General features: G+C 70.3%; 37 protein-coding genes and 4 pseudogenes. 32 read left to right on the plus strand and 9 right to left on the minus strand.

Features of this window, described 5'->3' with window-relative positions; genetic code table 11:
* Positions 1 to 639: pseudogene (locus ACLBYG_RS28290) on the minus strand (recombinase family protein); the annotation flags it as partial.
* Positions 640 to 848: 209 nt separating this feature from the next.
* Between ACLBYG_RS28290 and ACLBYG_RS28295 the strand changes: the two are divergent.
* The 15 genes and pseudogenes from ACLBYG_RS28295 to ACLBYG_RS28365 form a co-directional block, all read left to right on the plus strand.
* Positions 849 to 1,528 (plus strand): annotated as a pseudogene (locus ACLBYG_RS28295) (transposase); the annotation flags it as partial.
* A gap of 506 nt (positions 1,529 to 2,034) precedes the next feature.
* Positions 2,035 to 2,550, plus strand: a complete 516-nt coding sequence (locus tag ACLBYG_RS28300; RefSeq protein WP_447683668.1) for an Hcp family type VI secretion system effector — start codon at positions 2,035 to 2,037, stop codon at positions 2,548 to 2,550.
* An 86-nt stretch (positions 2,551 to 2,636) separates the two neighbouring features.
* Positions 2,637 to 2,882 carry a hypothetical protein gene (locus tag ACLBYG_RS28305; RefSeq protein ID WP_447683669.1) on the plus strand — a complete coding sequence of 82 codons (246 nt, stop codon included), beginning with the start codon at positions 2,637 to 2,639 and terminating at the stop codon, positions 2,880 to 2,882.
* Positions 2,883 to 2,906: 24 nt separating this feature from the next.
* On the plus strand, positions 2,907 to 3,071 hold the full coding sequence (locus tag ACLBYG_RS28310; RefSeq protein ID WP_447683670.1) for a hypothetical protein: 165 nt from the start codon (positions 2,907 to 2,909) through the stop codon (positions 3,069 to 3,071).
* A 63-nt stretch (positions 3,072 to 3,134) separates the two neighbouring features.
* Positions 3,135 to 4,894 (plus strand): annotated as a pseudogene (locus ACLBYG_RS28315) (type VI secretion system Vgr family protein); the annotation flags it as partial.
* A 250-nt stretch (positions 4,895 to 5,144) separates the two neighbouring features.
* Entirely contained in the window at positions 5,145 to 6,215 is a 1,071-nt protein-coding gene (locus ACLBYG_RS28320) for a DUF2169 family type VI secretion system accessory protein (RefSeq protein WP_447683671.1), read from the plus strand.
* Positions 6,212 to 6,523, plus strand: a complete 312-nt coding sequence (locus ACLBYG_RS28325) for a DUF4150 domain-containing protein (RefSeq protein ID WP_447683672.1) — start codon at positions 6,212 to 6,214, stop codon at positions 6,521 to 6,523. Before ACLBYG_RS28320 ends, ACLBYG_RS28325 begins: the two co-directional genes overlap by 4 nt.
* Positions 6,520 to 7,095 (plus strand): hypothetical protein, encoded by a 576-nt coding sequence (locus tag ACLBYG_RS28330; RefSeq protein ID WP_447683673.1) that lies wholly within the window; start codon positions 6,520 to 6,522, stop codon positions 7,093 to 7,095. The genes ACLBYG_RS28325 and ACLBYG_RS28330 overlap by 4 nt, the downstream gene beginning before the upstream one ends.
* Positions 7,096 to 7,437: 342 nt before the next feature.
* The gene (gene comJ, locus ACLBYG_RS28335) at positions 7,438 to 7,914 is read left to right on the plus strand and encodes a competence protein ComJ (protein ID WP_447683674.1); all 477 of its coding nucleotides are present in this window, start codon (positions 7,438 to 7,440) and stop codon (positions 7,912 to 7,914) included.
* 98 nt (positions 7,915 to 8,012) lie between these two features.
* The gene (locus ACLBYG_RS28340) at positions 8,013 to 8,966 is read left to right on the plus strand and encodes a PAAR-like domain-containing protein (RefSeq protein ID WP_447683675.1); all 954 of its coding nucleotides are present in this window, start codon (positions 8,013 to 8,015) and stop codon (positions 8,964 to 8,966) included.
* Between the two features lie 97 nt (positions 8,967 to 9,063).
* Entirely contained in the window at positions 9,064 to 9,417 is a 354-nt protein-coding gene (locus ACLBYG_RS28345) for a polymorphic toxin type 15 domain-containing protein (protein WP_447683694.1), read from the plus strand.
* A gap of 9 nt (positions 9,418 to 9,426) precedes the next feature.
* Positions 9,427 to 9,933 carry a GAD-like domain-containing protein gene (locus ACLBYG_RS28350; protein WP_447683676.1) on the plus strand — a complete coding sequence of 169 codons (507 nt, stop codon included), beginning with the start codon at positions 9,427 to 9,429 and terminating at the stop codon, positions 9,931 to 9,933.
* A 455-nt stretch (positions 9,934 to 10,388) separates the two neighbouring features.
* Entirely contained in the window at positions 10,389 to 11,123 is a 735-nt protein-coding gene (locus tag ACLBYG_RS28355; protein WP_447683677.1) for a hypothetical protein, read from the plus strand.
* A gap of 83 nt (positions 11,124 to 11,206) precedes the next feature.
* The gene (locus ACLBYG_RS28360; protein WP_447683678.1) at positions 11,207 to 12,079 is read left to right on the plus strand and encodes a hypothetical protein; all 873 of its coding nucleotides are present in this window, start codon (positions 11,207 to 11,209) and stop codon (positions 12,077 to 12,079) included.
* A pseudogene (locus ACLBYG_RS28365) lies at positions 11,991 to 12,784 on the plus strand (transposase); the annotation flags it as partial. The gene ACLBYG_RS28360 and the pseudogene ACLBYG_RS28365, both read left to right, overlap by 89 nt.
* Before the next feature lie 279 nt (positions 12,785 to 13,063).
* Here the strand turns inward: ACLBYG_RS28365 and ACLBYG_RS28370 are convergent.
* Positions 13,064 to 15,208 carry a helicase-related protein gene (locus ACLBYG_RS28370; RefSeq protein ID WP_447683679.1) on the minus strand — a complete coding sequence of 715 codons (2,145 nt, stop codon included), beginning with the start codon at positions 15,206 to 15,208 and terminating at the stop codon, positions 13,064 to 13,066.
* Between the two features lie 210 nt (positions 15,209 to 15,418).
* Positions 15,419 to 16,306, minus strand: a complete 888-nt coding sequence (gene gcvA / locus ACLBYG_RS28375; RefSeq protein ID WP_447683680.1) for a transcriptional regulator GcvA — start codon at positions 16,304 to 16,306, stop codon at positions 15,419 to 15,421.
* A gap of 93 nt (positions 16,307 to 16,399) precedes the next feature.
* On the opposite strand from gcvA, the gene ACLBYG_RS28380 reads away from it, so the two are divergent.
* On the plus strand, positions 16,400 to 17,659 hold the full coding sequence (locus tag ACLBYG_RS28380; RefSeq protein ID WP_447683681.1) for an MFS transporter: 1,260 nt from the start codon (positions 16,400 to 16,402) through the stop codon (positions 17,657 to 17,659).
* Positions 17,660 to 17,781: 122 nt separating this feature from the next.
* Here ACLBYG_RS28380 and ACLBYG_RS28385 read toward each other — a convergent pair whose 3' ends face one another.
* Positions 17,782 to 19,506: an adenylate/guanylate cyclase domain-containing protein gene (locus ACLBYG_RS28385; RefSeq protein ID WP_056524564.1), complete on the minus strand. Its 1,725-nt coding sequence runs from the start codon at positions 19,504 to 19,506 to the stop codon at positions 17,782 to 17,784.
* 153 nt (positions 19,507 to 19,659) lie between these two features.
* Between ACLBYG_RS28385 and ACLBYG_RS28390 the strand changes: the two genes are divergently transcribed.
* From ACLBYG_RS28390 to ACLBYG_RS28455, 14 genes are all read left to right on the plus strand, one after another.
* Positions 19,660 to 20,238, plus strand: coding sequence for a DNA-3-methyladenine glycosylase (locus ACLBYG_RS28390; RefSeq protein WP_447683682.1), 579 nt, complete (start codon positions 19,660 to 19,662; stop codon positions 20,236 to 20,238).
* Positions 20,239 to 20,347: 109 nt separating this feature from the next.
* Positions 20,348 to 21,493, plus strand: a complete 1,146-nt coding sequence (locus ACLBYG_RS28395) for a zinc-dependent alcohol dehydrogenase (protein ID WP_244540873.1) — start codon at positions 20,348 to 20,350, stop codon at positions 21,491 to 21,493.
* Positions 21,494 to 21,502: 9 nt separating this feature from the next.
* A complete protein-coding gene (locus ACLBYG_RS28400) occupies positions 21,503 to 21,997 on the plus strand; it encodes a hypothetical protein (protein ID WP_091981500.1) in 495 nt (164 codons plus the stop codon).
* Between the two features lie 146 nt (positions 21,998 to 22,143).
* On the plus strand, positions 22,144 to 23,298 hold the full coding sequence (locus tag ACLBYG_RS28405) for a transporter substrate-binding domain-containing protein (RefSeq protein ID WP_447683683.1): 1,155 nt from the start codon (positions 22,144 to 22,146) through the stop codon (positions 23,296 to 23,298).
* Complete coding sequence (locus ACLBYG_RS28410; protein WP_020096063.1) at positions 23,295 to 23,921, plus strand: ANTAR domain-containing response regulator; 627 nt, start codon at positions 23,295 to 23,297, stop codon at positions 23,919 to 23,921. Before ACLBYG_RS28405 ends, ACLBYG_RS28410 begins: the two co-directional genes overlap by 4 nt.
* 175 nt (positions 23,922 to 24,096) lie before the next feature.
* Entirely contained in the window at positions 24,097 to 24,942 is an 846-nt protein-coding gene (locus tag ACLBYG_RS28415; protein ID WP_447683684.1) for a nitrilase family protein, read from the plus strand.
* Positions 24,943 to 24,979: 37 nt separating this feature from the next.
* A complete protein-coding gene (locus tag ACLBYG_RS28420; protein WP_447683685.1) occupies positions 24,980 to 26,146 on the plus strand; it encodes a substrate-binding protein in 1,167 nt (388 codons plus the stop codon).
* Between the two features lie 358 nt (positions 26,147 to 26,504).
* Positions 26,505 to 27,338: a branched-chain amino acid ABC transporter permease gene (locus tag ACLBYG_RS28425; protein WP_020096060.1), complete on the plus strand. Its 834-nt coding sequence runs from the start codon at positions 26,505 to 26,507 to the stop codon at positions 27,336 to 27,338.
* Positions 27,331 to 29,172, plus strand: coding sequence for a branched-chain amino acid ABC transporter ATP-binding protein/permease (locus tag ACLBYG_RS28430; RefSeq protein ID WP_447683686.1), 1,842 nt, complete (start codon positions 27,331 to 27,333; stop codon positions 29,170 to 29,172). The genes ACLBYG_RS28425 and ACLBYG_RS28430 overlap by 8 nt, the downstream gene beginning before the upstream one ends.
* Complete coding sequence (locus tag ACLBYG_RS28435; RefSeq protein WP_091683238.1) at positions 29,165 to 29,908, plus strand: ABC transporter ATP-binding protein; 744 nt, start codon at positions 29,165 to 29,167, stop codon at positions 29,906 to 29,908. Before ACLBYG_RS28430 ends, ACLBYG_RS28435 begins: the two co-directional genes overlap by 8 nt.
* A gap of 149 nt (positions 29,909 to 30,057) precedes the next feature.
* A complete protein-coding gene (locus tag ACLBYG_RS28440; protein ID WP_447683687.1) occupies positions 30,058 to 30,990 on the plus strand; it encodes a DUF1028 domain-containing protein in 933 nt (310 codons plus the stop codon).
* The gene (locus ACLBYG_RS28445) at positions 30,971 to 32,383 is read left to right on the plus strand and encodes an amidase (RefSeq protein WP_447683688.1); all 1,413 of its coding nucleotides are present in this window, start codon (positions 30,971 to 30,973) and stop codon (positions 32,381 to 32,383) included. The genes ACLBYG_RS28440 and ACLBYG_RS28445 overlap by 20 nt, the downstream gene beginning before the upstream one ends.
* Positions 32,384 to 32,548: 165 nt before the next feature.
* Complete coding sequence (locus ACLBYG_RS28450; protein ID WP_020096055.1) at positions 32,549 to 32,779, plus strand: hypothetical protein; 231 nt, start codon at positions 32,549 to 32,551, stop codon at positions 32,777 to 32,779.
* Between the two features lie 44 nt (positions 32,780 to 32,823).
* Positions 32,824 to 33,240, plus strand: a complete 417-nt coding sequence (locus tag ACLBYG_RS28455) for a DUF1236 domain-containing protein (protein WP_447683689.1) — start codon at positions 32,824 to 32,826, stop codon at positions 33,238 to 33,240.
* 201 nt (positions 33,241 to 33,441) lie between these two features.
* Here ACLBYG_RS28455 and ACLBYG_RS28460 read toward each other — a convergent pair whose 3' ends face one another.
* The 5 genes from ACLBYG_RS28460 to ACLBYG_RS28480 form a co-directional block, all read right to left on the minus strand.
* The gene (locus ACLBYG_RS28460; protein ID WP_447683690.1) at positions 33,442 to 36,918 is read right to left on the minus strand and encodes a CheR family methyltransferase; all 3,477 of its coding nucleotides are present in this window, start codon (positions 36,916 to 36,918) and stop codon (positions 33,442 to 33,444) included.
* Complete coding sequence (locus ACLBYG_RS28465) at positions 36,899 to 37,459, minus strand: PAS domain-containing protein (protein ID WP_024828800.1); 561 nt, start codon at positions 37,457 to 37,459, stop codon at positions 36,899 to 36,901. The genes ACLBYG_RS28460 and ACLBYG_RS28465 overlap by 20 nt, the downstream gene beginning before the upstream one ends.
* A gap of 223 nt (positions 37,460 to 37,682) precedes the next feature.
* Entirely contained in the window at positions 37,683 to 40,265 is a 2,583-nt protein-coding gene (locus ACLBYG_RS28470; RefSeq protein ID WP_447683691.1) for a PAS domain-containing protein, read from the minus strand.
* Positions 40,266 to 40,500: 235 nt separating this feature from the next.
* Complete coding sequence (locus ACLBYG_RS28475; RefSeq protein WP_447683692.1) at positions 40,501 to 40,857, minus strand: hypothetical protein; 357 nt, start codon at positions 40,855 to 40,857, stop codon at positions 40,501 to 40,503.
* Between the two features lie 164 nt (positions 40,858 to 41,021).
* Entirely contained in the window at positions 41,022 to 42,122 is a 1,101-nt protein-coding gene (locus ACLBYG_RS28480; protein WP_091683246.1) for an SMP-30/gluconolactonase/LRE family protein, read from the minus strand.
* Between the two features lie 226 nt (positions 42,123 to 42,348).
* Here ACLBYG_RS28480 and ACLBYG_RS28485 point away from each other — a divergent pair, with 226 nt between their 5' ends.
* On the plus strand, positions 42,349 to 42,603 hold the full coding sequence (locus ACLBYG_RS28485) for a DUF6894 family protein (protein ID WP_056524526.1): 255 nt from the start codon (positions 42,349 to 42,351) through the stop codon (positions 42,601 to 42,603).
* Positions 42,604 to 42,837: AAA family ATPase (locus tag ACLBYG_RS28490; RefSeq protein WP_447683693.1), on the plus strand; the 234-nt coding region annotated here is incomplete at its 3' end.

Consider the following 42,837-nt stretch of genomic DNA (forward strand, 5'->3'; position numbering starts at 1 on the left):
CGATCCTTGCGAGAGCAAGCCATCCAGAACCCCGGCCTCCGACAGGGAGCCGGGGTTTTTCTTGTTCGCAGCAAACCGCAGGATGCCGGCGAGGTCGCCGCGCAGCATGAAGCGCAGCTCGCCGCTTTCAGGGACGCGCGTCACCTGATCGACGAGCGTGCGGAACGGTTCCGCAGCCTCTGCGCGTCCGTCTTCCGTCCGGAGGCTGTCGTAGAGCTTCGCCACCCGCTGCCGGTATAGTTCCGCCATGTTCGGATGCAGCAGGGGCGGGGGCTCCTGCGCATCCCCCAGGAACGCGGTCAGTTCGGCCTTCCGGCCCTCCAGAGTTTCGATCTTCGCCTTGAGCTTGAGGGGCGGGATGCCGGCCAGGATCGCATCGATGGCCTTGTCCAGTTCGCGCTCAGTGCGCTCCAGCTCGCGGCGCTTGGCGCCGAGTTCGGCGCCACGCTCGATCCGCAGCCGGTTCACCTCGCGTGTGAATTCGGCACAGAACTCGCGCAACAGCTCCGGCTCCATCAGGTGCGTGCGCAGCCCGTTCAGGATCGAGACTTCCAGCGCGTCGCGGCGGATGTTGACCCGGTTGTCGCAGGTCCCCTTGTTGCGCGCCATGGCGCAGCCGAGCAGGTCTTTCGAGATCATTGCGTGGCCGTCACCGCAGCAGCCAGACTTCACCAGGCCGGCAAACAGGTGCTTCGGTCGACGCCGCTCCTTGAGAGGGTTTTGTCTGCCGTCAGCGCTCGTGAGACAGATTGAGGCCGTTCACGAACGGAGGATGTCTGGTTCATCGTAGCCTCAGGAGCGTAGATGAAGCAGACATCCGGGCCGGCTCGGAAGCCGGCAGAGACCGTTCGGAGGCGAGCGTCTACCGCCTGCTCAAGGCCCAGGACCTGATCACCGGCCCGGCCGACATCGTGATCAAAGCCGCCGACGAGTTCCGGGACAAGACCACCGCGTCCAATCAACTCTGGCAGACTGACTTCACCTATCTGATGGTGATCGGCTGGGGCTGGTACGCCCTCTCGACCGTGCTGGATGACTTCTCGCGCTACATCGTGGTGTGGAAGCTGTGCGCGACGATGCAGGCCAGCGACGTCACCGCCACGCTCGACCGCGCGCTGGCAGACGCCGGGCTCGACCACGTGCACGTGGTCAGCGGCCTCGGCGGCTCTCCGACAACGGGCCGAGCTACGTCGCGGGGGATCTCGCCGACTGGCTCGGCAGCCGGGGCATGACCCACATCCGCGGTGCGCCCCGCCATCCTCAGACGCAGGGTCAGATCGAGCGTTGGCACCCGACGCTTAAGAACCGCATCCGGCTCGAACACGCCGACCTGCCCGGCGAGCTGGAGGCGCGGGTTGCCGCCTTCGTCGAGCCCTACAACCAAGCTCGGGCTCACGAGAGCCTGGGCAACCTCACCCCCGCCGACGTCTACTTCGGCCGCGGCGAGGCCATCCTGCGGGAGTGGGCGCGGATCGCGCGCCAGACCCTTATGGACCGCCGCTTGCGCCACCACGCGCAGGCTGCCTGACCTCTCAACCCAGGTGGACCAGAGCCTCCGGTCCTGAGCGTCCCAAATCGTCTCAAATCATCTGACAACGGACATCAGGCCATTTTCCTTACCAACCGTCCGGATGGTTCGGCCATTTTTGGCCAAACGTCCCGATTGAGCGTTATCAAGGGCTTAGCCATTCCTTGGACCTGTTCCAATTCGAACCGTATTGATTTCAACAGCTGCCACAGTCGCTTGAACCACTTAAAAAGTTCAGCCATTTTTGGCCAAGCCCTTGGCCGTTTTTGGCCAAAAATATCAACCGCTGATGGACGCGCCTGAAGACCCGATTCAAAGGCTAAAACGATCCACCTGATAGATCAGGCACTTGAGATGAAAAAAAAAAATAATTTTACCCCAGAACGGCTTGGCACGAACTCTGCCATGTACTACCCGCGAGGCCGGAACACAGCGCAGAACACCGGGCATAATCTAACCGGATCTGCGGATCGACCACCACCGGCCCCGGATCACCGGGGAAGACCATGCCGACACCCGCCTATATCTCGATCGAGGGCGCCACCCAGGGCAACATCACCCAGGGCGCCTTCACCGAAGCCTCCGTGGGCAACATCTGGCAGGAGGGCCACGAGAACGAGATCCTCGTCCAGGCGATCGAACACCCCATCACCATCCCGCGCGACCCGCAGTCGGGCCAGCCCTCGGGCCAGCGCGTCCACCTGCCGTTCAAGTTCACCGCGCCGCTGAACAAGGCGATCCCGCTCCTGTACAACGCGCTCACCTCGGGCGAGATGCTGACCAAGGTCGAGGTCAAGTGGTTCCGCACCAGCTCGGCCGGCAAGCAGGAGCACTTCTTCACCACCCGGCTGATCGACGCGACCATCATCGACATCGACGCCCAGCTGCCGCACTGCCAGGACGCGCGCAACGCCGACTTCACCCAGCTGATCGCCGTGTTGCTGTCCTATCGCCGGATCGAGTGGGAGCACACCGTCGCCAGCACGTCGGGCGCCGACGACTGGCGCAAGCCCAAGGCCTGAGCCGGACGACCTGAGCGGCGGGGGTCGAGCGGATGCGCGCCTCGGGCGGCTCACGCGCCGGATGCCCCGGCGTCCCGCGGGACGAGGTGCGCCCGGACGCGGGTGTCCAGGACGAGCCCGTCCCGGACGAACCCTCGCCGCGGCCGATCCCGGCCCGGATGGTCCGGCCGCCCGCCCGGCTGCCGGGGCGGTGGCCGGGCGGGCGCGACCTCACCCGCGACCTCGCCCTGGTGCCGGCCGCCGCGGTCACCGCCCTGGCGATCCAGGTGTTCTCCGTCGACCCGGCCGAGTGGATCGTCGACCTGCCCGAGGCGGCCGCCGTGGCGTTCTGAGCCGTGCCGGACGGGCGCGACGGGATGCCGATCCTCCTGGGCCTGCTCACGCTCGGCCCGGTGCTCGGCCTGACCGGCCTGGCCGGCTTCGGGCGCCCGCACTCCTGGTTCGGCTTGGTGCTGGGCGCGGGGCTCGCCGCCTACTGGCTGCAGCGCTTCGTCCTCCACGTCCCGGCCTGCACCCCCTGAGCCGGCAACCCCCTCGAGCCGGCCCCTGCCGGCCAGGGCCGCCGCCCCCTTCGAGAGATCCCGATGATCGCCCTGCCCGCCGAGATCACCCAGCCGCTGAGCGAGATCGAGCGCGACTTCACCCTCGCGTGCACCGCAGACGGCCTGCCGGAGGCCGATCTCGCGGTCACGGGCTTCCGCCTGGAGGAGGCGATCTCGACCCTGTTCCAGGCCGAGGTCGCGCTGACCTCGCCCGACCCGGGCCTCGACCTCACCGCCCTGCTCGACACGCCGGCGCTGCTCACCGTGCTCGACCGCTACGGCCCGCCCCGCCACGTCCACGGCGTGCTCGCCCTGGCCGAGCGCGGCGACACCGGCGCGCACCACACGCGCTACTCCGTCCTGCTGATGCCGGCGCTGCACCGCCTGCGCTTTTCCGCCGATTGCCGGATCTTCCAGGCGAAGAGCGTGCCCGAGATCGTCGAGGCGGTGCTCAAGGAGACCGGCGTCAGCGCCTACCGCCTGGCACTGACCGAACAGCACCCCGCGCGCGAGTACTGCGTGCAGTACCGGGAGACGCACCTCGCCTTCATCGAGCGGCTGCTCGCCGAGGAGGGCATCGCCTACCACTTCGAGCACGAGGCCGGCGCCCACACCCTGGTGCTCACCGACGCCACCAAGCTGGCGCCCGACGCGCCGGGCGCCGAGGCCCTGGAGTACAACGCGCTGCCGGGCGGCACGGTAAGGGTCCGCATGTCGGCCGGTTCACGTGGCGGGAGGTGGTGGCGCCCTCCGACGTGGTGCAGCGCGACCACTTCTTCCGCAACCCCGTGCACGACTTCGAGGCGCGGGCGCAGGCCTCGGTGCTCAACGGGCTGACGCGCAAGCTGGAGATGTACGACTACCCCGGCCGCTACAAGGCGGACGCGGTGGGCCAGGCGTTCACGCGCTATCGCCTGGAGGGGTATCGCGATGAGGCGAGCCACGGCGAGGGCGCCGGCCGGTGCGCGCGGCTGCTGCCCGGGCACCGGTTCGCGCTCGTCGAGCATCCCGATCCCGCGCTGAACCGGCGGTTCCTGGTGGTGGCGGCCAGCCACGCGGGCAGCCAGCCGGGGGCGGTGGAGGCGGATGCCGGGGACGGGGGCGCGTACCTGACCACGGCGTTCCGGGTGATCCGGCACGACACGCCCTACCGCCCGGACGCGCCCGCCAAGCCGCGGGTGGAGGGCCCGCAGATGGCGATCGTGACGGGTCCGGCGGGGGAGGAGATCCACTGCGACGCGTTCGGGCGGGTGAAGGTGCGCTTCCCCTGGGACCGGTCGGGGAAGGCGGACGACACGGCGTCGTGCTGGATCCGGGTGAGCCAGGGCTGGGCGGGGGCGAGCTGGGGCCAGATGGCGGTGCCGCGGGTGGGCCAGCACGTGATCGTCGACTTCCTCGAGGGTGATCCGGACCAGCCGATCATCACGGGCCGGGCCTACAACGCGCGCGAGCCGGTGCCGTACCCGCTTCCCGCGCACAAGACGCGGATGACGATCAAGTCGAAGACGCACAAGGGCGAGGGGTTCAACGAGCTGCGGTTCGAGGACGAGCAGGGCCGGGAGGAGGTGTTCGTCCACGCGCAGAAGGACATGCGGGTGAAGGTGCGCCACGACCGGCGCAAGCGGGTCGACCACGACCAGTCGGAGAGCATCGGGAACGACAAGGCGATCGATGTCGGCGGCAACCACGTCGAGACGATCGCGCAGAACAAGCAGCTCGCGGTGGCGATGAAAATGAACCGCACGGTGGGCCTGACCTCTTCGGAGGAGGTCGGGATGATGAAGAATACCGTCGTCGGGGTCGACCAGACCGTGACGGTGGGGAAGGACGCACAGGTCACGGTCGGCGAGCAGCACGTGATCAACGTCGGCAAGGAGATGATGATCAACGTCGGAGAGACGTTCCAGCTCAAGGTCGGCAAGGCGACGCTGACCCTGACCAAGGACGGGCACGTCACGCTCACCGGGACCACCCTGACCACCGACTTCTCCGATCAGGTGAAGCACTGGGGCAGGGTGATCGACCTGAACCCCTCGCGCTGAGGGGCGGGCGATGCTGCTGCGCAACGACACGCCGCTGGCGGCGATCGGCTTCGACGACCTGCACCGGGACGGGGCGGTCATGGCGGTGGTCGCCGTGCGGGCGAGCTACGCGCTGACTGCAGAGGGAGCCCTGCGCCTGTACGAGCGGCAGGCGATCGTGCTCACCGACGTCTACGCGGGCGACCCGCACCGAACGCCGCTGCTGCGGGCGAGTGACCTCATCGGCTACAGGCCGCATGCGGACGTGACCCTGCTGGGCAGCGCCCACGGGCCCGACGGCCGGCCCGCGGCCTCCTGGGAGGTGGCGCTCGGCCTCGGGAATGGTCGCGCGAGCCTGCGCGTGCACGGGCCGCGGCGCTGGGCGCCGGAGGGGGCGTCGTGGCGGCTCGGCCCGGCCGAGCCGGTCGCGCGGGTACCGCTCGATTACCGCTTGGCTGCCGGCGAGCGGTTCGTCGGCGATCCGGAGGGCGGGGGAAGCCCGCACAACCCGATCGGTCCGGGGCTGCTGCACCGGGACTGGAGCCCGGCGGGCCGTGCCCTGCGGGCGCCGCAGATCGAGGTGGCGGACGCGCCGGTGACCGACCCGTTCGCGGTGCCGGAGCCGGCTGGGTTCGGCCCGGTGCCGCCGTTCTGGGCGTGGCGGGAGCGGCGCTGCGGCACCCGGGACGAGGCGTGGCAGCGCGGACGCTGCCCGCAGATGCCGCAGGACTTCGACTACCGCTTCTTCCAGGTGTCTCCGCTGCGGCTCATCGTGCGCCGCCTCGTCGGCGACACGCGCGTGAGCCTGGACGGGCTGCTGCCGAGCGGGCCGCTGGCCTTCCGCCTGCCCGCGTTCGTCCCCGTGGTGCGGCACAGCTGGAACGACGGTCGGGAGGCGCGCGCGGCGCTGACGCTGGACGGGCTGCACCTCGACCTGCGCGCGGAGGCCCCGCCCTGGTCGGTGGACCTGACGTGGCGCGGCTGGATCGCCCGGTGCCCGGCGTATCTGGGCGCGGAGCTCGACCCGGTGCCGGCCGGGCAGGCGGCGGGCTTGCCGGTCTCGGGCGAGCACGGCCTGCGGGATGGGGGAGAGGCCGCATGAGCCTGCCGCGGGAGGGCGCGCGGGTCACGCGCGAGGGGATCGTGGTCTCAACCGCGATGGATTGGTGCCGGTCGCCGCAGGCGATCGTGCCTTACCGGATCCATACTCAGGGACAGATCGAGGGCGCCTGCACGGTCGCGAGCGTCCGGCAGAACGACGAACCCTCATACGCGAGCAGTTCGCTGATCAAGGCCTGCTATGGTGACGAGGCGGGGATTAGCGGCGGGGTTCTATCGGGGACACACGGTGGGAAGTGTGAGCCAAAGACGTACTCCTCGACGGTACGGATCGAAGACAAGGGGTGTTGAGCCACAGTGACGAACTGTGGATGAATAACAAAAATACCTTCGGAAAACTCACTGACTTAAGGGACACCAACAGTTATCCGACGCCAAGACGAGTGAAGATCGCGCCAAGGATAAGAATTACGCAAGCGGGTACTGGCACGACGACCGATGCTGTTCCCATTGGTGGCGAGGCGATTTCCATACCGAAGCCCGGCCTTGCAGCAGGCGCGATAGCCGGAGGAATAGCTCTGCACGAACTCGACGTTCTTCGCGAAGACAGAGCTGTCCAGAATGCTGCTCAGCAGCTCGATCTAAATCTACAGAACACAAATGATGTGCTCGCCGCGCGCTTACGTGTGGGCAAAGAACATGGCTCCGATGAGCTATTGGGATGTTCCATGGTCTGGCCCACGCAACGAGAGCGTGGCGCGGTTAATTGCCGAGATGGAACGCACGCATCCCGGAACTGTAGGGGCGGCTGGACAAGGCGATCCAGATGCGAAGAAAAGGCTGGAGGCCGCGATTGCTGTCGGCTTGACGACAGCAGCCGCATTGCAGACCATTCGGATCACACGCAGCTCAAAAAGGAATAGTTGCAGAAGAACCGTTGTAATCTCGCGATCACGTTCACCGCTAGCGGCCAAGCATATTGAGGATGCTCCAGCTTCGGGACAGCCTAGAGAGTTGACGCTTGATAGGGCGGGCACAAACCAGAGGCGAGCGGCAAATATGAGAAGATCAGGCTTGCCGCCTATCCCATTATATGATCGGGACGAGTATCCGCTTGCGACATTTGCCGAGACCACCAACGTGAATGTCAAGTATATTCCGCTATCGGACAATCGAGGCGCTGGACAGCAGCTTAAAGCTCAGATGAATACACCAACTCGGGCCGATGAAGGCTGTAAAGTAACGATAACCACGGGACCGTAAATATGCTGATTACAGAATTCAATGCCACTGTAACACATGCGCAAGTTATTGTCTTTGAACGCCCTCCGAAAGCATATGAATGGACTGACGACCACGTAGCTCAGGGATTTTTATTTTCCCCAGGTGATGTGTCTTTCGGAATTCCGGATCATGACGGTATATGCCGGATACAGATCTACAGCAACGAAAAATTTGCACCCGACGACCTATGTCTATGGGCTATGCAGGTCCCATTTGAGGTCAACGGGGATTATATACATGTCGGGACTGTTTCTGAAACACGCGAAGTCCACATCGATAGAGATAATTACAATCTGATATTTTCCGTCTATGACGGGCACGTTATAGGCCGCGACTGTACGTTCTTGTTGAAGTTGTTCTTTTCAAATAACACAAATCCATCTTTTGAAATCATAAAGAAAGGTATCGGTATCACAACCGATCACGTTCTTCGTGTAGACGCTGATGAGATGAGTTAGCAATCACTAATAGCGGAGCTGGATGCGGCACCGGCCGAGCAGGCGGCGGGCCTGCCGGTCTCGGGCGAGCACGGGCTGCGGGATGGGGGAGAGGCCGCATGAGCCTGCCGCGCGAGGGCGCGCGCGTGACGCGCGAGGGGATCCTGATGTCGGTCCCGATGAACTGGGGTCTCTCGCCGGATAAGGCGGTGCGGTACCGGGTTCACACGCAGGGTCAGATCGAGGGGGTGTGCACGGCGGGGACCGTGCGTCAGACGGATCACGCGTCCTACGTCGAGGGCTCGCTGATCACGCGCTGCTACGGCGACGAGGCGGCGACCGGCGGGGGCGTCCAGTTCGGCACGCAGGGCGCGGAGTGTGAGCCAAAGACGTGGTCGAAGACGGTGAAGATCCAGGACAAGTGTGTGGTGCGCCACGACGACAAGTGGTGGATGAACCACAAGGAGACTTGGGGCAAGCTCATCTACATCGAGGACACCCAGAGCTATCCCACTCCGAACAGAAATGAGATCGAGCCGAGAATACAACTCGCGCAGCTTGGCCCCATGCGACCACCAATGCCGATGCCTTTGCCGGTAGAGCCACCACCTCCGGCGAGAGCCCCTGCAATCAACGACAACGTACCAGTCATACCTGGCCCGAGCGGGCCTCCTATTATTCCTCCATCGAATAGCCCACAGCCGCATGTAAACAGCTTTTTAAGTGATTACCGCTCGGATGCCTGGCGCAACGGAGATGGATCCTGGACTTTTAATACAATATTATCCGGACCTTTGGCGGGGGTTACTACATACGACCCTGATGGAAAATACTATATCTTGGCTGAGTGGCTGCCTAATGGCCACCTTATTGTTTCACGCGATGAACTCGAGAATTTGTACCGTGAAACCCTTCAAAAAAGTAGAACAGCACAGCGGCGCGATGCCGCTGCTTTAGGCCGCCATGGAATGCGCGTAACCCGCAAGGGAGTTACGCGACTGAGATGTTGGAGCCTGGATAGATTTCTTTACAAACGAGGAGTATCGGACGCAAGCCATCCTCTAATGAAGTAATATTGCCGTCAAATATTCGAACAGGCAAGAGGTTTAAATAGCATGTCGCCAAGCGAGTACATTTAACGAAAGGGAATGGTTTAAAGCGCACGGTCGCCTGAACAATCAGGCCGAATTTAGAGAAGAACACCTCCAGACAGTTGTGAATGATTTGCTCAAGAGTGGCCAGTACACTAGCATTGTTGCGGCTCGCGCAGCCGCTGAGAAAAGTATATTTCGACTTGTTCCGCTGCATGCCCCAGACCAATTAGTTAGTGGAAGGCTATCCGTCATCGAGAGACTGGGTCTAGATTCAGTTAATTCATCGCTCGGTGGAGGATGGCCAGCAAGGACCTCTGAACTTGACACAATCGCAGCAGAAGCTAAAAGCAACAATGATAAGAAATTAAATGTTTCTCTATGTGCTAAGTTCAAAGGCCAAATAGTTTGCGAGTCAGACCCCAACTGCTAGGAGGGAGTCATGGATTTAGATGAAAATGTCTCATACATCATCCAATCTGCAAAGCCGAAAAAATTTAGAAAACTTGATGGTAGAAAATATGTAGATGTAGTTCCAAAACCTATAATCGCCATTTGGGAGCGTTGTGGCATTGCGAGTTGGGCAGGCGGCGCCTTCCAAACATGCGACCCTGAGTCCATTTGGGATTCTGTAAGAGAAGCCCTGGACGGAAATCAGCACCTCGAAACAGATAAGACTATTCCGTACTTAATAAGTGCTTTCGGTATAGCAAAAGCATGGAATTTAAAAGTTGGCTCGGTAAACATCGAATTTCCAAACAATAGAATTGTATACAATATAAATCCTGGAAAAATATCCGCCGATACCGTCAGCGATGTGGAATTTTACTCCAGTTTCTCTCTTAATAAGCGATATTTTCGCGATTTTGGTCTCCTCGACGCCGCGATAAATAAACTCGGTGCATTAAATGAGCTTGAGGCTTATGGTTTTGTCCCGCTCTTAGTTTAGGTGGAACGCCTACCGTAGCCAACGTTGAGCGACTTCGTGCAGACGTTTATCTTTCCATATTGTCCCAATCGGAGAGATTTAAGGAGGTTTATTTTGATTGCACGGATCCAAGCAATTTGCGCTATGTAGATTTATGATATGACGTGCGATCACGAGCAAATGACCAGCACTACTTCGGGGCGATATCGACAGGCCCCGTGAGTGGTTCCGGCCCTGGCGCACCACGGGCTCAGCCGGCCGGGTTCGGCCCGGTGCCACCGTTCCGGGCATGGTGGGAACGGCGTTGCGGCACCCATGACGAGGCTTGGGCGCGCGCGACACGTGATGGAATCGTGGTGTCGACCGCCTGAAAGGCGTCCGGTAAGCTAGGCTTTTGCACCGTGCAAAGCCTCTGACTGGAGCGCGTCGAGGACTTCTCCGGCAACGCGCTCGCCCTCATCCGCGACCAAGCGGGCGTGCTCCTGCGGGTCGAGCGCTCCGACGGCCTCGCACTCGCCTTCGACAACGACGATACCGGCCGGCGCACCGGCATCACCCCGATCGGGCTCGGCGGCGCCAGCCTGAGGCTGACCGAATACGGCTACGACATAGGCGGCCGCATGGACCGGGCCGACTGCGCCTTCGGCATGTCGGTCGACTACGCCTGGCAGCCCGACCGGCCGCTGCTCGCCCGCTGGCACAACAGGACCCGCCGGTCGCAGACCGCATTTAGCTACGACGATGCCGGCCGGGTGGTGCACACCGAGACCACCGGCCTGTGGAACGGCGACCGCTTCCTCTACGACGCGCAGGCGCGCCGGACCACCTACCTGCCCGGCGGTGACGCGGCCCGGGCGCAGGTCTCCGCCTACAACGAGAACGACAACGTCACGGCCGAGACCGACGCGCTCGGTGCCACCACGCGCCACAGTTTCGACCGCTACGGCTTCCGCATCGCCACCACCGACGCGACCGGGGCTACCGTGCGCACGCGCTACGACATCTTCGGCAACGTACGGAGCACGTCGACGCCGAGGGGCGGGAGACGCTGTACGGCTGGGGACGGGAGGGCCAGCTCGACATCGTCGTCGACGGCGCGGGCAACGTCCAACGCAACGACTACGACGCCCAGGCCAACCTCGCGGCCGAGATCGACGCCGAGGGCCACCGCACGGAGTACGAGCGGGACGCCCACGGCCGGATCACCCTGACGCGCTTCCCCGACGGCACCGAGGAGCGGCGCACCTACGACGCGGGCGGCTGGCTCGCCAGCGTCACCGACACCAGGGGCGGGGTGACCCGGTTCGGTTACGACGCGTTCGGGCGGCTGGTGGAGACCACCGACCCGCTCGGGCGCACGACGCGGCTCGCCTACGCGGCCGGTCCCGGGAGCTTTGCCACCCCGACCGGGCTGACCCGGCCGGACGGCACGACGGTGGCGCGCGCCTTCGATCCGGAGGGGGCGCTGGCCAGCGTCACGGACGGCGAGGGCCGGACCTGGCGCTACCGCCACGGCGCCTTCGACGTGCTGGAGGCGATCGAGGACCCGAACGGCGGCACGCTGACCCTCGGCTATGACGGCGAGGGCCGGCTCGTCCAGGTGACCAACGCGCTCGGCCGGAGTTACGCGCTGGAGCGGGACGCGGCCGGCCGGGTGGTGGCCGAGGTCGACTTCGACGGGCGGGTGACGCGCTATACCCGCGACGTCCTCGGGCGGGTGAGCGAGACGGTCAGGCCGGACGGCGCCCGGTTGACCTACACTTACGACCGGACCGGGCTGGTCACCGGGATCGCGGTGTTCGGCCCGGACGGGCGGCGGCAGGATCAGGTCGCCTACGGGTACGACAGGCGCGGGCTGCTGATCGAGGCGCGGAACGAGGCGACGCGGGTGGAGATCATCCGCGACCGGGACGGTCGGATCGTCGAGGGGGATGTCGGCGGGCGGCGGGTGCAGAGCCGGTACGATGCCTGCGGCCGGCGTGTGACGCGGCGGATCTTTTCCGGGATCGACCAGCCCCATGAAGTCCGGCTCGGCGAGCACGTCACCCGCCACGCCTACGATCCGCTGGGCGCCCTGCCGCTGCGCGGCCGGCGAGTCGATCATGGCGATCGCGCGCGCGATCCCTCTGGCACCGGCAACGGTGCGGCGCTACGCCTCCATGGATAGGCCCCCGGAACGCGGCGAACGGCGGATCGGATCGAGTCAGCTCGACCCCTGGCTGGCCTATCTCGAGCGCCGCCGTGCCGAGGGCTGCGAGAACGGATTGCAGCTCCTGCGAGAGCTGCGCGAACACGGTTACGCGGGCGGCTCGCGGCAGGTCCACAAATGGCTGCAGAGTCGACGGACGAAGGTCGCGATCACCACACCCCGACGCTGGCGTGACGCCATCCCCGGCATGACGGCCCCGGCTCGGCCGAGCTGCCGGCGCGGCGCGAGCAACTGCCGGGATCGAAGGTCCTCGCCTGGATCATGACGGTGTCGCCGGACCGGCTGAGCCCGGCCGATAGCGCGCTTCTCGCGCGCATCGTGCAGGATCCCGACGCGGCCACCCTACACGGGCTCATCCAGCGCTTCGTCGTGTTCGTACGCGAGGCCGGGAGGAAGGGGAACGGATCGTCCGCACATGGCGATCGACGCCTGGCGGCGTTCGAGGCTTGGATCGTCGAGGCGAAGGCGAGCGGCATCCGAGCCGCGCAGACGTTCGCCAGCGGGCTCGTCGTTGATGCTGCCGCGGTAAGGGCAGCGTTGACGATGCCGTGGAGCAACACTCAGTCCGAGGGCCAGATTACGAAACTGAAGCTGATCAAGCGACTGATGTACGGCCGAGCCGGCTTCGACCTTCTACGCCGTCGCGTACTTCTGGCTCCTTGACCCACACGAAATGACGAAGATCCACTGAACCGAAGCACGTCCAAAAGGGATTTGAGCCTGTCTCGGGTTGAGAGGATACTCCGGTAATTTCGGTATAACTCTTTCGATCAGTCGCGAGAATAGAGCGTTGCATTCCCTCGTAACCAACGATCTGTGCTCAGAACGAATCGCCGGATTGCGCCGAGATCGGGTGTTGCGGGGACCCGCAACCAACGTCATCCGAGAAAGCCCGCTGCGCCGAACGCGCAGCGGGCTTTTTTCATGGCCCGATGCCGCGTCTCACCGCGCCCCGACAGGTCGCCGGCTGCGCCGCTCCGCCTTCCGGGTCGCTGTCTCCCGCAGGTGCTGCTCAATGGCGTCGTTGGCGCGGCCGCGCATGTGGCGGATGGCGTCCACGTCGTCGAAAGTCTCGGGGAAGCGCCGCGACAGCCACAGATAGGCGCTGGCGAGCTTCACGGTCCGCTCCTGGTAGTCGAGCGCGCCCGCGAGGTTGCCGCGCAGAGCCGGGACCGTGAGGCCGGCGGCGCGCGCCTGGCACCAGCGCTCCAGCAGGCCCATGGCGATCTCGTCGCGCCGGTCGATCGGGCAGACCGAGAAGGCGAACTTCTCCTCGATCGGCAGCCGCGCCCGGTCGACGATCCGGGCGACCTCCAGCACCTCCTCCAGGGCCGAGGGCTGGAACGGCGAGCCCGCGTAGAAGGTCGCCCGGGCGAAGTGGGTCAGCACCTCGTGCAGGCTGTGGGTGCGCATCTCCTCGGCCACCGAGCGGATCGCCCCGAGATCCGGGCGGACGAAGAAGCGCGTGTCGGCCGCCGGCGCCGTCGGGGCGCCCGAGAGGGCGGTGCGGATCGGCTCGGCGGCGTACGGGTCGGTCGCCGCCACGTAGCCGACATCCTGGTGGCCGTAGCGGCCGGCCCGGCCGGCGATCTGCCGGATCTCGGAATGGGTCAGCGCCCGCTCGGCGGTCCCGTCCCACTTGCGCACCGCCGAGAACACGATCCGCTTCAGCGGGCCGAGATTGAGCCCCATGCCGATCGCGTCGGTGGTCACCAGCACGTTGGCCTCCCCGCTGCGGAAGCGCGCGGCCTCGGCCCGGCGGACCTCCGGCGACAGGGCGCCGTAGATCGTCGCGACCCGGTGACCGCGGGCGACGAGGACCTCGCGATTCTCGTGCACGGCCCGGCGCGAGAAGGCGACCACCGCGTCCCCGGCCTCGACCTTCTCCAGCGGCACCGGCTCCTCCAGCAGCAGGAGCGGCGACTTGCGGGTGAAGGGGATCACCTCCAGGGACTCGTCGGCGGCCTCGGCGGCGCGGCGGACATAGGACAGGGCGTCGTCCGAGCCGCAGACGATCACGGTCCTGGCGGCGACGCCGAACAGCGCGTTGGTCCAGGCCCAGCCGCGGTCGGGGTCCGACAGCATCTGGATCTCGTCGATCACCGCCACGTCGATCGGCCGGGTGAGGTCGGCGGTCTCGATCGTGCGGGCGGTGTGGGTCGGGTTCGTATCGCCCAGCACCTCCTCGCCGGTGATCATGCCCGCGCGCAGGCCCCGCTCGCGCAGGGTCTCGTAGTTCTCCAGCGCCAGCAGCCGGAGCGGCGCGAGGTAGGCTCCGGTCCCGGCCGCGGTCAGGTGCTGCAGGGCCGCGTAGGTCTTGCCGGAATTGGTCGGCCCCATGTGGAACACGATCTTCCGGTCGAGGCGCCGGGCGGCGGTGAAGCGCTCGATATAGGCGCCGAAGCCGACCTGATCGCGCAGCCGCCGCAGGCGCGAGCCCTCGCGCGCCACCGCCTTGGCGTGGCGGCGGACGGGGGTGAGCGTGTCGTTGAGGCCGCGGGCGAGCTTTGGGCCGTACGTGAAGACCCGCGACCGGAGCGAGCGGTCCATGTGGGCGATGTAGGCGGCGGCGTCCGCCCCGACCTCGCGCAGGTCGACGAGGAGCTGCGCCCGCAGCCGGTCGACCGGCTTGTGCAGGGCGCGGGTCGCCTGGAGGGCCGTGCGCGCCACGGCGTCGCGCAGGGCCTCCAGGCGGTGCGTCGGGTCGTTCCGGGCGGCCATGCGGGCGAGGATCTCGGCCGCCTCCGGCTCGGGGGCCACGTCGAGGCGCAGGTCCAGGCGGCCGTTGTCGAGGAGCGGGATCTCGGTCCGGATCAGCCAAGTGATGCGGTGGTCCTTGGTGACCACGGCCCGGAGATTGGGGATCGCCTTCCGGATCGCCGGGATGCCGGTCTCCGCGAAGGCCCGGGCGGCCCGCATCTCCCGGAGCGCTCGGGCGACGCGGTCGTCGTCGACCTCGGCGCCGTAATCGGGCAGGTCGAGCTGGGCGAGCAGCCGGTCGAGGTCGACCGCCTCCGGGGCGACACCGAGCCGCCCCAGGGACTCGATCAGGCTCTCGATCGTCGGGCGGAGACGCTTGCGCGCCATGCGGTCACCTTCGGCAGAAGCGTCTGACGCCAACCCCGACGCGGTCGGGGGCGTTCCGGATCCGATCCATGCGCCGGGCGGAGGCGGCACGCCATCCCTGATGCGCGCCTCCGCCGTCTTTGCGGGCGCAGCGAAGCAATCCAGTTGGTGCCCTCCGGACGGAAGGCGCGCCGCCCTGGGGCGCTTCGCTGCGCTCGCGATGACGGAGCGTTACGGATGCCGCGCCGCCTCGGCGAGCCAGCCGCAGAAGGCCCGGACCGCCGGATCCTCCGCCCGCGGCTCGGGGATGTAGGTGTAGTAGCTCCGCGCGGGCAGGGCGGGGCCCGGGAAGGGCAGGGTCAGGCGGCCGGCCGCGACGTCGTCGGCGATCAGCCGCTCGGGCCCCATGGCGACGCCGAGCCCGTCGAGGGCGGCCTGGAGGGTCAGGTAGAAATGCTCCAGCGTCACCGTGGCCCGCGGCGCCAGATCCGGGACGCCCGCCGCGCGCAGCCAGTCGGGCCAGACCCGCGGCAGCGTCGCGGCGTGCAGCAGCGTGTGGTGCCGGAGATCCTCCGGCACCCGGAGCGGCAGCCGGCGCAGCAGGTCCGGGCTGCAGACCGGGATGCGCCGCTCGGACAGGAACGGCTCCGCGCGGTGGCCCGGCCGGCTGTCCGGCCCGCCCCGGATCGCCACGTCGAACGGCTCCGCCAGGCTGGCGAGGGGCACGTTCGAGGTGGTCAGCCGCACCTCGATCGACGGGTTGGCCCGCTGGAAGCCCGACAGGCGCGGGATCAGCCAGCGGAGTGTGAAGGTCGCCAGCGCGTTCACGTGCAGCAGGCGCGGCCGTCCGCGCTCGGCCTGCCGGGCGGTGGCCAGGGCGATGCGGTCGAGGGCGGCGCCGATCTCGGTCGCGTAGGCCGTGCCGGCCTCGGTGAGGACCACCCGCCGGTTGTGGCGCTCGAACAGCGGCAGCCCGAGCCAGCCTTCCAGCGTCTGGACGTGCCGGCTGACCGCCCCGTGGGTGACCCGCAGCTCGTCCGCCGCGCGGGTGAAGCTCCCGTGCCGCGCGGCCGCCTCGAAGGCTTTCACGGCGTTGAGGGGCGGCAGGCGACGGTGCACGGGTCAGGTTTCCTCACGCGAGCGTCAGCATAAGTCGTTTGTCAGCTCCGGGCCAGGGCGCCATCCTGCCGCCGCACCACGAAGGATGGCTGGATGTCCGTCGCGTCCGATCTGACCGCCTCTTCCGAAACTGCGTCTTCCGAAACCGCATCCCCCCGGGCCGCGTCCCTGCCGGACGCCCGGCGCACGCTGGTGGCCACCGGCGTGAACCACGCCCTGCACGACGGCTACACGGACCTGATCTACGTGCTGCTGCCGGTCTGGCAGGCGGAGTTCGGCCTCGACTACGTCGCCCTGGCGTTCCTGCGCTCCCTCTACAACGGCGCCCTGGCGGCGCTGCAGATGCCGGCGAGCCGCCTCGCCCAGGCCTGGGGTGCCCGCACCGTGCTGGTGCTCGGCACCGTGCTCAGCGCGGCCGGCTACGCGATCGCCGGCACCTCGGGCGGCCTCGTCGGGCTCGGGATCGGGCTCCTGCTCGGCGGCGCCGGCAGCAGCACCCAGCATCCCCTGGCGTCCGCGGTGATCGCCCGGGCCTACGGGCCCGGCGCCCGCGGCCCGCTCGGCACCTACAATTTCACCGGCGATCTCGGGAAGGCGGCGGTCCCGCCCCTGGTCGGCCTGCTGCTGACCCTGACGGGCTGGCGGCACGCGCTCTGGGTGATCGCCGGCGCCGGGATCGTGGTCGCGCTCGCGGTCGCGCGCCTGCTGCCGCGTGATCCGGCGTCACGCAGCGGCGGCGCCGCTGCGCGTCCGGCGCCCCATCCGTCCGCGACCGGGCCGGGGAACGGCACGGGCTTCCGCCTGCTCGTCGCCATCGGCATGCTCGACAACGCCGCGCGGCCGGCCTTCCTGCTCTACCTGCCGTTCCTGCTGCAGGAGAAGGGCGCGGCGCTGACCACGGTCGGCCTCGCCCTGTCGCTGGTCTTCGTCGGCGGCGCGCTCGGCAAGGCGGTCTGCGGGCGCCTCGGGGAACGCCTCGGCGTGACCCGGACCGTGATCCTCACCGAGACCGGGACGGCACTGGCGATCCTGGCGGTGATCGTGCTGCCGCTGGCCCCCGGGCTGATCCTGCTGCCGCTGCTCGGCGTGATGCTGAACGGCACCTCGTCGGTCCTCTACGGGACCGTCCCGGAGCTGGCGCCCGGCGGCCGGGTCGAGCGGGCCTTCGCGGTGTTCTACACTTGGACGCTCGGCGGCAGCGCGCTGGCGGCACCGCTGCTCTACGGGCGGCTCGGCGACGCGGCCGGCCCGCACTGGGCGGCCGTGGCGGCGGCCGGGACGGCGCTCGCCGTGGTGCCGCTGATGCTGGCCCTGGCGCCGCGCCTCGGGGCGGCGCACCGGCAGCGGGCCTGAGGCGCGCCGTCCGCTCGGATCACCCGTCATCGCGCGCGCAGCGAAGCGACCCGGGGATGCGCGACGCCGAGAACCGCGGTACCACTCTGGATTGCTTCGCTCCGCTCGCAACGACGTTCGCGTCAGGCGTTTCCGAGGGTGCTGACCCGGACGGCCTCGGACCGGCCGTCCACCGCCACGTCCCGGATCTCCGCCGGCGCCACGCGGGCCGCCGCGTAGACCGCCTCCGACACCACCGCCACGCAGCCGAGGACCTTGGTCAGGCCCTGGAGCCGGGCCGCGACGTTGACGGTGTCGCCGAGCGCCGTGAATCGGGCGTCGGTGGCGTCGCCCATCTCGCCGACGATCGCCGGGCCGGCATGCACGCCGATCCCGTACCGGAGGGTGTGCTCCAGGTCGGCCGCCAGGAGCCCGTTCAGGGTGTCGACCGACTCGGCGATGAGGTCGATCGCCCTCAGGGCCTCCCGTGCGGCCGCCTCGGCCTCCGTCTCCAGGCCGAACAGGGCCAGCAGGCCGTCGCCGAGGAACTGGTTGGTCGAGCCGCCGGCCTCGCGCACGGCGTCGCCGACCGCGCCGAGGAAGCGGTTGATGATGAACACCGTGTCGTAGGGCAGGCGCTCCTCGGCGAGCCGTGTCGAGCCGCGCAGGTCGACGAACATCGCTACGATGAAGCGCTCCTCGCCCGACTGCGCCCGGTCGAGCAGGTCGGCCTGGCGCATCCGCGGCTGCGGCGGCAGCAGCGGCACCACGGCCATGTCGGTCTCCGGCCGGAACTGGCAGGCGAGGCGCACCCCCGGGCCGGCCGCGATGCGCTCCAGCACCGCCCGCTCGGTGCGGCCGGGCGCCGGCGCCCCGTCGCTGCCGTCCGTCACCCGGATCCGGCAGGTCGAGCACCGGCCGCGGCCGCCGCAGACGCTGGCGTGGGGGATCCGGTTGCGCCGGCTCGCCTCCAGCACGCTCGTGCCGCGGGGTACCCGCACCACCCGTCCGTCCGGGTAGCTGAGCCGGATCGTGCCGCGCTTGATCTCGGCGAGCGTCCGCGCGCCGCGGGCCGCGATCACCGCCGCCACGAGGCCCGCGTAGGTCCCGAGCAGCCCGTCCCGGACGGCGGCGAGCCGCGCCACTTGGTCGGGCAGCCCGACATGGACCGGCTGGAGCGCCGCCGCGCGCCACGCCGGATCCTGCGCCAGGGTCATGACCATCCGGCCGCCCTGCGCGAAGCCCAGCAGCGACAGGACCGGCACCAGCACCGCGAGCGCCAGCAGCCAGGGCGCCATGCGGTCGAAGCCGGGCTTCAGCCGCAGCCAGAAATACAGGCCCATGCAGCCGTGGATCCAGGCGACGACCAGGACCGTGACCTGCATCAGGCCGAGGATCGGCGAGGCGATCCAGAAGGCGTAGAGTTCCTGCGCGTAGCCCTTGTCGAGCCCCTCGGTGACGAATGAGACCCGGGTCCCGACGATGTGGCTGATGAGCAGCGGTGGGATCAGCAGGCCCGAGACCAGCTGCAGGGTCTCGGACGGCCGCCAGTGGAAGAAGCGGGCCGCGTAGAGGGCCTGGAGCCCGAGCAGCAGGTGGACCACCAGGGCGCCGTAGAGCAGCGTCAGGCCGACGGGGTTGAGCCAGACGGCCGTGACGAGGTCGAGGCCGTCCTCCATGGCGTCGAGGGAGACGTTGCCCAGGGCGTGGTTCAGCAGGTGGGTCAGCACGTAGCCGAACAGGATCAGGCCGCTGGCCAGCCGGAGGCGCCGCAGGTTCAGGCGGAGCCGCGCGGCGCGCGGGGCCGACCGGGGTTGCGCGCCCGACTCTGCGGACCGGAGCGTCGCGATCGAGGCTGTGCGCACCATGCTGGAGGTCCGAAGGGATCGGTTCTGGGCCCGCCATTCACGGGCCCCTCGTACCAGCAAGACTTCCGTTGCGTCCGATTTATTTCTAATCGCCCGCGTTTCGCCGGATCCCGGCGACGCGGATCGCGCGGGGCCGCCCGCGCCGGAGCCCCGATGCTGGACACCTTCTTCGCCCGCAGCGCCGCCGCGGTGGCCTCCGACCTGATCGGCGCCCGCCTGTTCGTCGGCGCAGCCGGCGGGATCATCGTCGAGACCGAGGCCTACGACAGCACCGATCCGGCCTCCCACAGCTTCCGCGGCCCGACCCGGCGCAACGCCAGCATGTTCGGCCCGCCGGCCCACGCCTACGTGTACCGCTCCTACGGGATGCACTGGTGCCTGAACCTCGTCTGCGAGCCCGGCAGCGCCGTGCTGCTCCGGGCCCTCGCGCCGACCGAGGGGCTTCCCGCCATGCGGGCGCGCCGCGGCCTGGAGGATCCGCGCCTCCTCTGCGCCGGCCCCGGCCGCCTCTGCCAGGCCCTCGGCGTCACCGACGCGCTCGACGGGGCGCCCCTCGCGCGGGCGCCGTTCCGGTTCGAGCCGCGCGCCGCGGGCGATTCCGGGGGCGTCGACGTGGTCAGCGACCGGCGCATCGGCATCACCCGCGGCGCCGAGACGCCCTGGCGCTTCCTGCTCGCCGGCTCTCGGTTCGTGAGCCGCCCGGCGCGGAAGGCAGAGCCGGCCGCCGGATGAGGGCGGCCGCCCGCCGCGCGTCACCTCGCGCCCCGCCGCGGCCGCCGGGAACTTGGGCATCCGCCTGCGGTTCCCCGGTCGTGGACGAGGGAGCCCCAGCATGCTGGCGATGAACTACCGCGGGCCGTACCGCGTGCGCGTCGATCGCAAGCCGATCCCCGTGTGCGAGCATGTTGAGGATGCGGTCATCCGAGTTACGCGAACCTGCGTTTGCGGATCTGATCTTCACCTGTACCATGGAATGGTGCCGGATACGCGCGTCGGCACGACGTTCGGCCACGAATTCACGGGCGTTGTTGAGGAGGTCGGCTCCGGCGTGCGCAATCTCGCCGTCGGCGACCACGTGCTGGTCCCGTTCAACATCGCCTGCGGCCGCTGTCACTTCTGCAAGCAGGGGCTGTTCGGGAACTGCCACGAGGCGAACGCGCAGGCGACCGCGGTCGGCGGCATCTACGGATACTCGCACACCGCCGGCGGCTACGACGGCGGCCAGGCCGAGTACGTCCGGGTGCCCTACGCCGATGTCGGCCCGTGCAAGATCCCCGAGACGATGGACCTCGACGACGCGGTGCTGCTCACCGACGTCGTGCCGACCGGCTATCAGGCGGCCGAGATGGGCGGGATCCAGCGCGGCGACACCGTCGTGGTCTTCGGCGCCGGACCAGTCGGCATCATGGCGGCGCGCTGCGCGTGGCTGTTCGGGGCCGGGCGGGTGATCGTCATCGACCACGTCGAGTACCGGCTCGACTTCGCGCGGCGGTACTGTCCCGCCGAGGTCTACAATTTCCGCTCGATCGGGGATCCCGTGGTCTTCCTGAAGAAGACCACCGATTCCCTCGGGGCCGACGTCTGCATCGACGCGGTCGGCGGCGACGCGGCGGGGAGCGCGCTGCACACCCTGATGGGGACCAAGCTGAAGCTCGAGGGCGGCTCGGCGGTGGCGCTCCACTGGGCGATCAACGCGGTCAAGAAGGGCGGGATCGTCTCGATCGTCGGGGTCTACGGGCCGACCGGCAACCTCATCCCGATCGGCAACGTCCTGAACAAGGGCATCACCATCCGGGCCAACCAGGCGTCGGTGAAGCGCCTGCTGCCGAAGCTGATCGCCCATATCGAGGCGGGCCGCCTGAACCCCAAGGAACTGATCACCCACAAGGTGCCCCTCGAGGAGGCCGCGGATGCCTACCACCTCTTCTCGGCCAAGCTCGACGGCTGCATCAAGCCGGTCCTGGTCCCCCCGACGGCACGCGCGTGAGGAGGGGCGATGAGAAACCGTCCGATCGATCCGTCGACGGTCCCGGGCTGGGGCGTCGACGCGGATCCGCAGAACGATCCGACCTACCCGATGCGCGACATCGCGCGCGACGACAGCCGGGGCATGAACTGGACGCGGCCGCCGCAGCAGCGGGCGCGCGTCGAGGTCCTCACCTCGATCGAGTACAACGCCCGGCCGGCGGTCGTCGGTACGTCGACCCCGCCGCGCGGCGTGAGCGGCGTCATCCGCCGGCAGGCGTTCCGCTACAGTGAATCCCAGTGGGCGCACTGGCTGATGCTGATGGCCGCCGACCGGGTGAACGTGGTCGAGGGCGTGGTCGACGACCTCGCGCGGGGCCGCGTCCCCAACGTCCCGGCCGAGATGGGCGCCCGGGCCGAGCTGGCCCACAACCGGTCCGGGCTGGCGGGCAAGCTCGCGCTCACCGGCGCGGCGATCGGGCTCGGGATCCTGGTCTCGCGCCTCGCCCGCGCGGAGCGGCGCTAGGGCCGCCCCGGAGCCGCTCCGTCCCGGCTCCGCACCCGGCGCCCGGGGACGACGGCGCGGGGAACGGCTTTCGCGGCGGGTCCTCCCTCGGCTAGGACAGCGGGGCGCGCAGCCCTCCGGGTGCCTGCGGCGAGCCCGGGGGGACCATGGCGGCCAAGGATGAAGCGACGTGGCGGGTCGGCGTCCTGTTCTCCCGCAGCGGGGTGAGCGGCATCACCGAGACCGAGCACTTCCTCGGCACCGCCCTGGCGATCGAGGAGATCAACCGGGCCGGCGGCGTGCTCGGGCGCCCGATCGAGCCCGTCTGCTACGACCCCGCCGGCGACAACGACGCCTACCGCACCCTGGCCCGGCGGATGCTCGCCGAGGACGGGGTCGAGGTGGTGTTCGGCTGCTCGCTCTCGGCGAGCCGGAAGTCGGTCATGTCCACCGTGGAGCGGCACAACGGCCTGCTCTGGTACCCGTCGATCTACGAGGGCTTCGAGTACTCGGAGAACATCATCTACACCGGCGCGACCCTCAACCAGAACGTCTTCGCACTGGCCGACTACCTGATGCAGGAGCACGGGCCGCGGATCTTCCTGATCGGCTCCGACTACATCTACCCGCGGGAATCGAACCGGGTCATGCGCGACCTGATCGAGGCGAAGGGCGGGATCATCGCGGGCGAGCTGTACGCGGCCCTCGACGCGGACGACGCGGCCCACGCCGCCATGATCGCGGCGATCCGCGACGCCGCCCCGGACGCGGTCTTCTCCACGGTGGTGGGGCGCGGCGCCGAGCGGCTCTACCGCGCCTACGCCGCGTCCGGCATCGACCGCGCCCGCTGCCCGATCGCCAGCCTCACCCTGGCGGAGGGCCAGATCCGCGCGATCGGCCCCGAGCACTGCACCGGCCACGTCCTCGCGGCGCCGTATTTCGGCGCGCTGCCCGGCGAGGAGAACCGGCGCTTCGTCGCCGCCTTCCAGGCCCGGTTCGGGCCTGAGCGCCCCACCAGCATGTGGTCGGAGACCGCCTACGCGCAGGTCCACCTCTTCGCCCGGGCGCTCGCGGAGGCCGGCACCCTCGACGCCGAGCGCCTCGGCGCGGCGGCCCTGCGGCAGCGCCTCGCGGCGCCGGAGGGCGAACTCGCCTTCGACGGCGAGACGCGCCACATCTGGCTCACCCCCGGCATCGGCGTCGCCCGCGCGGACGGGCAGTTCGACGTCGTCTGGCGGGCGCGGCGGCCGGTGCGGCCCGACCCGTACCTCGCGTGGTCCCGGTTCGAGACGAACTGGCTGGAGGAGGGGCTCGCCGCGTGACCGCCCCCGCCCGCAAGATCCTGGACGACCTGCGGCGCGCCCGCGCCCTCGTCATCCATCCCCGGGACGAGGAGGCCGCCGCTTTGCTGGAGCAGCTCCGCCGCCTCGGCTGCGCGGTCTCCCTGGCGTGGCCGCCGCCCGCCGCCCTGCCGGCCGACATCGACACGCTGTTCATCCAGCTCGACGACGCCCAGGTGATGCACCTGCTGCCGTCGATCGAGGCGATCGAGCCGGCGGTCATCGCCATCGTGGCCTACGAGAGCCCGACCTCGCTGAAGGCGATCGCCGACGTCAACGCCCACGGCGTGCTCAACAAGCCGCTCCACCCGCGGGGCGTGCTCACCCAGTTCGCCCTGGCCCGCTACCGGCGCGGCTACGAGGGCCGGCTCACCAGCAAGATCAACCGGCTGGAGGAGACCATGAAGGGCCGCCGCACCGTCGAGAAGGCGGTCCGGCTGCTCGTGGACCTGAACCGGATCGACGAGGACGCCGCCTACAAGATGCTCCGGGACCGGGCCACCGCCGCCCGTGTGCCGATGGCGAGCGTGGCCGAGAGCGTGGTCTCCGCCCACGAGGCGATGAGCGGACTCGGCCTGCGCATCGCGTTGGCGGAAAAGACTTGATCGCAGCAGCCTGCCGCATTTATGGTCTTGCGGTCTGTTTCGGGGTGCGTATCGTAGTCTAACCGGGCAAGGTTGCCCCGCAGCAGCAGTGCTGCACGACATCACGGCTTTGAAGCCTCTGGTTCGCGGATGATCTGTCTCCGTGCCCAGGGGCTTTTTGCGTTTCGGAGCTCTCATGGTCCAGGCGAACGATCCCGCGCGCCCGCCGATACGGGTGTCGTGCATCCAGTTCGAGCCGGAATTCGGCGCGGTCGACGCGAACGTGGCGCGCGCGTCGGACCTCGTCCGCGCGGCCGCCGCCGAGGGCGGCCGGCTGATCGTGCTGCCGGAACTCGCGAGCACCGGCTACGTGTTCGAATCCGCCGCGGAGGCCGCCGCCCTCGCCGAGCCCGTGCCGGACGGCCCGACCACCCGCGCCTGGGCGGCGCTCGCCGCCGAGCTCGGCGTGCACATCGTGGCGGGCATCGCCGAATCCGCCGGCGAGACCCTCTACAACGCCGCCGTGATCGTCGGGCCGGAGGGCTACATCGGCACCTACCGCAAGGCCCATCTCTGGGATCAGGAGAACGTGTTCTTCGCCAGGGGCGATCTCGGCTTCCCGGTCTTCGACACCGCGCTCGGGAAGGTCGGCGTCGCGATCTGCTACGACGGCTGGTTCCCCGAGACCTTCCGGCAGCTGGCGCTCGCCGGCGCGGAGATCGTCTGCGTCCCGACCAACTGGGTGCCGATGCCCGACCAGCCCGCGGGCGAGGCTGCCATGGCCAACACCCTGCACCGGGCCGCCGCGCACTCGAACGGGATCTTCATCGCCTGCGCCGACCGGGTCGGAATCGAGCGCGGCCAGCCCTTCGAGGGGCAGAGCCTGATCATCGGCCCCAAGGGCTGGCCGCTTGCCGGACCGGCGAGCCGCGACCGCACCGAGACCGTCTCGGCGCTGGTCGACCTCGACGCGGCCGGGCGCAAGGACCTCAACGCGTTCAACTCGCTCCTGCGCGACCGCCGCGCCGACATCTACGGCTGAGCCCGCTTCGCACCGTCGTCATCCAAGGAGTTCGTTCATGGTGAAATGGTCCCTCGTCGCCGCCGCGGCGCTCGCCCTCGCCGCCGCGCAGGCCGCCACGGCCGCGCAGGCCGCCGACGGCAAGCCGATCGTCATCGGCATCCCGATCGGCCTGTCGGGCGCCAACAGCGTCGTCGCCCCCTCGGTGGTGCAGTCGGCCGAACTCGCCGTGGAGGAGATCAACGCCAAGGGCGGCGTGCTCGGCCGCAAGCTCGTCCTGGAGGTGGCCGACGACGCCTCGGGGGCGGCCGGCGCCCAGAAGGCCTTCGACAGCCTGATCTACCAGAAGAAGGTCGACGTCCTGATCTCGATGGAGACGAGCGCGGCCCGCAACGCCGGCCTGCCCGCCGTCACCAAGGGGAAGGTGCCGTACATCTACACCTCGTTCTACGAGGGCCATTCCTGCAACAAGAACATGTTCGTGGACGCCTGGGTGCCGGAGCAGCAGGTGCCGCCGGTGGTGGACGCCTTCAAGGCGAAGGGCGCCAAGACCTACTTCCTGATCGGCAGCGACTACGCCTTCGGCCGCGGCATGCTGGGCTTCGCCAAGAGCTACGTCGAGAAGACCGGCGGCAAGGTGGTCGGCGAGGAATACCTGCCGATGGACGGCAGCGACTGGACGGCGATCATCTCCAAGCTGAAGGAGGCCAAGCCCGACGCGCTGATCACCTCGACGGCGGGCGGCGCGCCGAACGTGACGCTGACCAAGCAGCTGCGCGGCGCGGGCGTGTCGATGCCCTTCGCCAACCTCGCGCTGGACGAGGGCACCGCCAAGAGCATGGGCGCGGACGCCGAGGGCGTCTACCTCTCGGCCTCCTACGTCACCGGGATCGACAGCCCGGAGAACAAGGCGTTCCTGGCGGCGATGCAGAAGAAGTTCGGCGCGGAGCTGCGCACGCCCAACGACCTCTCGGTGCCGGAATACGAGGCGATCTACCTCTACAAGGCCGCCGTCGAGAAGGCGGGCGGGACCGAGACCGCCAAGGTCCTGGAGGCGCTCCCGACCGTGAGCTTCACCGGGCCGCGGGGCACGATCACCATGAGCAAGCAGCACCACGCGCCGCTGACCATGTATCTCGGCCAGATCCAGAAGGACGGCACCGTGAAGGTCGCCGGCACCTTCAAGGACGTCGATCCCGGCGAGCAGTGCCCGAAGCTGCAGTGAGGGGCGGGGCAAGAGGCCTCGCCCGGGCGGGCGACGATATCCACCCGTCTCGCGCCGACGTCGATGACGGAGCGCCACGTGCCCCCTCTCCCGTGCGGGAGAGGGTTGGGGTGAGGGATTAGACGCTCCAGGATCGAGCGCGCCGTCGTCGCGCTGTCTTGGACGAGACTTCTCCGGAGAGGTCGCACCCCTCACCCCTGTCCCTCTCCCGCACGGGAGAGGGGACCCGCGCCCGGTCCGGAAGCCGCGGTGCCGTGGTCGATACGTGACCCGGCAAGCCCGCAGAGGGGGAGGGGACCGTCGTCACCCGCCAAATCCCTCCCTCAGCCCGCGACGACACGCGCACCCGGAATCCCCGATGCTGCTCACCCTCGACATCCTGACCACGGCGGCGATCCTATTCATCGTCGCGATCGGCCTCCTGGCGATCTTCGGCGTGCTCAAGATCATCAACTTCGCCCACGGGGCGTGGCTGACGGTCGGCGCCTACTGCGCGGTGGTGACCGCCAGGCTCGGGCTCAATCCGTGGCTCGCCCTGCCGCTCGCCTTCGTCGTCGGCGCGGCGCTCGGCGGCCTCGCCGAGCACTTCATCATCCGCCCGCTCTACCGGCGGCCGTTGGACGCGATTCTCGCCACCTGGGGGCTCGGCATCGTGGTCGGGCAGCTCATCACCCTGGCCTTCGGCCGGGACGTCCAGCTCACCCCGAACCTCTACGCCGGCACCGTCGCGTTCCTCGGCGTCGACTACTCGGCCTACCGCCTCGTGGCGCTCGGCATCGCGCTGGCGATCGGCACGCTGTTCGCGCTCACCATCGAGCGGACCCGGCTCGGCCTCTCGGCCCGGGCGGTGATCATGAACGAGACCCTGGCGCGCAGCCTCGGCATCGACACGGGCCGGGTGCGCCTCGTCGTGTTCATGCTCGGCGCCGGCTTCGCGGGCCTCGCCGGCGTCCTGCTCACGCCGCTCACCAGCGTCGATCCGAACATGGGCGTCTCCTGGCTGATCGGCGCCTTCATGCTGGTGATGGTCGCCGACGCCTCGTACCTGGCGCTCGCGGCGGCCTGCCTGGTCTTCGGGGCCGCGCAGGTCCTGATCAGCACCTTCGTGAGCCCGATCCTGGGCAGCATCGCCGTCGCGGTGCTCGCCGCCCTCGTGCTGCGGATCAGCCCGAAAGGTTTCTCCCGTGCTTGAGACCCTGCCCGCCACCGAGCCCGCCACCGAGCGCGCCGCCGCGGCGCCCCGCGGACGCCGCCTGTCCCGCGCCGCGCCCTTCGTGGTCGCGGGCCTGGCGGCGCTGGCCCTCTGGATCGCGCCGCTCGTCCTCGACACCTTCGCGGTCAACGTCCTGACCCGCTCGATGATCTACGCGGTGCTGGCCGTCACGGTGGACCTGCTCTGGGGCTTCGCGGGGATCCTGACCTTCGGCCAGGCGGCGTTCTTCGGCATCGGCGCCTACGCCACCGCGATGATCCTCGCCGCCTACGGGGCGACGCCGCTCGGGATCGCCGCGGCCATCGCGGCGGCGCTCGTCGCGCCGGCCCTGCTCGGCCTCGCGGTCGGCTGGCTGTCCTTCTACCACCGCTCGACCCCGCTCTACGCCTCGGTGATCTCGCTCGTCGTCCCGATCGTCGTCGTGCAGCTCATCTACGCGGGCGGGGAATGGACCGGCTCCAGCAGCGGCCTCGTCGGCTTCGACGTGCTGCCCTTCGAGACCGAGGGCTATTTCCGCCTCGCGGCCCTGTTCCTGATCGCCGTCACGCTGGGGTCCTGGATCCTGGTCCGGGCCGATGCCGGCCGCGCCCTCGTGGCGCTCCGGGACAACGAGGCGCGCTGCGCCTATCTCGGCCTCAACCCGCGGCGCCTGCAGATCCAGCTCACCGCGGCGCTCGCCGCGGTGGCGGGGCTCGCGGGCTTCCTGTTCGCCAACGGCTCGGGCGTGGTCGCGCCCGAGAATGCCGGCTTCCTGTTCGGCACCGAGCTGGTCATCTGGGTGGCGCTCGGCGGCCGCGGCACGCTGCTCGGCCCGGTGCTCGGCACCGTCGCGATCGACTACCTCGCGGCCAACCTCTCGGGCGACCTGCCGTTCCTCTGGCAGCTTCTCCTGGGCTCGGCCTTCGTGGTCATCATCATCCTGCTGCCGGGCGGCCTCGCCGACCTCGTCGGCCGCCTCTGGCGGGCGCTGCCGGTGGGCCGGCGGCAGTCGGCGCCGCCGCGCCTCGTCGCGCGGGCGGCCGGGACCGAGGCGGCCGGGCCGGAGGTGACCGGCACCGAGGCGACCGGGACCCCGATCCTCAAGGTCGAGAACCTCGCCAAGGCCTACGGCGCCCTGACGGTGCTGGAGGGCATCGACCTCGAGATCCGGGCGGGCGAGCTCGTCAGCCTCGTCGGGCCCAACGGCGCCGGCAAGACCACGCTGATGCGCTGCCTCAGCGACGGCACCGAGCCGTTCAAGGGCGCGATCGCCGTCGGCGGTACGCCGATCACCGGGCTGACGCCGAACCGGATCGTCGGCCTCGGCGTCGGGCGCAAGTTCCAGGTGGCGAGCGTGTTCGAGAGCCTGTCGGTGGCCGACTGCCTCCGCCTCGCCCGGGCGTCCAACGACGGCCTGAGCCCGGTCGGGCGGGCCGAGACGCTGGGCCTGCCGCAGCCGGCCCTCGACGTCCTGCGCATGACCGGCCTCGACCGCCAGCTGACGCAGCCGACGCGCCTCCTGTCCCACGGCCAGAAGCAGGCGCTGGAGCTCGCCATGGTGGTGGCGCTGGAGCCGCGACTGATCCTGCTCGACGAGCCCACCGCGGGCCTGACCAAGGCCGAGCGCACCACCATCGGGACCGTCCTCAAGGCGCTCACCGCCGAGGGCCGGATCGCTGCCGTGCTGGTCGAGCACGACCTCGACTTCGTGCGCGAGATCTCGTCCCGGATCGTGGTGCTGCACCAGGGCCGGCTGGTCCTGGACGGCACGGTCGAGGACGTCGTGGGCTCCGAACTGGTCCGGACCATCTACTCGGGAGGCGCCCATGGGTGAGGCAGCACGGCGGGCAGCACGGCAGATCGCGCCGGCGGGGGCCGCCCTCGCCCTCGACCGGGTGTCGAGCGGCTACGGCGCCGTCGCCATCGTCAAGGACGTGTCCCTGTCGGTCGGGCCGGGGGAGATCGTGGCGCTGCTCGGCAAGAACGGCATGGGCAAGACCACGCTGCTCAAGACCGTCCTGGGCATGGTGGCCCTGCGCGGCGGCGCCATCACGGTCGGGGGCCAGGCGCTCGCCGGCCTCACGCCGGCCAAGCTCAACGCGCTCGGCGTCGGCTACGCGCCGCAGGAGCAGCCCCTGTTCCAGGACCTGTCGATCCGCGACAACCTGCGCCTCGCGGTACCCTCCGACCGGATGCTGCCGGAGGCGCTGGAGCGGCTGTTCGGCCATTTCCCGTTCCTGAAGGACCGGCTGGCCCAGCGGGCCGGCACCCTCTCGGGCGGCGAGCAGAAGATGCTGATCCTCGGGCGCGCCCTGATGCTGCGCCCGCGCCTCCTGCTGATCGACGAGATCTCCGAGGGCGTGCAGCCCTCCATGGTCGAGCGCCTGCGCGGCGTGCTCCAGGCCGAGCGGGCCGCGGGCGTGTCCATGCTGGTGGTGGAGCAGCACGTCGCCTTCGCGCTGGCGCTCGCCGACCGCTACGCCGTCCTCAAGCTCGGCGAGATCGTCGACAGCGGGGCCGCCCAGGCGCCGGACGCGCGGGCACGCGTCATCGATCATCTGGCGGTGTGAGATCGACCCGGATCCACCACCGTCATCGCGAGCGCAGCGAAGCGACCCAGGGTCGCGCCACGCTCCCGGACGGGGCGCTGCTGGATTGCTTCCCTGCGCTCGCCAAGACGGCGGTGGATCGGGAGCAGGGAGGAGGAAGCCGTAAGCGCATGAGAGAACTCAACACCTTCTCGATCGCCGCCCGCTGCCCGCGGACCGGCCAGCTCGGCGTCGCGGTGGCGAGCGCCGTCCCGGCGGTGGGCGGCCTGTGCCCGTTCCTCAGGGCCGGGATCGGGGCCGTCACCACCCAGTCCTGGGTGAATCCCTACCTCGCCGCCCGCATCCTCGACGGGCTGGCCGGCGGGCAGGATCCCGACGCGGCGCTGGCGGCGGCCCTCGCCACCGACGACCGGCCGGACCTGCGCCAGCTCGGCCTCGTCGACGGGCAGGGGCGGGCCGCCGCCTGGACCGGCGCCGGATGCACGCCGGCGGCCGGCCACCGCACCGGGCCCGGCTACGCCGTCCAGGGCAACATGCTCGCCGGGCCGGGCGTTGTCGTCGCCATGGCGGAGGCCTTCGAGGGGAGCGCCGCCCAGGATCTCGACGAGCGGCTGATGCGCGCCCTGGAGGCCGGCGACGCGGCCGGCGGCGACCGGCGCGGCAAGCAGTCGGCGGCGCTCAAGATCGTCGCCGCCGAGGATTACCCGCATCTCGACCTGCGGGTCGACGAGCATGCCGAGCCCGTGGCCGAGCTGCGTCGCGTTCTCCTGGTCGCCCGCCGTCAGCTCGTGCCGTTCGTGGCCGGCATGCCGCGGAAGGACGGCCCGGCCGGCGCCCTGCCGGACGACGTCGTGGCGATGCTGCTCAGGCCTCCCGCCGAGCGGCCGGGCGCCGCCGGGGATGCAGCCCCCGACCTGCTGCGCGACGTCGTCGGCCTGCGCCAGGAGCCCCGGCGGGTCGCGCACCTGCTGGCGCAGTTCGCGCCGGTGCTCGCCGAGATCGCGCGGCTCCGCGACCTCGACCTCGCGGACATCCACCCGCCGGTCGTGTTCGATCCGACGCTCCCCTACCGCCGGGTGCCCCATGACGACCGCCGCGACTGACCCCCTCTGGCATCTGCCGATCACCGAGCTCGCGCGGCGGATCGCGGCGCGGGAATTGTCGAGCGCCGAGCTCGTCGGCGCCAGCCTCGACCGGATCGCGCGCCTCGACGGCGCCGTGAACAGCGTCGTCCACCTCGCGCCCGCGGCCCTCGACGCCGCGCGCGCGGCCGATGCCGAGATCGCCCGGACGGGGCCGCGCGGCCCGCTCCACGGCATCCCGATCGCCGTCAAGGACAACTACACCACCGCCGACATGCCGACCCGGGCCGGCACGGCGGTGGAGGCCCTGACCTTCCCGGCGGCCGACAGCCACGCCGTGGCGCGGCTGCGGGCGGCCGGCGCGGTGATCGTCGGCAAGACGCGGATGCACGAATTCGCCTGGGGCATGGTCACGCCGCCGACCCGCAACCCCTGGGACCCCGACCGGGTGCCCGGCGGCTCCAGTGGCGGCTCGGGCGCGGCGGTCGCGGCCCGCCTCTGCCCGGCCGCGCTCGGCTCGGACACGGGCGGCTCGATCCGGATCCCGGCCGCCCTGTGCGGGATCGTCGGCCTCAAGCCGACCTACGGCCGGATCGGCCGGTCGGGAATCGTGCCGCATTCCTGGTCCCTCGACCATGCCGGGCCGCTGACCCTGACGGTGGCCGATGCCGCCCTGATGCTGCAGGCGCTCGCCGGCCCGGATCCCGGCGATCCCGCGGCCAGCGCGGCGCCGGTCCCCGACTACACGGCCGGGCTGGACCGGCCGATCCGGGGCCTGCGGGTCGCGGTGATCCGCAACCACTTCTTCGACGCAATCGACGACGACGTCGCCGCCGCCGTCGAGGCAGCGCTCCGCTTCCTCGAAGACCGGGGCTGCGCGGTGCGCGACGTCGCGGTGCCGTCCCTGCGCCACGGCCTCGGCGCCATCTACGCCATCGAGCTCGCCTCCTCGACCGCCTACCACGACCGCAGCCTCGCCCGGGGCCACGTGGCGGGCTTCGCCGCCGACGTCCGCGACCTCGTGGAGATGGGCCGGCTCGTGACCGGCCCGGACTACCTGCGGGCCGAGCAGGTGCGGGCCCTGATCATGGACGAGATGGCCGCCGTCCTGGCCGAGGCCGACGTGATCGTCGGCCCGGCCTCGCCGCTGACCGCGTGGCGGACGGACGAGTCCGCGGTGACGCTCGGCGGGCGCGCGGAGAGCGTGCTGGCGGCCTCCTGGCGCCTGACCTACCCGTTCAACCTCGCGGGCCTGCCCGCCATCGCGCTGCCCTGCGGCTTCGACCGGCGCGGCCTGCCGATCAGCCTCCAGATCGCCGCCCGGCCCTTCGCCGAGGCCGAGATCCTGCGCGTCGCCCACCAGTACGAGCGGGCGCACGCGTGGTGGTCCCGGGTGCCGCCCCTGGCCGGCTGAGGCGTGCTCCCGTCCCGAACAGCTGAGCGGGACGGGAACGGTAGATTGTACACAACCAATACCGTGCCGCATCGCGAATATCCGCGTGATCTACCGATCAATGCGCGTGGAACCCTTTTTCCGCCGCTGCCGTTGCTGGCTTCGATTGAAGTCAGGAGGCCAACCATGCGGACCATCATTCTCTCGGGCGCCCTGTTCGCGGCTCTGTGCGGCGCGGCGAGCGCCGAGGAGACCACCGTCATCCGCCGCGACGGGCCCGCCGTCGTCGACCACCGCGACACCGTCGTCGAGAAGCGCGAGGTCACCACCGGCAGCGTCGATTGCGGTTCGAAGACCGTCCACAAGGAGGACGGCATGGGCAACTCCAAGACCGTCCACAAGGAAGGCTGCAACTGATCCTGGGCGGACAGCCGCGCCCTGACGACCCTGGAGATCTCAGCATGACCAACAAGCTTCTTCTGTCGCTGGCGACGGCCGGCCTCCTCGCCCTCCCGGCGGCCGCCCAGGCGCAGGGCACCCTGCGGGGCGCGGCCGAGGGTGCGGCGGTCGGCGCCGACGCGGCCGGCCCGGTCGGCGGCGTCGTCGGCGGCGCGGTCGGCGCGGCGACCGGCACGGTCGGCGGCATCCTGGGCGTCGACGACCGCCCGCGGTTCCGCAGCTACGTCCGCGAGCGCGGCGCGCGCTCGTACAGCTGGGGCGGCCCGGTCCGGGTCGGCACCGTGCTGCCGGAGGACAGCGTCACCTACTACGACGTGCCCACCGAGTACCGGGTGCGGCCGGGCTACCGCTACACCATCGTGAACGACCAGCCCGTCCTGGTCGATCGCGGGCACCGCATCGTCGAAGTCATCGACTGAGGGGGCGGGGCGCCGGTTCGTCCGGCGCCTTCCGGCATCGTGACGCCTCCCGAACCGCAGTGAAGGATCGGGAGACCTCGCCGTCTTTGCGAGCGCAGCGAAGCAATCCAGGGTCGCGCAGCATCGGCAAGCGTGGCGCCGACTGGATTGCTTCGCTGCGCTCGCAAGGACGGCCGACGCACGGATATCCCTGAGCGCGCGTCAGCTCCGCAGGAGTGCCGCCTCGGGCAGATGCAGCGTGATCCGGTACTCGGCGGCGTCGTGGCTGCGCGTCACGGTCGCTTCGAGCTGGCGCAGGGACATCTCCACCAGCATCGTCCCGAAACCTCGTCCGGGCCTCGGCTCCGGGACACGGGCCATCCGCTCGCACCAGTCCAGGACGAGTCCCGCCTCCTGCCGGTCCCAGGTGACCGACAGCGCGCCGTCGTCGGCCCCGAGCGCGCCGTACTTCACCGAGTTCGTCGCCCACTCGTGCAGGATCATCGCCAGCGACGACACGTGCCGCCAGTTGATCGCCACGAGGGGGCCCTCGATCACCGTGGGGACGTGGTCGCGGTACGGGCGCAGGGTCGCGCCGATCAGGCCCGCGAGGTCGCTCATGCCCTGGCCGTCGGACGGGTCGGCCAGGGAATGCGCCCGCCCGAGCGCCGAGATGCGGTCGCGCATGTCGGTTGCGAAGACGCCGATCTCCCGGTGCGTGCGGGCGCCCGCCGAGATCATGCCGCCGATGATCGCGAACAGGTTCTTCACCCGGTGGTTCATCTCCCGCAGCATCAGGTCGCGGGTCTCGGCGAGCGCGTATTCGGGCGACACGTCGATGCAGACGCCGACGATCCGCTTCCGGTCGCCGCTCCGGGTCAGGCGCCCGTAGCTGCGGATGTGCCGCGGCGCGTGGTCGGCGGCGCGCACGCGGATGCGCGCCTCGAACTCGTCCAGGCCGTGCGCCGCCTCGGACAGCGCCGCCTCGAAGCCGGGACGGTCCTCGGGCAGCACGCTGGCCGCCAGGGCCGCGGTGGGGTGCGGGGCGTCGGGAGCGAGGCCGAACATCGTGCCGGCGGTGCTGTCGACCACGACGGTCCCGGCATCCGGGCTGTATTCCCAGACGCCGATGCCCCCGGCCTTCACGGCCAGTTCCAGCCGCTCGCGCTCCGCGGCGAGCTGGCGCTCCAGCGACAGCGCCTCGGTGATGTCGGTGAGCACCAGGGTGGCGCCGTCGACGCTGCCGTTCTGCAGGCGGTAGGGCAGCACCCGCAGCGAGAGCGTGCGCTCTCCGTCCCGGGTGGCGACGCGCCGCTGGATCACCGAGCCGCCGGCGCAGACCTCCCGGGCGTCGTGCAGGTACTCGTGCCCGGCGAGCCGGCTCGACACGTCGGCGAGGGGGCGGCCGCGATCGCCCGGCTGCAGCGGGAAGATCGTGGTGGCCGCCGTGGTGAAGCTGCGCACCTTCAGCTCGCGGTCGAGCACCACGACGGCGAGGTCGGTGGATTCGAAGAAGTTGCGCAGGTCGGCATTGGCGATGGTCAGCTGCTCGACCTTGATCTTCAGCTCGTCGTTGACCGTGGACAGCTCCTCGTTCGTCGACTGGAGCTCCTCGTTCATCGACATCATTTCTTCGTTGGAGCTCTTCAGCTCCTCGTTCGTCGTCTCCAGCTCCTCGACCGCCGAGCGCAGCTTGTAGCGGGTGCGCAGCAGCTCCTCTTCCAGCGCCTCGACGTGGTCGCCGCCGGCATCCATCTCGATCAGGTCGAGGTCGTCCGCCGCCCGGAAGGCGCCGGTGTCGCGCACGACCAGGAGCATCGAGCCGTCGGGCAGGGGATCGCAGATCAGCTCGACCGGCTGGACGCCGTATTCCGAGCGGATCTCCACGTCGCGGACGACCACGCGCTTGCGCGCGTCCCGGGTCTGGCGGAGCAGCGGCCCGATCACGTCGCGCAGGCCCGGGCGGGCCAGGGTGATGGCGCTGGTGCCGCCGGTCCGGGTGACCGGGAAGTCGAAGTAGCGGCTCAGGCGCCCGTAGGCGGCGATGATGCCGCCATCCTCGTTGAGCACCATGCTGGGCGGGGCGTAGCGCTCCATGACGCGGCGCACCGCCACGGTCTCGTCGGCGATCGAGGGCTCGCCGCGGCGCTCCTCGCGGCCGCCGCGCCGGACCTCGCCCCGGCGCGCGCTCCCGGGCAGGTCGATCGGGTATTGCGGCGCGCCCGGCGGCCGCTCGAACAGGCGGGCATGCTGGTCGATGACGGGGAAGAGGTGCTCGAACCGGCTGACGCTCTCCGAGGGGCCGAGGAACAGGTAGCCCCCCGGCCGGACCGCGTAGTGGAACAGCGGCACCACCGATTGCTGGAGGCGCTCGTCGAAGTAGATCAGCAGGTTGCGGCAGGACAGGAGGTCGACCCGCGAGAAGGGCGGGTCCTTGACCAGGCTGTGGCTGGAGAAGCGGATCAGGTCGCGGATCTCGGCCGCGACGGTGAAGCGCTCGGCGTGGAGGACGACGTAGCGCTCCCGCAGATGGGCCGGGATGTCGGCGAGCGCGGCGGCCGGGTAAGTCGCCTCCCGGGCGATCTGGAGCATGCGCTCGTCGATGTCGGTGGCGAAGATCTGGACCGCCAGCGGCACGCCGAGGCGGCGCGCGGCGTCGGCGAACAGCATAGCGATGCTGTAGGCCTCCTCGCCGCTGGAGCAGCCCGGGATCCAGACCCGGATGTCCTCCTCGGGATCGCAGGTGCGCAGCAGGGGTTCCACCACCCGCTCCCGGAGGAGCTCGAACAGCTCGGCGTCGCGGAAGAACCGGGTGACGTTGATGAGGAGGTCGCGGAACAGCGCCTCGCACTCGGTCTTGTCGGCCCGGACGCGGCCCAGATAGGCCCGGCCGGACTCGAGCCCGAGCACGTGCATGCGCCGCTCGACCCGCCGGACCAGGGTGGTCCGCTTGTAGCCGGAGAAGTCGTGGCCCACCGCCGCGCGGATGACCCGGCAGAGGTCGTCGATGTGGTCGGCGACGAGGCGGGCCTCGTCGTCGACGCCGTCGGTGCCGCGGCGGCGGAAGAAGCTCGCGAGGCAGTCCACGATCTCGCCCGGCGGCCGCACGAAGTCGACGAGGCTGGTCCCGACCGCCGAGAGCGGCATGCCGTCGTAGCGGGCGGTGTCGGGCTGCTGCACCACGCAGACGCCGCCGTGCTCCTTGATCGCCCGCAGGCCGGTCGTGCCGTCGGCCCCCGTGCCCGACAGGATCACGCAGGCGGCGTTGGCCTGCTGGTCGACCGCGAGCGACAGGAAGAAGTCGTCGATGGGCCGGCGCAGGCCCCGCGGCTGGACGAAGTGGGTCAGTTCGAGGACGCCGTTCTGGATGACGAGGCCCCGCCCGGGCGGGATGATGTAGACCTTGTCGCCCGCGATCCGCTCCCCGCCCTCGCACTGCAGCACCTCCAGCTCGGTCTGCCGGTCGAGGAGCTGCGCCAGCATGCTCTCGTGGTTGGGGTCGAGGTGCTGGACGATGACGAAGGCCATGCCGGTCGGCGGCCGGGCGCGCGCCAGCATCTCTCGCAGGGCCTCGAGCCCCCCCGCCGAGGCACCGATTCCCACGACGGGCCCGGCGAAGGGCGGGGCGGTCACCGTCCCGGCGCCGTCCAGGACCTCCGAGGCCTCGCCTCCGGGGGCGTTAAGGAAATCCTGGTGCATCGAGATCCGCGAGCGTGAGCTTGGCCTGCGCGACCGTGGCGACCGTGTTGGCGATCGTCATCAGCGAGCCCTCGATGACGAGCCCGCTCTCCGCAAGCGTCGGGGTCAGCCGGGTCAAGGTCCGGCCGAGTTCCGTATCGTAGGCGGAAAGCAACTCGGGTTGCGAGCGGCTGACATCGAATTGGGATGCGAAAAGAAAGCGCACCTCGCCCGAGAGCGCCCTCAGTTTGGACATGTACAGCAGGTTGACGAAGGGCTTCCCGTCCTTGCGGAAATTCAGGATCGGCGTGCGCACCGTGTCCTGCCGGTCGTTCTCCAGGAAGGCGTGGATCTTGGCCCGCGCCTCCCGGTTGTCGGCGTCGCGCTGGAGGAGGCGGCAATTGCGCCCGACGACCTCCGCGCCCGTGTAGCCGGTGAGCTCGTGGAACCGCTCGTTCACCAGGAGCAGGACGTTGTCGTCGCCCGCCGCCGCCAGGGCCAGGGCGATGTGGGATTTCGCGAAGAAGGTCGTGAGTTCGGCCGGGATGGTCTGCGTGTCCACGGTAGGTTCCCTGTCGCCTCCGTTGGCGCGGTCCTGCTGGTTCGCTCCCGGGTCCGCCCGACCGACGGGCACCGTGCCGAGGACGCCCGCGAGGACGCCCGCGAGGATGCCCTCATGGGCGCGCCGGCGCGGTATGGCAATGACGCGCGGGCCGGCGAACCCGTTCCGCGCGGGCCTGCGACGCCGTGTGCCCGGGGGCACCGCCGGCCCGGGCCGCCGGACCTCAGCCCTCGCCGCCGATGATGCCGCGGATGCGGGTGGCGAGCGCCTCCAGGGCGAAGGGCTTCGTCATCACCTGCATCCCGGGCCCGAGATGGCCGTGGTTGAGGGCGGCGTTCTCGGCGTAGCCGGTGATGAACAGGACCTTCAGGTCGGGCCGGTGCTGGCGGCCGGCATCGGCCATCTGGCGGCCGTTCATGCCGCCGGGCAGGCCGACATCGGTGATGAGCATGTCGACGCGCACGTCCGACTGGAGCACCTTCAGCCCCGAGGCGCCGTCCGCCGCCTCGATCGCCGCGTAGCCGAGATCCTCCAGCACCTCGGTGACCAGCATCCGCACGGTCGGCTCGTCGTCCACCACCAGGACCGTCTCGCCCTGCTCGGCGCGGGGCGCGTGGGCGAGGTCCGGCAGGATCACCTCGGCCTCCGCCTCGCCGAGATGGCGGGGCAGGTAGAGGCAGACCATCGTGCCCTGGCCGACCTCCGAGTAGATCCGGACCTGCCCCCCGGACTGCTTGGCGAAGCCGTAGATCATCGACAGGCCGAGGCCGGTGCCCTCGCCGATCGGCTTGGTGGTGAAGAACGGGTCGAAGGCCTTGGCGACCACGTCGGGGGTCATGCCGGTGCCGTTGTCCGAGACGCAGAGCGTGACGTACTGCCCCGGCTCCAGTTCGCGCTCCTGGGCGGCCCGGTGGTCGAGCCAGCGGTTGGCGGTCTCGATGACGATGCGCCCGCCCGCCGGCATCGCGTCCCGGGCGTTGATGCACAGGTTGAGCAGCGCGTTCTCGAGCTGGCTCGGATCGACCAGCGTCGGCCACAGGCCGCCGGCCCCCACCGACTCGATCGCCACCGACGGGCCGACCGTCCGGCGCACGAGCTCCATCATGCCCTCGACCAGGCGGTTCGCGTCCGTCGGCTTCGGGTCGAGGGTCTGGCGGCGCGAGAAGGCCAGCAGGCGGTGGGTCAGGGCGGCGGCGCGCTTGGCCGCGCCCTGCGCCGCGCCGATGTAGCGGTCGAGGTCGCCGACCCGCCCCTGCAGCATCCGGGTCTGCATCAATTCCAGCGAGCCGACGATGCCGGCCAGCATGTTGTTGAAGTCGTGGGCGAGCCCGCCGGTGAGCTGGCCGACCGCCTCCATCTTCTGCGACTGGCGCAGGGCCTCCTCGGCGCGCATCAGCTCGGCCGTCCGCTCGGCGACCCGCTGCTCCAGGGTCTCGTTGAGGCTGCGCAGCGCCGCGGCGACGCGGTCCCGCTCCGCCTCGACGGCGCGGCGCTCGTCCACGTCGATCAGGACCCCGGGGAAGCTCAGGGGCGTGCCGTCGGGCGCGTGGTCGACGCGGCCGTTGGCCTCCAGCCAGTAGTAGCGCCCGTCCGCCCGGCGGACCCGGTACTGGTGCGCGTAGGCGCCGCCCCGGGCGACGGCCGCGTTGATGGCCGCGGCCAGCCCGGGCTGGTCGTCCGGATGCACGGTCGCGACGATCTGGGCGAGCGGGATGCCGTCCCGGCCGAGCGCCGGGTCGAGGCCGAAGCTGCGGGCGAAGCCCTCGTCGACCGTGAACCGGTCGCTCGGCAGGTCCCAGTGCCACGTGCCGATGATGGCGCCGGCCGCGAGGGCGAGCTGCACGCGCTCGATGTTGGTCCGGGCGAGCGCCTCGCTGGCGCGCAGGGCGTCCTCCGCCTGCCGGCGCGCGGTGATGTCCCGGAACAGCACCGAGACCTGGCGCCGGCTCGCCGGCCCGATCCGGGCGGCCGAGACGTCGATGAAGCGGTCGGCCTGGGCGAAGAAGCGCTCGAACCGGATCGGGATCCCGGTGCGGAGCACGCCGCCGTAGAGCTCGAGCCAGGCCTCCGCGTCCTCGGCCGACACGAGGTCGCGCAGCGTCCGCCCGACGATGCCGGCGATGCCGGTGTGGCGCTCGTAGCCGGGATTGGCCTCGACGTGGACGTAGTCGCTGAGCGGGCCGTGCGGGCCGTCGAAGAACTCGATGATGCAGAAGCCGTCGTCGATGGCCTCGAACAGCGTCCGGTAGCGCTCCTCGCCGGCGCGCAGGGCGTCGCGGGCCTCGCGCTGCTCGGTGATGTCGCGCGCGACCCCGGAGAACCGCACCGGCCGCCCCGCGGCGTCGCGCTCGATCTCCCCCTGCCGGGCGATCCAGCGGATCTCGCCGGTATCCGGCCGCCGGATCCGGTAGGCGACGTCCCGCGGGGCGTCGCCGCGGCTCCGGCTCGCCGCCGTCGAGACGAGGGCCTGGTCCTCCGGCAGGATCAGCGCCTCGACCAGCTCGGCCGGGTAGGTGTCGCGCTCCGGCAGGCCGTAGAGCCGGCAGAATTGCGGGGTCGGGTGCAGGAGCCCGTCCGCGACCCCCACGGTGAACAGGCCGATCCCGCCCGCCTCCTGCGCCCGCAGCAGGCGCGCCTCGGCCTCCCGGAGGGCGAGGCCGGCCCCGGACAGGTCGGCGGGGGGCTGCGGGAGCGTCGGGGCGTCCGCCTCAGCGCCGGTGGCGGCCGCCCGCGCCCGGAGTCCGGCGGCCTCCGCCTCCAGCGCGCGGGCGCGCCGCAGGAGCGCCTCGGTCCCCGTCTCGTCCACGCTCAGCGCCCGTGCGTCGCGATGGACTCCCCCGCCGGCCGCGCGGGGCGGTCGGGGCGGATCGCCAAAATCGGGAGGGCGGGGGATACGGGCACGGGGCTGGCGCTGCGACAGAGGGGCGGGGCGTGGGCGCCTTCTGCCGGAAACGGACCTGGGACGCCACGGGACCGGACCATAACGCGCGGAAACCGCTAAGGCTGCGTCGGCCGGCCCGGCGGGCGACGGGGGCCGCCGGCTACGGCTCGGCGAGGCGGCAGGTGGCGCTGCTCGCGCGGGGCCAGCCGTAGTAGATCGTCTCGGCCTGCACGTCGGCGAGGCTCACGACCTCCGGCACCGAGGCCTGCTGCGTGTCGAGCACCGTCCCGCCGGCCCCCGTGAAGGTGCAGAGCACGGTCACGTTCGTCGCGAGGTCCGGGCCGGTGTTGCGCAGGTTGACCATCGCCCGCTGCGGCTCGTGCGAGTCCGGCGGCGTGTGCAGCCGGGTCTCCCGCAGGACCAGGGCGGCGTCGGCCCGCGCCGGCGGGGCGAACGTGACGATCAGGCCGGCAGCCAGGAAGGCGCCGGCCCACCGCGACGACTGCATCCTGCGCATGGTCGGTCCATCCTCTCCTCTTGCCGGGCCTCGGTGCCGGATCCCGGTACAGGGTCCCGGGCCCGGCACCCGCTTCGATCCAACTTGTAACCCGGGTTCCGGGTTCGGCGTCAGCCGCCGCGCGCCCGACGCGAGGCCGCCCCTGGGACCGGGCCGATCCATCCTCAGTTGCGCAGCGGCTCGGCGTCGATCTGCATCCGGTAGATCGTCGTCGGGAACTTGACCGTCGAGGCCGCGCCGCCGCTCATCGCCGGCGTGCGATTCATCTGCGCCGCCGGGATCCACAGGCCGCCCTGCTCGTCGATCCACATCGCGTCGACCCAGACGAGCCGCGGGTCCTGCACCAGCGTGCTCACGGTCCCGTCCGGCGCGATCTTGAGGATCCGCAGGCCGTCCGTGTCGCTCGCGTAGATGGTGCCGCCCGCGTCGATGGCGGTGCCGCCCGTCGCCACCGTGGCGGCGTGGAGCTTCACGTGCCGGGCGCGCTCGTCGTCGCTCACGGCCGCGTCGTCGAGGTACCGGGTCTCGATGCTGTAGAGCGGCCCGGTGCACGCTTGGTAGTAGAAGGTCTTGCCGTCCGGCGAGACTTCCAGCTGGTCGGCGTGGATGAAGAGCAGCTTGTCCTTGTCGTCCCGGAGCACCCGGCCCTGGCCGGTCAGCGGGCGCTGCGCGATCGTCGACCAGTGTCCGTCGAGCACCCTCCGGAGGCCGCCGGTCTCGCGGTCGAGGACGATCAGACCGGGCTGGCCGGCATCCGTCAGGTAGATGTGGCCGCCGTTGAACCGGAAATCGTCGATGAAGCTCTTCTCGGTGGTCGCCGCCTGCAGCGGGTAGACCCTGCGCACGGCGTTCGTGGCGAGGTCGATCTGCACGAGCTTCGGGCCGCCCGGCAGCGGCGCCGCGCCCATGCCGGGCGCGCCCTTGTCGACCACCCAGAGGTCCCCGTCCGGCCCGATCCGGATGGCGTTGACCGCCACGAAGGCCTTGGCCGGGTCGTCGCCCGTCTTCCAGGCGTTCCAGGCCGCGTCGGGGTACGGGACCGCCTTGCCGTCCCGCCACTCGCCGAGCTCGATCCCCTTGTCCTGGCTCTGCCGCTGGAACGGCGAGAACAGCCGGCCGTCCGCGGACCGGGTGATGCCGTTGAAGACGAGGTCGTTCGACTCCACCATCGGCTTCAGGGCGTCGGACCCCGCTGGCGCCTCGGCGGCGCGGCCGGGCGCGCCGAGGCCGGCGGCCAGCAGGAGGGCGAGGAGCGTGGCGCGCATGGTGGGATCCCGGTCCGGCGGTGAGGCGTCTCGCCCGGTAAGCCGGCGGGGCGCGCGGTGTTCCGGTCCGGTCCCATCGGCCGCAGTCGTGAGGCCGGCGCGGGTCCGGCGCGGGTCCGTTCCAGGGACGCCTGCGACGCTTCGCCGGGGCTGGATCCGGCCGAGAACAGAACATATAGTGAACACAGGGTGAGCGCCGCGCGGGGCGGCCGAGGAGGAGCGAGGGATGGCCAAGTACCGGTTCCACTGCACCAACGGCCTCGAATGCGTGTTCGACGCCCGCGGCACCGAGGTCCGCGCGACGGCGCGCCTCGTCGACCGCGCCCACAAGGTCGCCTCCGACGTGCGGCGCTCGCTGGCCAACCGCACCGACTGGGCCGAGTGGCGGGTGAGCGTGCACGACCTCTCGGGCCGGCGGGTCCTGGTGCAGCCCTTCGTGCAGCCCTTCGAGAAGGCGTCGGGTCGCGCCAGGGCGGCCTGAATGGCGGCGCCGATCAGGACGGTCGCGCAGGGGGCCGGTGCCGCGGCCGCGGAGCCGGATCAGACGATCCGCCCCCTGAGCCTCGCCGAGTTCATCGGTCAGCGGGCGGCGCGGGCGAACATGCAGGTGTTCATCGAGGCGGCGAGGAAGACCGGGCAGGCGCTCGACCACGTGCTGTTCGTCGGGCCGCCGGGCCTGGGCAAGACCACGCTGGCGCAGATCGTGGCGCGCGAG

The sequence above is a fragment of the Methylobacterium sp. D53M genome (assembly GCF_053345625.1).

Bases quoted from the DNA above. Each gene is read 5' to 3' on its own strand.
- ACLBYG_RS28385 (WP_056524564.1), bottom strand. From the start codon at position 19,506: ATGGTGCGCACAGCCTCGATCGCGACGCTCCGGTCCGCAGAGTCGGGC.
- ACLBYG_RS28445 (WP_447683688.1), top strand. From the start codon at position 30,971: ATGACGACCGCCGCGACTGACCCCCTCTGGCATCTGCCGATCACCGAG.
- ACLBYG_RS28450 (WP_020096055.1), top strand. From the start codon at position 32,549: ATGCGGACCATCATTCTCTCGGGCGCCCTGTTCGCGGCTCTGTGCGGC.
- ACLBYG_RS28425 (WP_020096060.1), top strand. From the start codon at position 26,505: ATGCTGCTCACCCTCGACATCCTGACCACGGCGGCGATCCTATTCATC.
- ACLBYG_RS28475 (WP_447683692.1), bottom strand. From the start codon at position 40,857: ATGCGCAGGATGCAGTCGTCGCGGTGGGCCGGCGCCTTCCTGGCTGCC.
- ACLBYG_RS28420 (WP_447683685.1), top strand. From the start codon at position 24,980: ATGGTGAAATGGTCCCTCGTCGCCGCCGCGGCGCTCGCCCTCGCCGCC.
- comJ (WP_447683674.1), top strand. From the start codon at position 7,438: ATGCTGATTACAGAATTCAATGCCACTGTAACACATGCGCAAGTTATT.
- ACLBYG_RS28455 (WP_447683689.1), top strand. From the start codon at position 32,824: ATGACCAACAAGCTTCTTCTGTCGCTGGCGACGGCCGGCCTCCTCGCC.
- ACLBYG_RS28320 (WP_447683671.1), top strand. From the start codon at position 5,145: ATGCTGCTGCGCAACGACACGCCGCTGGCGGCGATCGGCTTCGACGAC.
- ACLBYG_RS28300 (WP_447683668.1), top strand. From the start codon at position 2,035: ATGCCGACACCCGCCTATATCTCGATCGAGGGCGCCACCCAGGGCAAC.
- ACLBYG_RS28415 (WP_447683684.1), top strand. From the start codon at position 24,097: ATGGTCCAGGCGAACGATCCCGCGCGCCCGCCGATACGGGTGTCGTGC.
- ACLBYG_RS28340 (WP_447683675.1), top strand. From the start codon at position 8,013: ATGAGCCTGCCGCGCGAGGGCGCGCGCGTGACGCGCGAGGGGATCCTG.
- ACLBYG_RS28400 (WP_091981500.1), top strand. From the start codon at position 21,503: ATGAGAAACCGTCCGATCGATCCGTCGACGGTCCCGGGCTGGGGCGTC.
- ACLBYG_RS28485 (WP_056524526.1), top strand. From the start codon at position 42,349: ATGGCCAAGTACCGGTTCCACTGCACCAACGGCCTCGAATGCGTGTTC.
- ACLBYG_RS28325 (WP_447683672.1), top strand. From the start codon at position 6,212: ATGAGCCTGCCGCGGGAGGGCGCGCGGGTCACGCGCGAGGGGATCGTG.
- ACLBYG_RS28460 (WP_447683690.1), bottom strand. From the start codon at position 36,918: ATGCACCAGGATTTCCTTAACGCCCCCGGAGGCGAGGCCTCGGAGGTC.
- ACLBYG_RS28380 (WP_447683681.1), top strand. From the start codon at position 16,400: ATGTCCGTCGCGTCCGATCTGACCGCCTCTTCCGAAACTGCGTCTTCC.
- ACLBYG_RS28435 (WP_091683238.1), top strand. From the start codon at position 29,165: ATGGGTGAGGCAGCACGGCGGGCAGCACGGCAGATCGCGCCGGCGGGG.
- ACLBYG_RS28480 (WP_091683246.1), bottom strand. From the start codon at position 42,122: ATGCGCGCCACGCTCCTCGCCCTCCTGCTGGCCGCCGGCCTCGGCGCG.
- ACLBYG_RS28405 (WP_447683683.1), top strand. From the start codon at position 22,144: ATGGCGGCCAAGGATGAAGCGACGTGGCGGGTCGGCGTCCTGTTCTCC.
- ACLBYG_RS28440 (WP_447683687.1), top strand. From the start codon at position 30,058: ATGAGAGAACTCAACACCTTCTCGATCGCCGCCCGCTGCCCGCGGACC.
- ACLBYG_RS28395 (WP_244540873.1), top strand. From the start codon at position 20,348: ATGAACTACCGCGGGCCGTACCGCGTGCGCGTCGATCGCAAGCCGATC.
- ACLBYG_RS28370 (WP_447683679.1), bottom strand. From the start codon at position 15,208: ATGGCGCGCAAGCGTCTCCGCCCGACGATCGAGAGCCTGATCGAGTCC.
- ACLBYG_RS28390 (WP_447683682.1), top strand. From the start codon at position 19,660: ATGCTGGACACCTTCTTCGCCCGCAGCGCCGCCGCGGTGGCCTCCGAC.
- ACLBYG_RS28350 (WP_447683676.1), top strand. From the start codon at position 9,427: ATGGATTTAGATGAAAATGTCTCATACATCATCCAATCTGCAAAGCCG.
- ACLBYG_RS28310 (WP_447683670.1), top strand. From the start codon at position 2,907: ATGCCGATCCTCCTGGGCCTGCTCACGCTCGGCCCGGTGCTCGGCCTG.